At 39.4% G+C, this 41,677-nt stretch carries 34 protein-coding genes; 18 read left to right on the forward strand and 16 right to left on the reverse strand.

Features of this window, described 5'->3' with window-relative positions:
* The first annotated feature begins 641 nt into the window (after positions 1–641).
* From AAEZ22_RS15140 to cobU, 4 genes are all read left to right on the forward strand, one after another.
* Complete coding sequence (locus tag AAEZ22_RS15140; RefSeq protein WP_225741021.1) at positions 642–1,262, forward strand: histidine phosphatase family protein; 621 nt, start codon at positions 642–644, stop codon at positions 1,260–1,262.
* Positions 1,263–1,352: 90 nt separating this feature from the next.
* Positions 1,353–2,414 carry a nicotinate-nucleotide--dimethylbenzimidazole phosphoribosyltransferase gene (gene cobT, locus AAEZ22_RS15145; RefSeq protein ID WP_011329622.1) on the forward strand — a complete coding sequence of 354 codons (1,062 nt, stop codon included), beginning with the start codon at positions 1,353–1,355 and terminating at the stop codon, positions 2,412–2,414.
* Position 2,415: 1 nt separating this feature from the next.
* A complete protein-coding gene (locus tag AAEZ22_RS15150; RefSeq protein ID WP_352297870.1) occupies positions 2,416–3,240 on the forward strand; it encodes an adenosylcobinamide-GDP ribazoletransferase in 825 nt (274 codons plus the stop codon).
* Positions 3,237–3,764, forward strand: a complete 528-nt coding sequence (gene cobU, locus AAEZ22_RS15155) for a bifunctional adenosylcobinamide kinase/adenosylcobinamide-phosphate guanylyltransferase (RefSeq protein ID WP_352297873.1) — start codon at positions 3,237–3,239, stop codon at positions 3,762–3,764. The genes AAEZ22_RS15150 and cobU overlap by 4 nt, the downstream gene beginning before the upstream one ends.
* An 87-nt stretch (positions 3,765–3,851) precedes the next feature.
* Here the strand turns inward: cobU and AAEZ22_RS15160 are convergent, their stop codons facing one another.
* Complete coding sequence (locus AAEZ22_RS15160; RefSeq protein WP_011329619.1) at positions 3,852–4,379, reverse strand: sugar O-acetyltransferase; 528 nt, start codon at positions 4,377–4,379, stop codon at positions 3,852–3,854.
* A gap of 158 nt (positions 4,380–4,537) precedes the next feature.
* On the opposite strand from AAEZ22_RS15160, the gene AAEZ22_RS15165 reads away from it, so the two are divergent.
* Together AAEZ22_RS15165 and glmS are read left to right on the forward strand one after the other, a co-directional pair.
* Positions 4,538–5,302: a DeoR/GlpR family DNA-binding transcription regulator gene (locus tag AAEZ22_RS15165; protein WP_352297876.1), complete on the forward strand. Its 765-nt coding sequence runs from the start codon at positions 4,538–4,540 to the stop codon at positions 5,300–5,302.
* A gap of 60 nt (positions 5,303–5,362) precedes the next feature.
* Positions 5,363–7,183: a glutamine--fructose-6-phosphate transaminase (isomerizing) gene (gene glmS, locus AAEZ22_RS15170; RefSeq protein ID WP_011329617.1), complete on the forward strand. Its 1,821-nt coding sequence runs from the start codon at positions 5,363–5,365 to the stop codon at positions 7,181–7,183.
* Between the two features lie 171 nt (positions 7,184–7,354).
* Here the strand turns inward: glmS and AAEZ22_RS15175 are convergent, their stop codons facing one another.
* Positions 7,355–7,570, reverse strand: coding sequence for a hypothetical protein (locus AAEZ22_RS15175; protein WP_352297879.1), 216 nt, complete (start codon positions 7,568–7,570; stop codon positions 7,355–7,357).
* A 239-nt stretch (positions 7,571–7,809) separates the two neighbouring features.
* A complete protein-coding gene (locus tag AAEZ22_RS15180; RefSeq protein ID WP_352297882.1) occupies positions 7,810–8,703 on the reverse strand; it encodes a BrxR family helix-turn-helix transcriptional regulator in 894 nt (297 codons plus the stop codon).
* A 193-nt stretch (positions 8,704–8,896) separates the two neighbouring features.
* Here AAEZ22_RS15180 and AAEZ22_RS15185 point away from each other — a divergent pair, with 193 nt between their 5' ends.
* The 9 genes from AAEZ22_RS15185 to AAEZ22_RS15225 all read left to right on the forward strand — a co-directional run bounded on the left by AAEZ22_RS15185 (position 8,897) and on the right by AAEZ22_RS15225 (position 22,850).
* Positions 8,897–9,070: a hypothetical protein gene (locus tag AAEZ22_RS15185; RefSeq protein ID WP_188085490.1), complete on the forward strand. Its 174-nt coding sequence runs from the start codon at positions 8,897–8,899 to the stop codon at positions 9,068–9,070.
* Between the two features lie 144 nt (positions 9,071–9,214).
* Positions 9,215–9,352, forward strand: coding sequence for a hypothetical protein (locus tag AAEZ22_RS15190; RefSeq protein WP_169019641.1), 138 nt, complete (start codon positions 9,215–9,217; stop codon positions 9,350–9,352).
* Positions 9,353–9,433: 81 nt separating this feature from the next.
* Positions 9,434–10,261 carry a TnsA endonuclease C-terminal domain-containing protein gene (locus AAEZ22_RS15195; RefSeq protein ID WP_352284208.1) on the forward strand — a complete coding sequence of 276 codons (828 nt, stop codon included), beginning with the start codon at positions 9,434–9,436 and terminating at the stop codon, positions 10,259–10,261.
* Positions 10,245–12,332, forward strand: coding sequence for a TnsB C-terminal domain-containing protein (locus AAEZ22_RS15200; protein WP_352284210.1), 2,088 nt, complete (start codon positions 10,245–10,247; stop codon positions 12,330–12,332). Before AAEZ22_RS15195 ends, AAEZ22_RS15200 begins: the two co-directional genes overlap by 17 nt.
* A complete protein-coding gene (locus tag AAEZ22_RS15205) occupies positions 12,329–13,999 on the forward strand; it encodes an AAA family ATPase (protein WP_352284212.1) in 1,671 nt (556 codons plus the stop codon). The genes AAEZ22_RS15200 and AAEZ22_RS15205 overlap by 4 nt, the downstream gene beginning before the upstream one ends.
* A gap of 1 nt (position 14,000) precedes the next feature.
* Complete coding sequence (locus AAEZ22_RS15210; RefSeq protein ID WP_352284214.1) at positions 14,001–15,518, forward strand: TnsD family Tn7-like transposition protein; 1,518 nt, start codon at positions 14,001–14,003, stop codon at positions 15,516–15,518.
* Positions 15,505–17,139, forward strand: coding sequence for a Tn7-like element transposition protein TnsE (locus AAEZ22_RS15215; RefSeq protein ID WP_352284216.1), 1,635 nt, complete (start codon positions 15,505–15,507; stop codon positions 17,137–17,139). Before AAEZ22_RS15210 ends, AAEZ22_RS15215 begins: the two co-directional genes overlap by 14 nt.
* Before the next feature lie 362 nt (positions 17,140–17,501).
* A complete protein-coding gene (locus AAEZ22_RS15220; protein ID WP_352284218.1) occupies positions 17,502–21,233 on the forward strand; it encodes a restriction endonuclease subunit S in 3,732 nt (1,243 codons plus the stop codon).
* 312 nt (positions 21,234–21,545) lie between these two features.
* Positions 21,546–22,850: a DEAD/DEAH box helicase gene (locus tag AAEZ22_RS15225; RefSeq protein WP_352297885.1), complete on the forward strand. Its 1,305-nt coding sequence runs from the start codon at positions 21,546–21,548 to the stop codon at positions 22,848–22,850.
* 83 nt (positions 22,851–22,933) lie between these two features.
* Here AAEZ22_RS15225 and AAEZ22_RS15230 read toward each other — a convergent pair whose 3' ends face one another.
* The 5 genes from AAEZ22_RS15230 to AAEZ22_RS15250 form a co-directional block, all read right to left on the reverse strand.
* Entirely contained in the window at positions 22,934–23,179 is a 246-nt protein-coding gene (locus tag AAEZ22_RS15230) for a DUF3297 family protein (RefSeq protein WP_172459242.1), read from the reverse strand.
* A gap of 157 nt (positions 23,180–23,336) precedes the next feature.
* On the reverse strand, positions 23,337–25,586 hold the full coding sequence (rnr, locus tag AAEZ22_RS15235; protein WP_352297888.1) for a ribonuclease R: 2,250 nt from the start codon (positions 25,584–25,586) through the stop codon (positions 23,337–23,339).
* 271 nt (positions 25,587–25,857) lie between these two features.
* Positions 25,858–26,067: a cold-shock protein gene (locus tag AAEZ22_RS15240; RefSeq protein ID WP_007377377.1), complete on the reverse strand. Its 210-nt coding sequence runs from the start codon at positions 26,065–26,067 to the stop codon at positions 25,858–25,860.
* 187 nt (positions 26,068–26,254) lie between these two features.
* Positions 26,255–26,464, reverse strand: coding sequence for a cold-shock protein (locus tag AAEZ22_RS15245; RefSeq protein ID WP_064664818.1), 210 nt, complete (start codon positions 26,462–26,464; stop codon positions 26,255–26,257).
* A 187-nt stretch (positions 26,465–26,651) separates the two neighbouring features.
* Complete coding sequence (locus tag AAEZ22_RS15250) at positions 26,652–26,861, reverse strand: cold-shock protein (protein ID WP_011329603.1); 210 nt, start codon at positions 26,859–26,861, stop codon at positions 26,652–26,654.
* 439 nt (positions 26,862–27,300) lie between these two features.
* Here AAEZ22_RS15250 and AAEZ22_RS15255 point away from each other — a divergent pair, with 439 nt between their 5' ends.
* From AAEZ22_RS15255 to AAEZ22_RS15265, 3 genes are all read left to right on the forward strand, one after another.
* On the forward strand, positions 27,301–28,890 hold the full coding sequence (locus AAEZ22_RS15255; protein ID WP_352297891.1) for an alkaline phosphatase: 1,590 nt from the start codon (positions 27,301–27,303) through the stop codon (positions 28,888–28,890).
* 11 nt (positions 28,891–28,901) lie between these two features.
* Positions 28,902–30,695, forward strand: a complete 1,794-nt coding sequence (locus tag AAEZ22_RS15260; protein ID WP_197182236.1) for an alkaline phosphatase — start codon at positions 28,902–28,904, stop codon at positions 30,693–30,695.
* 135 nt (positions 30,696–30,830) lie between these two features.
* A complete protein-coding gene (locus AAEZ22_RS15265) occupies positions 30,831–31,544 on the forward strand; it encodes a hypothetical protein (RefSeq protein WP_197182237.1) in 714 nt (237 codons plus the stop codon).
* Here the strand turns inward: AAEZ22_RS15265 and AAEZ22_RS15270 are convergent.
* From AAEZ22_RS15270 to AAEZ22_RS15305, 8 genes are all read right to left on the reverse strand, one after another.
* Positions 31,519–33,411, reverse strand: a complete 1,893-nt coding sequence (locus AAEZ22_RS15270) for a monovalent cation:proton antiporter-2 (CPA2) family protein (RefSeq protein ID WP_192531613.1) — start codon at positions 33,409–33,411, stop codon at positions 31,519–31,521. The genes AAEZ22_RS15265 and AAEZ22_RS15270 overlap by 26 nt on opposite strands.
* 284 nt (positions 33,412–33,695) lie before the next feature.
* Positions 33,696–36,227 (reverse strand): TonB-dependent receptor plug domain-containing protein, encoded by a 2,532-nt coding sequence (locus tag AAEZ22_RS15275; RefSeq protein WP_352297896.1) that lies wholly within the window; start codon positions 36,225–36,227, stop codon positions 33,696–33,698.
* Between the two features lie 291 nt (positions 36,228–36,518).
* Entirely contained in the window at positions 36,519–37,361 is an 843-nt protein-coding gene (locus tag AAEZ22_RS15280) for a DUF4198 domain-containing protein (RefSeq protein ID WP_011329597.1), read from the reverse strand.
* A 51-nt stretch (positions 37,362–37,412) separates the two neighbouring features.
* The gene (locus AAEZ22_RS15285; protein WP_089368903.1) at positions 37,413–37,922 is read right to left on the reverse strand and encodes a DUF2271 domain-containing protein; all 510 of its coding nucleotides are present in this window, start codon (positions 37,920–37,922) and stop codon (positions 37,413–37,415) included.
* Positions 37,922–38,554 carry a PepSY-associated TM helix domain-containing protein gene (locus tag AAEZ22_RS15290; RefSeq protein ID WP_011329595.1) on the reverse strand — a complete coding sequence of 211 codons (633 nt, stop codon included), beginning with the start codon at positions 38,552–38,554 and terminating at the stop codon, positions 37,922–37,924. The genes AAEZ22_RS15285 and AAEZ22_RS15290 overlap by 1 nt, the downstream gene beginning before the upstream one ends.
* Positions 38,555–38,681: 127 nt before the next feature.
* The gene (locus tag AAEZ22_RS15295) at positions 38,682–39,077 is read right to left on the reverse strand and encodes a YbaN family protein (RefSeq protein WP_041454623.1); all 396 of its coding nucleotides are present in this window, start codon (positions 39,075–39,077) and stop codon (positions 38,682–38,684) included.
* A 371-nt stretch (positions 39,078–39,448) separates the two neighbouring features.
* Entirely contained in the window at positions 39,449–40,768 is a 1,320-nt protein-coding gene (locus tag AAEZ22_RS15300) for a putative porin (protein ID WP_011329593.1), read from the reverse strand.
* Positions 40,769–40,830: 62 nt separating this feature from the next.
* Positions 40,831–41,310, reverse strand: coding sequence for a MarR family winged helix-turn-helix transcriptional regulator (locus tag AAEZ22_RS15305; protein WP_011329592.1), 480 nt, complete (start codon positions 41,308–41,310; stop codon positions 40,831–40,833).
* Positions 41,311–41,677: the final 367 nt, after the last annotated feature.

The following is a 41,677-nucleotide window of genomic DNA, read 5'->3' on the forward strand; positions in this document are numbered from 1 at the left end:
GTGCCAGCCTGAGCCCGATATCGACAGCTTGTTACCCTGGAATTTTAAAACATAGGTGTAGTTCGCTAGACGCTCACTGCGAATTCAGTAGTGGCCGCTTCTGCACATCCTGTGCTCTACGGCATTTGTATTCCTTTATATCAAACAAAACAGCTCGAAGGCGAACCACGCGGAAGGCCGCCCCGACACAAAGAGAGTGTGTCGCATTTGCACTGTGACTCTCTACCGCTGTGGGCACTACGACATTACCAGGCTCCAAATTGTAGAAAGCCCGACTAGAAATAGTCGGGCTTTTTTACGTCTGAAGAAAAGTGAAGTGTGGGTGAATAATGTACACAAGTCTCCCGCGTAGGTTGGGCGAGCGTAGCGACACCCGACACTCAAATCATGAAAACATCACCACTAGCCAATGAATGTGGTGCATTTGCACTGTGACTCTCCACCGCTGTGGGCACTTACGACATTCTACTGCGTTGTCGCTACGAAGTAGCGCGCCGACTCCAAATCGAGATAGCCCGATTGAAAATAATCGGGCTTTTTTACGTCTGCAGAAAAGTAAAATTCAAGTCATTAATAAGTAAAACTCAAAGATAAAAAAATACTATGCTGATAAACTCAAAGTACATTTATTTTAGACTTGTATGAGCATGACAGCATTTTCTAGCCGAGTTTATTTACTGCGACATGGTGAGCTTACGACTAAAGATGTTTTAGCGGGGCATACCGATTTTATATTGAGTAAAAAAGGGTTTGAGCAGTTAAATATCGCCTGTGGCAGGTTAGCAAATATTGATTTAGTTACCTCATCGTCTTTAAAGCGCTGTAGTGAGTTTGCTCGGCAATTTTGTGATTTTAATAAAATACCACTGAATATAACCGACGATATTAAAGAGTTTAACTTTGGTGATTGGGATGGCCAAAGCTATGATGAACTGTGGCAGCATACTAAAACACCGACAATTGGTGACTTTTGGCAAAGCCCTTGGCTCGTGACGCCACCTAACGGTGAAAGCATGGCTCATTTTTATCAGCGCATAACAACGTGGTGGCAGCAATTATTAGTTAATACTATTTGCCAAGGTACTCGCTCACAACTTGTAATTACGCATGCAGGAGTAATAAAGCAATTACTCGCTATTATTTGTCAGGTGCCAAAACAGTTAAATTATCAAAATATATTTACTGTGGGTTATGGCAAGGTTATTTGTATCGATATATTTTTTGATGAAAATGGCCAAGCTTGGCCTAAAATTATTTTTTAAAAACGCCTGATCCTCTTTTATCACAACGATATCAGTTGTGGGATTTAGCAGTTATCTTTTTACTTTTTTGAAAACGTGAGTTGCTACACAATGTTTAAAATAGCCCCTTTGAATAATCAATTTGACCACCTTATTCACAATAAAATAAATAATAAAACCAAACCCCTAGGGGCACTAGGTCAGCTTGAACTGATTGCATTACAGTTAGTAAAAATACTATCTCAAACGATAAAGAGTGACGTTGAATTTACTGCATTTAAAGCTGAGATTTGTAACCCTACTTTAGTTGTTTTTGCTGGAGATCATGGAATTGCAGCGCAAGGAGTATCAATTGCACCGAGTGAAGTAACTGCACAAATGGTCGCTAACTTTGTCGCTGGCGGCGCTGCTATAAATATATTTTGTCAGCAACTTGGCTGGCAACTTGAGGTTGTTGATTGCGGTATATTAGAAAAAAGCCCTGCTAGCAAGGTACATGATTGCCGACTTGGTAATATAACCGCCCCGCTTAACTTACACATGGCCATGAGCACTGCGCAAGTAAAGCAAGGGTTTAGTAATGCTAAGTCACTGGTTTTACAGCTTAAACAACAAGGCTGTAATACATTGGCTATGGGGGAGATGGGAATTGGCAATACCACGAGTGCCGCAGCTATTATGGCAGCAATATTAAATTTACCTGTGACGCAATGTGTGGGTAGAGGCACTGGCGTGAGTGACGAATTAATTGCGCGTAAAATCAATGTTGTTGAGCAAGCATTACAACTGCATAAAGCACACTTGGCTGATCCAATAGCGCTGCTTGCTGCAGTGGGTGGCTTTGAAATTGTGCATATTACCGGTGCAATGCTAGCGGCGGCAGAGCAAGGTATGGCCGTTATTGTTGATGGCTTTATTTGTAGTGCTGCGGCTATGGTTGCGATTAAAATTAACCCTATAGTAAAAGAGTATTTAATTTTTGCTCATTGTTCTAATGAACAAGGCCATCAACAAATGTTAAGCAAGCTTGAAGTTAAACCCTTGCTACAATTAGATTTACGCTTAGGTGAAGGCACTGGCGCAGCATTGAGCTTACCTTTGCTACAAGCCGCTCTTGGCTTTTATAACCACATGGCAAGCTTTGCAGATGCCGGTGTTGAGCAGGTTGTATAATATGAGTGACAGTTCACTTTTAGATACCCCAAATAATAAATTACAAACCAAGGTCACGCAGTGGCAGTTAGTATTATTGGCGATTAGCTTTTTAACCCGCATTCCGGTTGCTTTGCGTTTTAATGTTACTAACACCCACCTTAATCAAGCCAGTCGCTATTTTGCATTAGTAGGTGTGTTACTTGGTGGGTTATTGGCACTTAGTTACTGTATTTTTCAGCTGTTGTTACCGCCGTCTTTAAGTGTGTTATTAATGATGGCCTTTGGCTTGCTATTAACTGGCGCGTTTCATGAAGATGGCTGGGCTGATGTATGGGATGGCTTTGGCGGCGGTTGGCAGGTAGAGCAAAAGCTAACTATCATGAAAGACAGCCGTTTGGGTACTTATGGAGCTGCGGCATTATTTATAATATTACTGATTAAGTTTCAGAGCCTGGTTTTACTTAGTACTTCGCTCACAACCATTATAACTGCGATATTGCTGGGTCAGTGTTTAAGTCGGGTAATAGCAACTAGTTTAATTGTAAGTATGAATTACGTGAGTGAGGATGCCACCTCAAAAGTTAAGCCTATCGCTATGCATTTGTCGTTTAACAGCTTAGCTATTTTAACGCTCACTGCAGTAATTTTATTACTGAGTTTAATTTGTTTAAATATTATTGTATGGCAAACAGCGGTGATTATTATTGCCGTGTTGCTCATTTTACGCAGTGTATTAGTACGCTGGTTTAAGCGCCAATTAGGTGGTTATACTGGAGATTGTTTAGGCGCGGCGCAGCAGTTATCTGAGGTGGTTATTTATTTAACCTTAGTGGGCTTATTATGAGCAACAATCATGTACTAGTTTTAGGTGGAGCCCGCAGTGGTAAAAGTCGTTTTGCTGAACAGTTGGCAATGAAGAGTCATAAATCAGTGATTTATCTGGCCACTGCACAGCCTAATGACGATGAAATGCAAGCACGTATAACACGCCATCAAAAAGACCGCCCAGCAAACTGGCAATTAGTTGAAGAGCCCATAGCGCTTGCCAAACTACTTAAAGCCCATAGTAAAGCTGATAACTGCATATTGGTAGATTGTTTAACGCTATGGCTTACAAACTGTTTATGCCATAGCGACAAGCATTGCTGGCAAACGCAAAAAACTGAGTTATTAGCTCAACTTAAAAGCTTACCAGGGCAAGTTATTTTTGTAAGTAACGAAGTGGGGCACGGTATAGTTCCGCTTGGCGAATTAAGCCGTACATTTGTAGACGAATCTGGCTGGTTACATCAAGCATTAGCTGCGCAGGTTTCCCAAGTTGAGTTTATTATGGCGGGTTTAGCGCTTACATTAAAAAATAAACAATAAACTCCTCCTTTAGAAACACACTGCTTAGTTATATATTGTACAACCTGCAGAGTAGGCTTTGTAGGTTGTTTTTAACGAATTACTGCTTCAAATATCTTTAACTTTAACCGCAGGATTTCCAACAACCACGGTGTTGGCTGCCACATTTTTTGTTACTATCGAGCCCGCTCCAATAACGGCGTTATCGCCAATAGTTATTCCAGCTAAAATGATTACGCCTGCACCAACCCATACATTATTACCTATACTAATTGGCTGGCTAAAGTTTTCTTTACTTAATCTTTGCTGCGGATCTAGCGCGTGAGATACAGCTAGCAATTGTACATTAGGGCCTATTAAACAGTCGTTACCAATACTAATGGCCGACTCAGGTAGCGGAGAATCTAAAATGGTGCAGTTAATATTTATAAAGGTACGATCACCAATAATAAGTGTACTACCATAATCGCAGTGAAACCCTGCTTCAATAATTACCTCTTCACCGCAATCAAAAAATAAGCTTTTAATACGCTTTAAATTGCCCTTACTGGGGCTTTTATTAAATAAACGGCAGATATCGCCGGCGAGCTTACGCTGAGTTAAATATTCTTTACTGATACTATTAAATAATTGCATATACTTTACTTTATTCGGCTATTACCCCTAGCTTACCGTATTTTAAGTTTTATTATAATTTGATTAAATTGCTTTATTTTTGCTCGTTCACTTGCCATTTAACTAGTTTCGTTTAAAATTGCGCATCTTTCGAAACGAAACTTAATTGTATATCACTTATGACCAAACGAAACACCCAGCAACGACGTCACAATATATTGGTTCAGGTTAATGAGCTTGGTGAAGTGGTCGTGGAAAAATTAGCTGAGCAGTTTCAAACCTCAGAAGTGACCATTCGAAAAGATTTAACTGCGCTTGAAAAAAGTGGCCTGTTACTGCGCCGTTATGGTGGAGCTATTGCATTACCAAAAGAGATAGTAAGCGATGAGATTGATTCTAAGCGTAAAGTGGCTATAGCCAAGGCTGCAGCCGCACTGATCAAAGATCATAACCGCATTATTATTGATAGCGGGCGCACTACAGCAGCAATGATCCCAGAGCTTGCAAGTAAACAAGGCCTAGTTGTAATGACGAATGCTATTAAAGTTGCTAATCGCTTGCTAGCGCTCGAAAACGAGCCAACATTATTGATGACCGGTGGGACATGGGATCCGCATTCAGAATCGTTTCAGGGGCAAGTTGCAGAAAGCGTACTATGCTCTTACGACTTTGATCAGCTATTTATTGGTGCCGATGGCATAGACGTAAAACGCGGTACTACTACCTTTAACGAACTAGTTGGCTTAAGCCAAGTAATGGCAAAAGCAGCACGTGAAGTTATAGTGATGGTTGAATCAGATAAAATTGGCCGAAAAATCCCAAATTTAGAATTACCGTGGCAAATAGTAACCACCTTAATAACCGACAATGGCTTAGCAGACGATAAACGCAAAGCAATTGAGGCATGTGGTGTAAAACTAATTTGTGCAGAGATTATGGAATAGCCCGTTAACTTGAATTCAGGTTATAAGCGGGCAAATATTTAAAAAATTAATGGAGACACTATGTGTGGAATAGTTGGGGCAGTTGCAGAACGTCCAGTAAATAAAATTTTAGTTGAAGGCCTTAAACGCCTTGAGTACCGTGGTTACGATTCAGCAGGCGTAGCACTGCTTGATGGCAACACCCTTAAAACTGTAAAAGCAGTTGGTAAAGTAGTAAACCTAGAATCGGCACTTGAGCAATCAGGTGTTAGCGGCCATACAGGTATTGCACACACTCGCTGGGCTACTCACGGTAGTGTAACTGAAGCCAATGCACATCCACATGTTTCAAGCGGCCAGCTAGCACTAGTACACAATGGCATCATCGAAAATCACGTAAGCTTGCGCGCCGCACTTAAAGGCGACGGTTACGAGTTTTTATCAGACACCGACACCGAAGTAATGGTGCACTTAATTCACCAACTTCGCCAGCAACACAAAACCTTACTCGCATCAGTACAAGCTGCCGTTAAGCAATTTGAAGGTGCATTTGGTACAGTTGTATTTGATAAAGACAACAGCAACGAAATTATTGTAGCGCGTTCAGGCAGCCCACTTGTTATAGGTTTAGGGCTTGGCGAAAACTTTATTGCCTCTGATCAATTGGCACTACTACCGGTTACTCGCAGCTTTATATTTTTAGAAGAAGGCGACGTAGCACGTATTACACGTGACACAGTAGAAATTTTTGATGCCGATGGCAACGCTGTAGAGCGTGAAGTGGTTGAATCAAACATCACTCAAGATGCATCAGGCAAAGGCGATTACCGCCATTACATGCTAAAAGAAATTTACGAGCAGCCACTTGCTGTACGTAATACCCTTGAAGGGCGTTTAAACAACGACCGAGTAGCAATTGACGCTTTTGGCGACAGTGCACAACAAATATTTAAAGATGTAAAACACGTACAAATTATTGCCTGTGGTACGTCTTACCATTCGGGTATGGTTGCACGTTACTGGCTTGAGCAATTTGCAGGCGTAAGCTGTAATGTAGAAATTGCCTCAGAATTTCGCTACCGCCAGTCGTTTGTACACGAAAAAAGCCTACTAGTAACTATTTCACAATCAGGCGAAACAGCCGATACACTTGCTGCACTGCGTTTAGCAAAGCAACAAGGTTACATGGCGTCAATGACCATTTGTAACGTACCTGGCTCATCACTTGTACGCGAATCAGACCTTGCCTTTATGACCAAAGCCGGCGCCGAAATTGGCGTAGCATCTACTAAAGCGTTTACTACGCAATTAGTTGGTTTGTTAATGCTTACTGCGTCTATAGCACAAGAAAAAGGCCTTGATCAAAGCGCAATTGTTAATGCAATTAAAGTATTACCTGCGAAATTAGAAGAAACTTTACAGCTTGCAGATAGCATTGCCGAGTTAGCAGAAGAGTTTGCCGACAAGCAGCATTCACTATTTTTAGGCCGTGGTTCGCAATACCCAATTGCAATGGAAGGCGCGCTTAAGCTTAAAGAAATTTCGTACATTCACGCAGAAGCCTACGCTGCAGGCGAGCTTAAACATGGTCCACTAGCACTAATTGACGCCGACATGCCGATTATTGTTGTAGCACCTAATAACGAACTGCTAGAAAAACTTAAATCAAACGTAGAAGAAGTACGTGCTCGTGGTGGTATTATTTACGTATTCGCAGATAAAGATTCTCACTTTGAATCTGACAACACCATGCGTGTTATCAACGTAAATCACACTGACGATATTATTGCGCCAATTGTTTACACCTTACCATTACAGCTACTGTCGTACTACGTAGCGGTAATTAAAGGCACAGACGTTGACCAACCACGTAACTTAGCTAAATCTGTTACTGTTGAATAACAAGAAGTTAGTGTTATAAGATAAATGTGGGTTAACAATAAAGTTTCACCCCAAACAATAAAGTGTCATCCTATTCAATAAAGTTTCATACTAAAAAGAGTCGTAAGCCGGCAGATTTAGGCAGCTTATGACTCTTTTTATTTTAATATACACATTAATTTTTAGTGATAATTACCTAGGGTCATCAAGGTTTGCTTTGTCGGCTTGCACAAAAGGTTTAAATTCTCCATGTGTAATAACTGTTTTACTTAGTGCTTTTTTAGCGGTGATTTGTGTATCACTTCTTAAGTAAGCTCGGTTACTTTCTGATTTTGATTTGTTCACTAACTCTAAGTGATAATCCATTTCATGAGCTTCGCTAAAATTTACAAAATCCCAATCATTCATCAGCTTTTCCTTTTATAGTTAATATGCAAATTTGCACATAAATTATACTATAGATATGCATTGTCTAATTCAAGAGTAATTAGCATTACATTAGATGAAAGAGTATTATCCTAGAACTGAGGCTTAAGTTCTTTAATGCCTACCACCTACTCGAAAAAGTAAAAACAATTAAATTAGCCATGTTTTTTCTGAATTTTAAATAGTAATACTCTTTATTTTACATGCTTTAGTGACTGCTTTTATAAGTAATCTTTGAGCATGCTTCTATTTTTTAAAAGAAAATTATAGTAACGACCTTCATTAATTCCTTCGGATTTATCAACTAACCATTGATTGCAGAGAAGCCAAATTAAAGCGCCTCTTTCAGTCAAAACTATCTCGTTCTGATTATCTTGCATGCCATAATCACGTCTAATTGCAGCTTTTAAACCGTCACTTAATTCAGGGTGTAACTCGAGCAATACTGCTTGCATGGAGTTCCATTTAGCATCATGGTTCAGTAATTCATACGATTGAGCTGCTTGGTTTTTATCGTTAAGGGCTTTTATATTACAAGCTCTAGAAAAATTAAAGTTCTTAAAATTGTATCTTTTCGTGCTTGATCTATCGTAAGCCCTAAAGAGCCAATTCTTTCCATCAGAGATAAGAGTTAGTGGGACTAGCTCCCTAGCCTCATGGTTATCACTATAAGCTGATATATACTCACAGCTTATAGCATGTTGATTGAACATTGCTCTAGTAATTTTCGAAACTTGCTCTACTTCTAACTGCTCAGGTACTTTTCCAATTCGAGCGTACTTCAATACTGGTTTATCTAGTAATCGATTTTTATTGAAGCCATGGGATAACATGCCTAATGCAGTTTCAGCATCCATAGCTATGATAGGGGTGTAAGATTCGTTACATATTACATTCATTTTTCTACTTCTATCATAGACCATATTGTCTTTTTTTAATTCATGGTATTGAGATAGTAGCCTAGATGAGGAAGCCTCAGCTAAGTTAAAAGCTTCCGCTAAATCTGTTCTCTGGATGATACCTGTAAACCTAAGTTTAAAATCAACAAATGCAAGCCTCTCCGCGCTTGAACCAAACTCTTCTACTAACTTGGCGTACTCATACGTTATTGCCATGGTTATTTCCTTTTAGTTCTTATTTTAACAATATCAGAAACATCACGTATCATTATTATACGTGTTTTTTATTTTTTAGCAAAAAAACAAAGATCAATGTTTGATCTTTTTAATTTCCAGAGGTAGTATGTATTTTGATCAATAGTATTCATGGTTGATCAGCTAAATTATTCTATTTTTAAAGGAAGTTAACATGGCTAAAAATGCACCTTATGGTGATGGTAAGCGCATCGGCGCTGTAAAAGAACGATCTCAGTTTCAAACTCCTTCCGGATTGTGGGCGAAGCGAGATTCTAACACAGGGCAAATTATGGATGTAAAAATGGATGGAGAGCCATTTAAGGGGGTAAGAAGAGAGAGAAAATAAAAAAGACCTATATCAATAGGTCTTCGTATCAACTGGTAGTGCAGGGCGGCAACCCTGTTCTAAATTTTAGAATATAACCAATACCCTTGACTATAATTCCAATTTGTATGGTTAGTCAAGGAGATTGGTTTAAGGAATTTTCAAATGAAGAAAAAAGAACCTAAAGATTCAAATCAAGAAGAGATTGAATACATTTATCGACCTTACATTACAGTTAAAGGCAAAAAAATTACAAGAAAGAATGGTGGAATGTTTCGAATTCCAATAAAAAAGGCTGCTTAATGTAGTCTGTTTCTTTTACTTAAATGGAATATACCGTTATGGCTTATAAAGAAATAATCGTATTAGTTATAGCGGTATATTATGTCTAGGAAGATTGGTCATACCGAAGCTCAATATAGTAAATGGATTAAAGAGGGGCGTGGCTCAGGCGAGCATCAAGATTATAAACCTTGGTTAACCGTTTACGATGTGCCATCCGATGGTCGCGTGCATCGTGTTTTTGGTTATAAGTCCAAGCGGACACACCATTTATTATCTGACCTCGAACTTTCAATGTTCTACTTGCTTGAATGGCGTTCAGATGTGCTGCAAGTAAAGGAACAATTTCCGCTTGATCGTGATATTACTCAAGAGCTTGCTGAGTCGGCAGGTATTAAACACCCGAATTTGCGCGGTGTAGCTCAATATTTGTCGAGTGACTTTCTTGTTGAAACCAGCTCCCGAGATCTCCCCTATTTTGTGTTACAAGCTAAGTATGTGAACTCGTTTGAAGAGCTACGAAAGATAGAGATTCTTGAACTAGAACGCCGTTATTGGCATGAAAAACAGATCCCTTGGCAAATAGTTACTGAGGCAGAAATCCCGCGTGTAGTGAAAATTAATATCGAATGGATTTACTCAATGCAGGGTGCGCATAAAGAAACCTCCGGATCAGCCATTGAGCAAGCTCGATTTTATGCGGACTATTTTGCTAAACATCCAAGCAAAACCCTTATAAACACCTGTAAGGAAATTGATTCGGCCTACGGACTAGATTTAGGTGAGTCACTCTATGAGATACGCTGCTTAATGGCAGATAGATATTTTACCTTTGATATTTTTACGCCAGTTCAAAAGCTTCAAGTTGGGCAACTTAATTTAGGTGATGTTGATCAGATTAAGGAGGTATTTCGTGTTTCAAATCAATGAAATATTACAATGCGAACAAACTTTGTATCGTATCTTAATGGTGTTTGATTACCACGTACTTTGGATAAAAGTAAATGATGATAAGGCCTTTCCTGATTTTGTCGAAATAGCTGAACTAGAACAAGGGTTTCAAGATGAAGTAATCAAACGTGAAAATGATCCATACAGTGATATTTTCACCGTTATTCCTGAACTTGGTTCTACCGCTCAGATAAAGCGTGATGAAAACTATGCAGCAATCAAACCCTTGATAGAGCTTGAAGACTGCTATGAATCAAAAGCTCGTGGCAGAGTAGTTAATCAAATAGTAGCTGACACAGGTAAAACCAAGCAATCTATTTACCGCTTTGCTCGCAGATATTGGCAGCGTGGTCAGATCCCGAACGCATTGTTACCTGACTATAAAAACTCAGGTGGAAAAGGACAAAAGCGCCGCGCAACGACTACGAAACTAGGTCGACCTCGAAAGTATATGACTGGTACAGGCGCTTTAATTGATGACTTTACTGAGAAACTCTTTCGTATTGCCATTGAGCGTCATGTACTGACTGATAAAAGTAAATCATTTAGGTACGCACACAATCGTCTTAAAGACATATACGAGCAATATTTTCCTGAATTACCTGAAGAAGAATTGCCGACGCTTAGGCAAATGGAGCACTTTTTTAAACGAGAATACCGCCAAGTTGATAAGATTGAAGCACAGGCTGGCGAAATAAAAAATAAAAAAGATATACGACCACTGATAGGTACAGCTGCAGCAGATGTTTTGGGGCCAGGTATGCGTTACGAAATTGACGCGACAATAGCTGATATTTATTTAGTATCAGACACTGAAAGAAGCAATATTGTTGGCCGTCCAATCATTTATATGGTCATTGATGTATTTAGCCGTATGGTGGCAGGCTTTTATATCGGTTTTGAAAACCCATCGTATGCAGCAGCAATCCAAGCTCTACATATGGCTTCTACTGATAAAACTGAATATTGCAGTAAGTTTGGCTTTGATATAACCCCAGAAGAATGGCCATGTATTGGCTTACCTTCCGCACTTTTAGCGGATAGAGGTGAATTAATGGGGCATCAGATTGAATGCCTAGATAAAGGATTTGGGGTGCGTATTGAAAATACATCGCCATTTAGAAGTGAGGCGAAAGGTGTTGTTGAGCGTTCTTTTAACACTTTTCAAGCAGTGTTTAAGCCTTTTTCACCGGGCGTTGTCACAGGAACCAAGATCAAAAAGCAAGGCGACAGAGATTATCGCTTAGACGCTAAGCTTACTATTCAAGAGTTCACTAAAATTATTTTAGCGTCAGTGCTGTACCACAACCAATATCACGTAATCAAAGGCTATGATAAAGCAACTGATATGCCAACCGATTTACCAAATAACCCTCTAGCATTATGGAATTGGGGTTTACAACATCGTACCGGCCGATTGAAAAAGCCTGAAGCAGAACATCTACGTGTGGCGCTCATGCCGCGAACACGCGCAACGATATCAGAATCGGGAGCTTGCATTTTTGGCCTGTATTACACCAGTGCTGAGCTCATAAAGCTTGGCTGGATGCACCGAAGTAAGGAAGTTAAGCGACCTGAAAAAGTTGACGTAGCATATGATTTAGCAACAGCAGATTACATATACATATACCCTGACTCTAAAAGCAACAGCTACTTTGTTTGCCAATTAGCAACACGCTCAAGGCAGTTTTCTGGAGCTAGTTTCTGGGATGTATGGCAACAAAGTGATGAACTAAAGCAAACTCAGGCAGATGCAAAGCTAATTGCCGATGAACGCAAGCGAGTTTTGGAACGGCAAGTAATAGGTGTTGTTAAACAAGCAGAAAAAATAGCACCAAAACAAACTGGTTTGTCAGATGCTGAACGAATACGCAATATCCGTGATAATCGAGCTAATGAAAAGGCCAAAGAACGCAAAACACGAGCTTATAAGCCAGTTGAGATTGATACCAGTAAATCAGCTCAAGTGCATTACCTCTCAGAGCCTGATGAGGATTTAGATTTTCCTGACTTTTCGGATCAATTGTTTAAGGAAGATGACGACGTATGAATTTATCACATAACATCTTTAGAGCCGTTTATCAGGAATCTGACATTGAGCGTTACAAAAGTAACCCGTTTATTGAGGCACTACCAAAAGTTAGCAAAATCCATGAGCTTAAAATTAAGCTAGAAGGTAAGGTTAAATACGACCCAGCAGCAGGTTATCTAGATGCAAGGCAACGAGCACATGAGCTATGTGGCTTACTTGATGACTTTTTTCAGCCGTTATCTATACATGTGGCACTCGAGGAAAAAATAGCTCTAATGATCCGTGGTGGCTATGTTGCCAGAAACATCGCGACTGGTCAGCTGCAACAACATTTGCAAAATGGATACGAACGAATGATGACAGGAGATATCAATAGTTTTCGTTTCGCTGAAGCTCCGTCAACTGCGCGTTGTTTATCGCTAATCGGTTGCTCTGGGTGCGGTAAAAGTTCCAGTGTATTACGGATATTAGCCACCTACCCACAAACGATTTATCACGAGCAATATAATACTTACCAGCTAACCTATTTGCGTATTGAGTGCCCAGTTGATGGGTCTCTAAAGAGCTTATGCTTAAACTTCTTCCAAGAGGTAGATAAACACCTTCATACTGATCTTACTGAAAGGTACGGTCGTAAACGTCATAGTACAGAGGTACTGTTATCATTTATGGGGCAGGTAGCCAACCAATATGCTATTGGCGTGTTAGTGATTGATGAAATTCAGCGCTTAGGACGTAAGCAACAAGAAGGACAAGAGCGGATGCTCGAGTTCTTTGTAGCACTAGTGAATATTATTGGTGTTCCGGTGATTTTAGTTGGTACCCCTAAAGCTAGGCCGATATTTGAGCTAGAGTTGCAATCTGCAAGGCGCAGTACTGGAATTGGATCTATGGTTTGGGAGCCTTTACCGCAGTATAAAAATAGAATTGATAAGGAAACCGGGAAGCCAAAGCCCACAGAGTGGCGATTATTGACTGATAAGCTTTGGCAGTACCAGTGGCTTATTCACCGCGATGAACCGCTCACCGAAGAGATCCGAAATACGTGGTTTGAGTTATCCCAAGGTGTGCTGGACATTGTGGTTAAGTTATTTGTACTTGCGCAGCTACGCGCCATTATCACGGGTGTTGAACGCATATCATCAAAACTATTTGTGAAAGTGTATGAATCAGAATTACAGCCTATTCATCCGATGATTGAAGCGCTTAAATCTGGTAAAGCAGGTAGTATTGCAAAATACTCAGACTTACAATTTAGAGAAATAGATAAACGATTGTTAGAGCTCAGTAAGCAGATCTCTGAAGTTGAAGCTACTAAGTTAGACTCTCTACCTTTCGCCAGTGATTCAGAGGCAATGAGGCTTTACAATCTCCTGCTCGGGATGGGGTGCGACTCAGAGTTATTGGTACCACTAGTTCAAAAAGCAGTTAAAGAGCACCCAAACTTACAGGTAAGAGGACTTATTCCACTCGTACTTGAATGGTATGAGCAAACGCCAGACGAAATTGAAGAGTCCAAAGAAAAACCAAAGCTAATCAAACTTAAAGATTGGCATACACTATCAAGCAACGATTTACGGTTTGGTTACTCTCAACACAAAAAGCAATCAACTGAGCTTTATCAGCGCTACAAGCAACAAGGAAATATTTTTGATATAACCGCTTGGCTTAAGCAAAGCGTGTAGTATGGCGTGCTTACCTGTGCCTTATCCAGATGAGCTGCTTTATAGCGTTATTGCAAGATACGGTGTACATTCAGGCATAACTTCTCCCAAGCAATTACTTGATGATGTATTTCAAAACCGTAAAATAATCGCCTCAGTTGCGTTTCAAGGACATTTATCGCAGATCTCTATACATTATCAAGGTAATGCTGATTTAACGCCATACAAGCTATTACAAGCTCACACACTATTTCCATTGTATTCCTCTTTTGTCCATCCAGATATTACCGAACACGCTAAGCATGATTTACTCACGGATTGCAGACATTCTGCAGAAGTACAGCTAGGTAAGGCGGCATCCAAAGTTAAAAGTCCTCACTACTTACGATATTGCCCGTTATGCATAGGGGCACAGGTAAAACAATATGGAGAGGCGTTTTGGGCAAGGCGATGGCAGCTTCCTGGCTTATCGGTTTGCGCCGAGCACGGAATATATCTTATAAGAAGCCCTGTGTTGATTAGCGAAGTACACAGGCATCAATTTATCGCACTTAGTCCTCATGTGCTTTTACACTCAAACCCACGGCTTACAACCAAAAAAGTTGCAATACTTGCGGCGTATGCTCAGCAATTACTGAGCTTGCCTGAGCAGCGTATTTACTCGTTGCAATGGAGTTGTTTTTATCATCAATTAGCTAAGCAGTTAGGCTTTGTTAGGGGAAAGCGTGTTGAACATAATCTAATTGCAAACTTAGTTTTAGGCTACTGGGGAGCTCATACCTTAGCGAGTTTTTCGCTCAATATTAATAAAGCAGATGAGAACAATTGGTTAAGGTGTTTGTTTAGAAAACACAGAAAATCGTTTAGCTATCTTCAGCACTTAGTAGTATGGCAAGCGTGCTATGAGCAACAGCTGGATCTAGCGAAAATACTCTTTGAAGTCTCACAACTACCACAATCGCATTATGATGATGTGCCTGCGCACATTGAGCCGGTAATAGTAGATCAAATACGTCGCACAGAATGGCAACACGTTGTCGCTAAATTTGGCGTTAAAGGTGCGAGAAGCCAAGGTTTTTCAGGCTTATATATATGGTTATATCGGCATGATAAGCAATGGCTAATGCAATTTAATCAAGGCTCAGTGCGCCCAAGTATTGCTAAAATAAGCAAAGTCGATTGGTCCAGCAGAGACAAAAAGTATGCAAAACAACTTATTTTATTGATGAATAAAGTAGAAACTCAGCTTTATTCAGGCCGTCATACAGTTACTTGGTTGATTACCCATGCAAATATACCTTTATCTCAGATCAAACATTTAGAAAAGTTACCGTTATGTAAATTGTTTTTTGAAAAGTATTGTGAAAGTATTGAAGAGTATCAATGTCGCCGAATTACATTAGCTTGTATTGATTTTTTAAAAAAACACGAACAATTGAAAGCATGGCGAATTGAGCGTGTAGCAGGATTAAGCAAGGAAAGAACCCGACCAATTGTGTCGCAACTGTTAGGATACGCAGTAAATTATGAAACAAGTTGACCGATTTAAAAAATTACCAGACAACGCCAGAATACAGGCTATGGGTAACCTGTTTAAATACAACGACCGTCTAACATGGGATATTGGTGTTCGTATTGATAACTCCACTCGTCAAGCTCTCAAATTTAGTCAGCTCCCATATTTAAGCAGGCAGGTTGTATTAAATCAAACGGTTGCAGCCATTCCTCCAGGCTTCCCAGTTGAATTTATTTTACCTGATAATACACTGTGGCAACTAGCTACTGTAAAGGATAGTGGTTTAGTTAAATTCCAAGTTGGTGATGAGCAGTCTCAAAATTGCTTTATGTTTGAAAGTGAAGATAAAACTATTTACCTTCCACAATTGGAGCTCGCCCGAGCACTATTTTTTACTAATAACTATTTTGCTAACGCAGCGCTGGTTAACAATGCTCTCGATTTTGAATTTGACGTTGAACATAATCCATTAAGTGGTGATGAAGAGTTCCCACTTGATGTATTAATCAACGCTTTGCCCACAACAAATTGCCCAAAAATATTATTTGATAATGAAGGGTTTAGGTATCTTCTTGCTTGGATATTGCTAGACAGTGATGTAAAAGATTCGTTTGAAAGTATTTATAGGTATTTCTCACAAGAGCTTATAAAAACAGACAAGTTTGAGCGTTGGACATTTAGGTTTGATCCACCTCAATTGAAGGGTGTAAAAATCTCTGCACGAGGCTGGAAATCATCGGATGAAAATATCTGGTTTATTAATCGTATTGAAGCGCTAGAAAGTCTGTCGTTTCCAGACATTACAGATATTGGTTACTTTCATCCAAATTTTACTGAGAACAAACCTGGTTCTAGCAAAGACACCGGTGGCACTTATCCTCAATTACCTACACAGCGAGAAATAGACGAAGAAAGTGATGGTAGCTCAGATAACGAATCAGCTTTAATATTCTGTGATGCTACACTAATTAATTTCAATAACTCTCCTCGCACTCGAAAAGTCTATGCTAAAGCCAAAGCTAAATCAGGTGGTAAAGAAGATGAAGAAAAACCTAGTAGATTATCACCAGAGGTAAGCACAGATGATTCAAACTCTCGTGGCGAAATACCCAAAGCCACCGTTGATGGTTTAGATGATCAAACCGAAAACGCTCACTTATACCTCAATAAGTTTGATAGTTTCTTTAAAATGCTCGAAGTATTAGAAAAAGAGCACGGTGTTAAACAAAGCAAGCCAGTTGTTCGCAAGTTGCCAGAAATAGGTCGCAGTAAAAGCCACCTATTGACCACAGATAGTTCGCCAAGATGTATCGCTATTGTAAGAATTGAGTACAGGAGGGAGGGTTACTTTTTATTAGAAGTTGATACTTCTGATCGGCGGGCATCAATCGCGACAAAAGTAATCTCAGCTAGGGCATTACAACCAATAGGACTATTAAGAGATTTTATACCGGAAATAGAAAGGCGATTATTAAGCGATCAATTTAGTTGGCCTAAAAAGTATTTTGATAAATTAGTTGGTCAAGCCAATCACAAAAGTGTTTCGCATCAGCAGTCGAAGGAGAGTGGAGTAATGAGTGAAGAGGAGATAGGAAGATGGTCTGTAAGGGTACTTTTATGTTTAAAAGCTTACACTTGTTTTTAAATAAAGAAGTCAGATGCAGACATAATAAAAACACTAACTATTGAATGATAATGAAACACAAAATATCCCCCATAATTTTCAACGCAAACTCTCTATTAACAACGTTAAGTTGACTTCACTTTTTTTACTGATTGCGCAAGTAAATATTTATTGTAATTCTAGAGGAAAATAACAAATCAATATGGTAAAATTTGGCACTTTTTTATCTGCTGGCAGTTAATTATTTTAGTTGCGTTTGACTTGTTTCATGTGTGGATATACAGTTATTTTGTCTTGTAGGGGTTTATTCCTGGCAAGGCGGTAATTTCTAAATGGTTTGAGCAATGGGCATTTATTGAAATGGTTGCTAATGGGGTATGATAATGGATAACAAAGCGTTAATTGCTGCATTGGGTTTTAAACCAAAAGAGGGAGCTAAAGGTGTGCATTCGAAATGTTACACTAAAGCAGATAATTATGTTCTGGAAGTAGACTTTGATAATGGTTTTTTCGAGTATGGGGATTTAATAACCGCAGATAATAAGGCTACACAGAATTTGTTGCAACATGAAAACTGGGTTGTTTTAGAGTGTGTTGATCGCTTGCTAGAGAAAGGTTATAAACCTCACAATATCATTTTAGAGAAAACATGGCCATCGGGACATGGAACAAGTGGCCGTCTTGATATTCTTGTCACAAATGATGATGGTAAGGCATTTCTGATGATTGAATGTAAAACATCAGGAATAGAGTTTTTAAAAGCAAATAACAAAATGCTAAAAGATGGCGGGCAGTTATTTACTTATTATCAACTTGATAGAGATGCTGATTTTTTGATGCTTTACACGTCTTGCTTAAATGGTAAATCGATTACATATCAAAACCAAATTATAAAAATAGAGGACGACTACCGACAAACATCGAACTCAAAAGAGCTTTATGAAGTTTGGAGCAAACTACCGAAAGACAATGGAATATTTGACCCATGGGTTGCACCTTATCATTTTGAAAGTAAAGCACTAACCCCAGAATCTCTAGTTGAAATAACCCAAGAAGATAGTAGTAAAATATTTAATCGCTTTCTTGAAATTCTGAGACACAACGTTGTTTCAGACAAACCAAATGCTTTTAATAAAATTTTCACATTGTTTTTATGTAAAATTTACGATGAAAAGTCCACTTTACCGGGCACTGAGCTACGGTTCCAGTGGCTTGAAGGGAAAGATAATAATATTTCATTTCAAAAGCGACTTACAGATCTCTATGGTAAAGGTATGAGTGAGTTTTTATCTAAAAAGGTTACAGATTTTTCTGAATCAGACTTTGATGATAAGTTTGGCAATACTTTTAATGACGATCAAAAAAAAGAACTATTAGAAGAGTTTACTCGCATCCGCTTAATGAAAAATAACGAGTTTGCCATAAAAGAAGTATTTGATATTGAATCTTTTCAAGATAATGGGAAGGTTATTAAAGAGGTTGTAGAGTTACTTCAAGGGTATAAAATTCGTTATACAAAAAAACAGCAATATCTTAGTGATTTTTTTGAATTACTTCTTACAACAGGTCTTAAGCAGGAGTCAGGGCAATTTTTTACACCGGTTCCTGTTGCTCAATTTATTATTCGTAGTCTTCCAATCGATAGCATGATTAATGATAAATTAAATGCAGGAGAGGCTGATAATTTACTTCCTACAATAATTGATTATGCGGCTGGAAGTGGCCATTTTTTAACTGAATCTATGCATGTCATACAAGATATAATTAATGATAAAAATGATAATGATTATATTGATGCAACAGCAAGAAAAATTAGAAATTGGAAGAATGATCATTTCGACTGGGCTGATCAATATGTCTATGGGATAGAAAAAGATTATCGTTTAGTTAAGGTTGGCAAAGTTGGTTGTTATCTACATGGTGATGGTATTGCAAATGTTGTTCATAGTGATGGGTTAGGTAATTTCACGAGGACAAAGGAGTACACAGGCAAGCTGAGTTTGGTTGATGAATCAAATAAGCAAGACAATAGGCAATTTGATATAGTCATATCAAACCCTCCTTATTCAGTATCTGCTTTTCGAAATAATGCACATAAGTATTACAGTGAAAAAGACTTTGAGCTCTATAATTATCTAACAGAGCAGAGCAGTGAAATTGAGTGTCTTTTTATTGAAAGGGCTAAGCAATTACTTAAAGATGATGGTGTGGCAGGAATTATACTACCAAGCTCTATATTAAGTAATGCAGGAATTTATGCTAAAACACGTGAAATAATTTTTAGATACTTTGAAGTTATTGCTATAGCTGAGTTAGGATCAAATACTTTTATGGCTACTGGTACCAATACAGTGACGTTGTTTCTTCGCAGACGTAAAAATCGTTTTGCGAAGGATATTGAAAATAGTGTAGGTTCTTTTTCTCAAAGCTTTCAAGATATTACGATCAATGGTATTGAGACACCTATAACAAAGTATGTTTCACATGTTTGGGATGGTATAGCTTTTACTGATTATTGCTCCATTTTTCAAAAAACTCCAAATGCTACTATTAAGTCTCATGATATTTATATGGAATACGTAAAAAAGATACCTGCAAAAAATGATAATGCACTTATTAAGGAGATTATTAAACGGGAAAAGGAAAAGTTAATATACTTTATTATTGCTTACCCGCAAAAAGTGGTTTTAGTCAAGTCAGGAGATAAAAAGGAAGAAAAGGCTTTTCTCGGTTATGAATTCAGTAATCGTAGAGGCAGTGAAGGTATTCACCCAATTCAACGAGGAAAGTCAATTGATGACTGTACAAAGCTTTATGATGCAGTTAGGTTTGATAACTCTGAAAAAGCAAGCACATATATATACGAAGCTTTCAAATGTGACTTATCTCGAGATATAGATAAAAAGTTGAGTCAAAATATTTTTCGAACTAACTTGGTTGACTTATTAAACTTTGAACGAAGCGACTTCGATAAATCTCTTTCTCTTACGGTTAAAAAAAAAGCTAAGATAGATAGCAAGTGGGATATATTTTCTATTCAGCAGTTGATGATGGTCGTTCGAGGTGCCTCACCTCGTCCAATCAAAGAATTTATTACAGATGATCCCAATGGCGTGAATTGGATAAAGATTGGTGATGTTAAAAGTAGTTCAAAATTTATATCTAGCACAAAAGAGAAAATAACTTTGGAAGGGTCTAAGAAATCTCGACTAGTTAACAAGGGGGATTTTATTTTATCTAACTCTATGAGTTATGGCAGACCTTACATCATGAATACTACTGGTTGTATTCATGATGGTTGGCTTCTTTTAAGTGATTTTAGTAAAGATTTAAATAAGGACTACTTATACTATATTCTCTCAAGTCCTTTAGTCCAGGACCAGTTTATTGATCTGGCTAGCGGTGGGACGACTGTTAATAATTTAAACATAGAGCGTGTTAACTCAGTAAAAATTCCTCTTCCTCCAACATTAATACAAGAAAAAATAATTTCGGAGATTTCAATATTAGAAGAGCAAGAAATTAAAATTGTTAAAGATATTCAGAGGGCAAATCTTGATATTGAAAACTCTTTTATTGAAGCTAGTAAGTTAGCAAAGAAAAAAGTGAGGCTTAGTAATTCTGATATATTTGACATCTCTATTGGTAAGCGTGTTCTCTCAAAAGAAGTTAATGAGGAAAAAGGAAAGCTACCTGTTTTTAGTGCTAATGTATTTGAACCATTTGGATATATAAATAAAGAATTAATTAATAATTTTGATAATCCTTCAATTCTTTGGGGGATAGATGGTGATTGGATGGTTAATTATCGGCCTGAAAATCAGCCTTTTTATCCAACAGATCATTGTGGTGTTATTAGAGTTAAAAGTGATGAAGTCAGCCCAAAATATATAGCATGGGCATTAAATGAAGCTGGCAAGGAAGTAAACTTTTCAAGGAATTATCGCGCATCAATGGATCGTATAAAAGGATTGGTTATTTCTATTCCTTCGCAGGCAGATCAAAAAGTTCTAGTAAGAAATATTAATAACATTGAAAATAAAATCGCGGTTCTTAAGGGGAAACTTAAATCATTTCCAAGTAAAAAAGAAACAATATTGAATAAGTATTTATAATTATAATAAGCTCTTTAACTTATTATAATTATTAGGGTATGAAACTTTATTGTTTAATATTCACGGAAATTTGTAGGATTGCCTTAATTTAGGATGATACTTTATTTTCTAATTGTAAAATTAGGTAGTGAAGTATCAGCTTCTATAGCTCTATATAGTATGAAACTTTATTATTTCCTCACAATAAAAAAGACGCGAAAGCGTCTTTTTTTTGCCAGTAACTAAATGCGATTTAAATCACTAACCCCTACTTAATAAGCGTTAAATACGCTAAAATTGCAGGCTAATTTTTAGCAATGAGCCCACACCTTTATGACCTCAGCCACAAGCCCTAGCACTTTTAACGAACTTGGCCTTATTCCAGAGCTATTAGCTCGTTTAACCGATTTGGAATATACCCAGCCTACGCCAATTCAAGCTAAGGCTATTCCTAGTGTGCTTGCGGGCAGTGATTTAATTGCTGGGGCAAATACTGGCTCAGGTAAAACAGCAACGTTTGCGCTGCCAATACTACAAAAAATGTTCCTTGAACAAGGTAGTAAAAGCGCAGCCAGCAAAGGTAACTTTGTAACGGGGCTTATTTTAGTACCTACTCGTGAGCTTGCTACTCAAGTAGCCGATAGCGTTAAATCGTATTCTGCTAACTTTAATGGCGCAATTAAAACGATTGCTGTGTTTGGTGGTGTATCGGTTAATACACAAATGCAGGCACTTCGTGGTGGCGCTGATATTATAGTGGCAACACCAGGGCGCTTACTCGATTTAATCTCAAGCAATGCTATTAAGCTTGATAAAGTAACTACACTCGTGCTTGATGAAGCCGACCGTATGCTAAGCCTTGGCTTTACCGAAGAGCTTGCTGAGTTATTAGCGTTAATGCCTGCTAAAAAACAAACTATGTTATTTTCAGCAACTTTCCCAGAGCAAGTTAAGCTATTAACACAAGATTTATTAAACGACCCTGTTGAAATACAAGTTCAAAGCAAAGACGAAAGCACTTTAGTACAGCGTGTATTTAGCGTTAATAAAGGCGAGAAAACCACTGTTTTAGCGCATTTAATTAAAACCCATAAATGGCGCCAAGCACTGATTTTTGTTAATGCTAAAAAAGATTGTGAACACTTAGCGCAAAAGCTTGAAAAGCGCGGTGTTAATGCACAAGTTTTTCATGGCGATAAAGGCCAAAGTGAACGTACCCGCGTAATAGAAAAGTTTAAAGCAGGCGAAATTGAAGTGCTAATAGCAACTGATATTGCAGCACGTGGTTTAGATATTGAAAAGCTGCCAGTGGTTATTAACTTTAATCTACCACGCAGCCCTGCTGATTATATGCACCGTATTGGCCGCAGCGGCCGTGCAGGAGAAGTGGGTTTAGCGCTTTCATTAGTTGATTATGAAGATTTACATCACTTTAAAATAATTGAGAAGAAAAACAAACTACGTCTTGAGCGCGAGCAAGTGGCAGGCTTTGCAGTGAACCAAGCGAATGTTGATGCCGCACAGGCGCTTAAAAACGAAAAGCCAATGGCAAAACCCGAAGGCACGGGCAAGAAAAAGAACAAAAAAGCAGATCTTGAAGACGATGTTTGGGCTGGTTGGCGAGGTAAATCTAAGTAACCGGAGTTCAAGTTAAGTAATTAGAGTAAACATTGATCTAAAAAGCCGACGTTACGTCGGCTTCTTTGTGCTGCATCAGTATTTTATTTATAAAATACGTCTACAGTACCTTTTACTTTTATAAGTAATGGTTGGCCACGACGATCTAGCGCTTTAGGTGCGGCAACTTTGATCCAGCTTTCGCTGATGCAGTATTCTTCAACGTCAAAACGCTCTTTGCCGTTCAGAGTTACACCAATTTCATGTTCGAATACTTCTTCTACATAAAACTTGCTGCGTGGATTAATCGAAAGTTGGTCTGGTAACTCTGGTTTATTTGTATCAGTCATAATTGTGATCTGCATTGAATAGATAGTGCGCTATTGTAGGCAATACAGGTGTTATGCTCAAGCACGACAACAATAAATGCTAATAAAGTTAGCTATTAAATTTCACAGTTAAGCGCGGCGGTTTAAATTAATAACTAACAGTGCAGCTTGTCTGCAATTAATGAAACGTTAAACTAGCCAGTGAAAAGCTCATTTTACGTTGGCGTAAGTCAATACTTTTTAAGGTCACATTCACACGCTCACCAATAGTAAATTTTTGTTTGCTGTTGCTCCACTGTTGTTTGGCAGCATTAAATACAAACTCACCTTGGCTGAAGCTACTCACCGCTACTAAACCCTCAACGCCTGTGCAGTCTAGCTCAACAAAAAAACCAGCGCTTGATACGCCACTAATAGTGGCGGTAAATGTATCGCCAAGGTATTTTTCCATATAGCTACATTTTAAGGCGCTTTCTACTTCACGGCTAATATCGTTGGCTTTGCGCGATTGTGCTGAGCAATGCAAGCTTAATGTTTCTATACTTTCAAGGTTATAAGGGTATGCCTTTTTAGCTAACTTGCTAACGTTAGACGCTTTATTAGCAAACACATTTAAGAAGCTTATCGCCCGCTGTAAACCATTTTGCTGCTTAGCCTGAATTTTGGCGCGAATTGCACGATGGGTTACTAAATCTGCATAGCGACGAATTGGCGAGGTAAAGTGAGCGTAAGCATCGTATGCTAGGCCAAAGTGACCTTGGTTTTTAGCCGAGTATTCGGCTTGCGATTGTGAGCGCAGTAATAAAGTACGGATCACGCTGGCATCGCTGCGCTGACTAATGTTATTTAGTAGTTTATTGTAATCGGCTGGCGTTGGCTTATCACCGCCGCCAAGCTGCAGTCTTTTTTCGGCCAGTAGCGCCCGTAGCGTTTGTAGCTTTTTCTGTTGTGGCCCTGCATGTACTCTAAATAATCCGGGGATTTGGTGTTTATCTAAAAATTGTGCGGTACACACGTTAGCGCACAGCATAAATTCTTCAATCATGCGGTGTGCGTCATTGCGCTCTATTGGCTCAATACTGGTAATTTTTTGATTTTTATTCAGATTAAGCTTGAGCTCTTGCGTATCAAAATCAATAGCGCCGCGAAGTTTGCGCGCTGCGCTTAAATCTAAATAAAGATAATGCAAATTTTTAATCAGTGGCGACACATCAGCATTCAATTCGGCTAATTGTTTAGCTGAGCTAGAACTAGGTTTAGCGATGACAGCATGTGCTTGTGTGTAGGTTAGCCTTGCATGTGAGTGGATCAGCCCCTCTGTAAAATTAGCTTGAGTCACTTGACCATCTTGGCTAATAGTCATATCACACACTAATACCAGGCGATCTTCATGTGGGTTTAACGAGCACAGGCCATTTGATAATGCTTCTGGCAGCATAGGAATAACTTGCCCTGGGCAATAAATAGAGGTGGCACGTTGCTGCGCTTCTATATCTAACACATCATTGGGTTTTACATAATGCGACACATCGGCAATAGCGACCAGTAAACGCCAGTCTCCTTGCTCTGTTCTTTCGCAGTATACGGCGTCGTCAAAATCTTTTGCGTCTTCGCCATCAATAGTAACAAACGGAAACAAGCGGTAATCTACACGCGCTAATTTATCTTGCTCGGTTACTTTATTACCAAGTGAACTTGCTTGTGCTAGTAAATCCTTGCTCCAGCTATCTGCAACACCATGACGACGCAGCGCAAGCTTTGTTTCCATACCTGCAGAGTGAGGCAGACCAAGTACTTCGGTTATTTGCACTTGAGTTGCATGGCGAAAAGTAGGGTACTGGGTAATTTTAGTGTTTACATACTGGCCCACACTGGTGTTTGCTAATTGGCACTGCGCTACTTGCACTTTTTGTGGGCATTTTGTGTTATCGGCTACTAGCACGTAGTCTGTGCCTTGGCGCTTTAATATACCGGCTAAATGGGTGGTTTTATGCTCAATAATTTTTATTAATTTATTGTTTGAGCGTTTATGACTAGCGGCTTCTTGTAGTATTTGTACTATATCGCCTTCAAATACGTGAGCTAACTGGTTCTTAGCGATAAATAAATCTTTTTCGCTGGCGCTATAATTAACGAAACCAAAGCCATCTGCATGTAGGGTAATTACACCACTCACAAGTAAGGCTTGATCAATAACTTGGTAACCTTTGTGTTGGCTAAACATAAGTTGGCCATCGCGTTCCATGGCGCGTAAACGCCTTCTGAGGGATTCTTTTTGCTCAGCATTTTTTAGCTCTAAGGCATGCGCGATTTGTTCACGGTTAAGGTTTTTTTTCATTTTGCCAAAAAGGCTTAAAATAAATTCACGACCCGGGATCGGGTTGTCATAAATTGGTGATGATAATGGTGCGGTTGGGTTCAAATTCATAAAACTCTCTTAAATTCGCCCAGCGCTTTTACTGTGTATCTACAAACTAGGAATATAAAAGACTTAAGATTGATAAAGATAAGGTGGAATAAAGCATAAGGCGAGACTGACTCGAACAGTGAGTCGAAAATAAATTAAGCTGCATAGTACATACTCAATTTTAAATGTTTAGTAATACCAATTACTTAATGTAAGTGGTAAAAAATTAGCTCACAGACAAATTAATTATATGTGAGCTGTTAATACACTAAAGCGTATTATTTAACAGTGTTTATATACAAACAATGTTTTCGGCTTGTGGGCCTTTTTGACCTTGAGTAACAGTAAACTGTACACGTTGGCCTTCAGCTAAAGTTTTGAAACCGTCGCCAGAGATTGCACTGAAATGTGCAAACACGTCTGCGCCAGATTCTTGCTCGATAAAGCCAAAACCTTTTGCTTCGTTAAACCATTTTACTGAACCAGTAGTTGTATTAGACATAATATGTATCCTAAAAAATTAATATAAGTGTGCCTGAAAAGAGGCGATTGAGCCGGAAAAAATAGTTAACTTGAGGATAACGCGTAGGATTATTACTAAAACAACTCGGTACTAACAAATAAAACAGAACTTCTTTCAAACTAGTATTCTAAATGGGTTATTGCTAACCCATTAAATTGTTACGCAATTAGATGCAAACAATGTTTTCGGCTTGTGGGCCTTTTTGACCTTGAGTAACAGTAAACTGTACACGTTGGCCTTCAGCTAAAGTTTTGAAACCGTCGCCAGAGATTGCACTGAAATGTGCAAACACGTCTGCGCCAGATTCTTGCTCGATAAAGCCAAAACCTTTTGCTTCGTTAAACCATTTTACTGAACCAGTAGTTGTAGTAGACATAATATGTATCCTAAAAAATTAATATAAGTGTGCCTGAAAAGAGGCGATTGAGCCGGAAAAAATAGTTAACTTGAGGATATCGCGTAGGATTATTACTAAAACAACTCGGTACTAACAAATAAAACAGAACTTCTTTCAAACTAGTATTCTAAATGGGTTATTGCTAACCCATTAAATTGTTATGCAATTAGATACAAACAATGTTTTCGGCTTGTGGGCCTTTTTGACCTTGAGTAACAGTAAACTGTACACGTTGGCCTTCAGCTAAAGTTTTGAAACCGTCGCCTGAAATTGCACTGAAATGTGCAAACACGTCTGCGCCAGATTCTTGCTCGATAAAGCCAAAACCTTTTGCTTCGTTAAAAAATTTTACTGTACCAGTTGTAGTATTAGACATAATAGTATCCTAAGAATTAATAAAAGTGTGCCTTAAAATAGGCAATTTAACAGGGAGAAAACAAGCATATAACTGAGGATAACGCGCAGGATTATTACTAATAACAACGTGGTACTTACAAATAAGCTGGGTTTTCAATCAACCCGATGCAGGCATGTTAGAGTAAGTTAAAACATGTAGCAAGCTTTATATAATTAAAAGTTATATAAAACGGCATGATTATTTTATATCCTTTTGTAAATTAAGGGTTTTATTTTTTCACTTTGTTTTGTGTTTTTAATGCGTTTTGATTTTATAGTAGTTACATTCATAAATTTAGTCATTTAACTTTCATAAAAATTACCTTTATTAGTCATATCTATTTTTTATAGTGCAGCGGTTGATCTTTTTGTGGTCACACATTTTTTAAAAAATAATCACTAAATAATGGGAATTATGGATGAAAATTAAAAAAGTTGCTGCGGCAATAGCGCTAACATTTGCGTTTAACGCAGCTAGTTATGCCAATGTATTACCGCAAAGCCAAAAAGACAGCAGTTGGTATAGTGCTGCGCAAACAAAATTAACAACAAAAACTACCCAAGCGCAGAGTGTTAAAGCCACCAAAGCTAAAAACGTAATTTTATTTGTTGGTGATGGTATGGGGGTATCAACGCTAACCGCCGCACGTATTTTACAAGGACAACGCAATAACCAATCGGGGGAGGAGGGTTACTTAAGCTTTGAGGCATTTCCGTATTCCGCACAAGTTAAAACCTATAACGTAGATGCACAAACTCCCGATTCTGCGGGCACTATGACTGCGATGATCTCGGGTGTAAAAACCGATGTTGGCGTAATAGGTGTTGACGAAAATATAGAGCGTGGGATGTGTTCAACAGTTGCGGGCAACGAGTTACTAACAGCAACAGAGCTGGCAGAAATTAAAGGCCTAGCAACTGGGGTTATTTCAACAGCGCGAATTACCCATGCAACGCCTGCAGCAACGTATGCTAAATCGGCCGATCGTAACTGGGAAGATATTTCAGACATGCCAGAGGATGCAATTGCAGCTGGCTGTGAAGATATTGCCTCGCAACTAATTAACTTTGAAAAAAACCTAGAGGCACGTTTTGTTGGTACTGATATAGATGGCCTTGATGTTGTTATGGGCGGCGGACGTCGGCACTTTTTACCCAAAAACGTAGCAGCTAATTCAACAGACGCAGTAAGCGCAATAGAAGGGGATCGTACCGATAATCGTAATTTGATTAGTGAATGGCAAGCGCAATACCCTACTGCAACGTATGTTATGGACCAAACCGGCTTTGATAATATTGCCGATGACGCTACTAAAGTATTTGGCTTATTTAACGAATCCCACATGCAATACGAAGCAGACCGCGCAAACGATATTGCTGGCGAGCCTTCACTTACCGATATGACTACTAAAGCAATTGAAGTGTTGGGCAAAAACGACAAAGGCTTTTTCTTAACCGTTGAATCGGGTCGTATTGATCACGCGCACCATGCGGGCAATGCCTATAATGCACTTAACGACACAATAGAGTTGGCCAAAGCGGTACAAGCTGCGGTTGATAACACCAATCCAGAAGAAACCCTCATTTTAGTCATTGCCGATCACAGTCATGTATTTACTATTGCGGGCTATCCCAAACGCGGCAACCCTATTTTAGGTCAAGTTGTGGCCGTGGGCGAAACAGCCCCCAGCCTAGCTGCCGATAACAAGCCCTATACCACAGTTGGTTACGCCAATGGTTTAGGGTTTAGAAACTTAGGTGATGAAACAGATGCCGATGCAAGCTATGCAAGTGCTGCTGTGGCAGGGCGCGTTGAGTTACAAGGGATTGATACAACAACCCCTGGTTTTCATCAAGAAACAACAGTGCCATTGGCCTCGGAAACACACGCAGGTGAAGACATTTCATTGCATGCAACAGGCCCCGGTGCTCAGCTTGCACAAGGCGTAATTGAGCAAAATGTAGTGTTTCATATAATTAATCAAGCTCTTGAACTAACTCAGCAATAATGGCGGCTAACATGAAAAAATTAACGGTACTTTCTTTAGCAGTAACTCTTGCACTAACGGGTTGCTCAAGTGACAGCGATAAAAACCAAAATAGTATATTAACTGTCAATAACGTAATTGCTGTCGGGTCTGAGCAATGTGTTAACGGCGGAGTAACAACACAAACAGGCGAAGATACCAACGGTAATGGAATATTAGAAAGCAGTGAGGCTACATCAAGTAACTTAGTATGTAATGCACCAGCTACGTCGCTTAGCAGCGAGCAGTTAGCATCGCTTACTAGTAATGCTTGGTTTAGCGATGCACAAACCAAGTTAGCAACCACAAAAACAGCAAATGCGAGCATAGTGACTGAGTCAGGCAAGGCTAAAAATATTATTTTATTTGTTGGCGATGGTATGGGAATTTCGACAATAACTGCAGCGCGTATTTTAGCCGGGCAGTTAGAAGGTGAAATGGGTGAGGAGCATCAATTAAGCTTTGAAACTATGCCGTATTCAGGTTTTGTAAAAACCTATAACGTAGATGCACAAACGCCCGATTCGGCCGGCACTATGACCGCAATGGCCTCAGGGGTTAAAACCGATGTGGGTGTTATTGGTATTGATGAAGCGGTTGAGCGTGGTAATTGTGTGTCGGGCAAAGGACATGAGCTAGTTACCTCACTAGAGCTTGCTGAAATTGCGGGTAAAGCGACCGGTATTATTTCAACTGCCCGCATTACTCATGCAACACCTGCGGCTATGTACGCAAAATCGGCCGATCGTAACTGGGAAGATATTTCTGATATGCCCGCGAGCGAGTCAGCTAATTGTGAAGATATTGCATCGCAACTGGTTAACTTTGAAGCCAACCTAAAAGCGCGCTTTAATGGTGTTGATGTAGATGGCATTGATGTTGTTATGGGTGGCGGGCGTCGTCATTTTTTACCAAAAGATGCTGCGTTTAATTCAGCCGATGCAGTAAGTGCAGTTGAAGGGGATCGTACTGATAATCGTAATTTAATTAGTGAATGGAAAACGCAATATCCAAATGGTACTTACGTAATGGATCAAACCGGTTTTGATGCAATTAGCGATGATGCTACTAAAGTATTTGGGCTGTTTAACGAATCTCACATGCAGTACGAAGCAGACCGCGCAAATGATATTGCTGGCGAGCCTTCGCTTTCACAAATGACCGAAAAAGCCATAAATGTACTGGGCAAAAACGACAAAGGGTTTTTCTTAACCGTTGAGTCGGGTCGTATTGATCACGCGCACCATGCGGGTAATGCATATAACGCTTTAAACGACACTATTGAATTGGCAAAAGCAGTTAAAGTTGCGGTTGATAACACCAATCCAGAGGAAACGCTTATTGTTGTAACAGCCGATCACAGCCATGTATTTACCATTGCGGGTTACCCTAAACGCGGTAATCCTATTTTAGGTAAAGTGGTGGGCGTAGGCGAAACAACGCCAAGTCTAGCGGCCGATGATATGCCATATACAACGCTAGGTTATACCAATGGTGGTGGTTTTAGAAACCTCGGTAGCGAAACAGATGCTGACGTAGGTTATAACTTTGCACCAGTAACAGGGCGGGTTGATTTAACCAATGTTGATACTACTACCCCTGGTTTTCATCAAGAAGCGCTGGTACCAATGAGCTCAGAAACACACGCAGGTGAAGATGTTGGCGTATATGCTATAGGCCCTGGTGCGCACTTAGTGACAGGCACTAATGAGCAAAGCTTTTTATTTCATGTAATGGACTTTGCCGCAGATTTAGTTAAAACAGCAAACGACAAAGTGGCGCAGTAGTAAGTTTATAATTTGTGTGTGCAAAACAACTCGTACTCTGTGCGGGTTGTTTTTATATTATATTTTGTCATAAAACAGCCATTATTTTTAGCTATGTTAAAAGCATAAGTTAGAGCCATTTAAAAAGAGTACCCAATGAAAAAAGCATTATTAATGATGACCGTATTATTCAGTAGCAGCGCTTTTTCCCAGCAATGCAATGTTAACCCAGCGCTATTAAAAGCAACTTACACTGTAACCAACAATAAAAATAACGAGCCAACAACTCAAGCGCTAACCCTGTGGCGAAACCAGCAACAAGTAGCGCATCAAAACGAAATAACGACCGAACTGTGGCAGCATTTAACTAATAAGCAAATACGGCCAATTCGTTACTTTAATGCTCAGCAGCGGGGTATTGAATACCAACCGTCAGAAGTACGTGGAGTACAAAACTGGAGTGCAAAAAACCAGCTGGTGGATGCGCATTTAATAGCAAAAATGACGTTAGTAAATACTCAGGGTACAGGTTGTGATGAAGTAAAAAACTATGTGTTAAACGAAGCTGAAACTGAGTATAAGCTGGCTTTATTTACACAGTCAAAGTTGGTTAAAACATTTAGTGTCAGCAGTAAAAAAGGCCAAGTAAACACCTTACTCAGCCTTAATAATGTAAGCAGTAACGAGCAAGCGATAGTTGCTCAGTTTGCTAAATGGGATAACTTTCAAACTACTGACTATGCCGATATAGGCGACAACGAAAACGATCCCTTTTTAGCTAAAATGATTAACCTTGGTTTTATTGAGCATAGCGCCACTGGCTTTTATAACCAGCAGGGGCAAGCTATCCAAGGTGAGCATTATCATTAGATTTTTTGGGCTTGGCAGCGTCCTCTGTTAAGCCCGCAATATAGTCGTTGTCGTCGCAGGTATTTAAATCTTCTTGTGCTTGTTTGTCTTGTTGTAGTACTTGTTTTAAATCTTCCATACGCTGGCGTACAGCTACACCGTAGCTAATATCGTCGCCCCATAATTTTGCTAACTGTAATACACTGGCGCGGTCGTGATCTCTAAATAGCTTACCAGCTCGCTCGGCATCGGGTTTATTGTTACCTAATAACTCGAGCGCTTTAACTGCAAGGCTGATGGCAGAATCAACAGTTTCACGATTAAAGGCATCTACTTTTAAACTAAGTAATTGATAAGCGTGACGACGGTCGATAGCACGTGCAACAATTTTTAACTGCGGGTAGTTTTTTTGCGCAAGCTTAATAATTTCTAATGTTTTATCGGGGTTATCTATAGCCACTACCAGCATTTGTGCTGTTTTTGCACCTGCGGCTTCAAGTAGCTCCTGACGCCCAGCATCACCATAAAATACCGTTTTACCAAAGCGGCGTAATAATTCAATTTGCGTAGGGCTATGATCAAGTACTGTTATTTCGTAACCCTGGGCATGCAGTAAACGCCCCATTACTTGGCCAAAGCGACCGTAGCCCGCAATAATGACATGTTTAGCGCTGCTAATATGCTCGGGTTTATCAAATTCAGGCTTTACGCTGCTATCGCGTTTTTGCAGTTGCTCGTAAAACATTAATAATAAAGGGGCTATTAACATAGAAATAGCCACCACTAAGGTTGTTAATGCGGTTTGTTCGGGCGTTAAAATGCTTAGCGTACTAGTTACACTTAATAATACAAAAGCAAATTCGCCTCCTTGTGCCAAAGCCAGTGTAAATAATAGTTGCTGCTTTTTATTTATTTTAAAGGTAAAAGCCAGCGCAAATAAAATACAGGCTTTAATTACTATCAATAAAACAACTAAGCTAATCACAGTGCTAAATTGATTAAAAAACAGTTCAAAGTTAATCGACGCGCCCACAGTAATAAAAAATAGCCCTAATAGCAGACCTTTAAAAGGCTCTATGTCGGCCTCTAACTCGTGCCTAAATTCACTTTCGGCAAGTACTACGCCAGCTAAAAAGGTACCCAGCGCAGGTGATAAGCCAATACTTTGCATAACTAATGCAATAGCAACCACTAAAAAAAGCGCAAAAATGGTAAATATTTCACGTATATGTGTTTGCGCTATATATCTAAAAATGGGGGCCGATATATATTTACCGCAAACAATAATGGCGGCAATAACAGCAATCGATGCACCTACTTGTTGCCAAACCGGCCAGTTGGCAATAATTGAATCACTAATCTCGGCGTTGCCACTCAGTGGTGCAAATGCGAGTAAGGGTAATAACGCTAAAATAGGAATAATAGCGATATCTTGAAATAGCAGTACAGAAAAAGCATTTTGCCCAGCTTCTTGTTTTAGCCAGCCTTTTTCTTCTAGGCTTTGCAGTACAATAGCGGTAGAGGAAAGCGCCAGCATTAAACCAATGGCAAGGGCTGTTTGCCAATGCATGGCAAACAGCCAATAACAAGATGCAAAAATAACGGCTGCGGTTAACACTACTTGTAAACCACCTAACCCTAAAATTGAATGGCGTAATGTCCATAAACGTGAAGGTTGCAGCTCTAAACCAACTAAAAATAGCATCATTACTACGCCAAATTCGGCAAAGTGCATTACATCGGTTTGATCGCCAACCATAGCTAAGGCATAAGGGCCAATAAGTATGCCTGCGATTAAATAACCCAGCACCGATCCGAGCCCTACTCGTTTGGCAATAGGCACAGCTACAATTGCTGCCGCTAAGTAAATTAAAGCTATTTCTAACACGTGTTTTTCCTAGGTGAGTTTTTAAACCCAAGTGGTTTGCGTATAAATAGAATGACTGACACGCTTATAAAATACAATAATTTAAGTGGCTAAAAATGCTGTTTTTTTTAAAATTTTACAGCCTTCAAAGTATTATTAACGCTGACATACCCTAGCTCTGCTTTAATCATAATGAGATTTTTTTTCAGGATTAACGCGAATGTTACTTAGATCAATCGTTAAGCAGCAAAAAAAGGATGCGTAATGCATCCTTTATAACTTTCAACTTTTAGCTAGCACTTTTATTAAAAGCGGTAAGTAATATTACCGTATAAAAAGCGGCCATCTAAACTGTATGGCACGTAGGGGGTGTACGGGAATATTTGACCAAAGTTAGAGTAACCAATGTTATCTACAGTTGCTTGTGGGTACTGATCAAACAGGTTGTTAGCGCCTACGGCAAATTTCCATTCATCGTTAGGGCTATAAGCCACTTCAAGATCGGTTATCCATTTTGCATCTAGGTATTCATCTCGGTCGCTGCTTGTAGAAATATCAGCAACTTCGCCATAGCGCGTGGCACGCAGTGTAGTTTGCCATTCGTTAAAGCTCCAAACAGCCGATAAGTTTAGTTTGCTATCTGGTGTGCCTTCTTCAAAACGGCCCACTTCACGCCGAGCAAATACAACATAGTCATCACCTAACGAATTGAGTTCTTCAGGGTTGTCGTCTATATGGGTGACTTTAGTGTCGTTAAAGTTAACCGCTGCGTTTAAGCGTACGTCGCCTAGGTTATCTAGTTCCAGTAAATAAGTTGCAACTATGTCTACACCTTGCGTACGTGAGTCTATTGCATTGGTAAAGTAGCGTACGCTTTCGGTGTTTAGCTCACCAGCGTTTGCTAAAATTTGCGCAACTGCTGCACCGGCTAGGTTTTCAGAGAGTACAATCCGGTCATCAATATCAATACGATATGCATCAACCGTTAGGCTAAAATTACCTTGAGTGTAGACAAAGCCAGCGGTTAAGTTTACAGAGTCTTCAGCGTCTAGTTTTTTAGCGCCTAATGCTTGTGCTGCTGGAGAGTCACTTGGAAATAAACCTACTTCAAACGCTTGGTTGTTTTCAAGTATGGTTGATATTTGACGATACGAGCTTTGTGCTAGCGATGGCGCGCGAAAGCCGGTACTTGCTGCACCACGTAACGATAAGTTATCAGTAATACTGTAACGCGTTGCTATTTTTGAAGTGAATGTGTCGCCAAAGTCGCTGTAATCTTCATAACGGCTGGCTAAAACCACATTCCACTTTTCTGTTAAGTAGGTATCAAATTCAACAAAAAGTGCTACGTTGTGGCGGCTTTCGTCGGTAACACTTTGCGGACCAAAACCAGATAGTACCTGTGCACCACCTGCTGCAATTGGGTTGCCGTTACTATCAAGCGCGGTAATATAAGAAGCTTCTTCGCCTTGTTCTATTTTGTAGCTTTCGTGGCGGTATTCAGCACCTATAGTAAAAAATACGTCATCTGGTAAACCTAAATCAAATGCTGTGCTGGCATCTCCATTAACAATAAATTGGTCATAAACCAATGCGCCGTTATCAAATTCGGTTTGGCTGGTGGCACCTAAAGATGTATTTAAGCTATTTATTACGCCTAATGCAAAGTCGTTGCGGCCGTAGTTGGTACTTACATCCCATGTCCAGTCGCCTGTTTCACCTTGTAAACCAAGAGCGAGAGAGTAATCTTCTACGTCGGTTTCAATTTGTGGCAAAAAGCCATTAGGGTAAACGTCTAAAATGTTATTTTTATCTACAGCTCGGCGATAAAATCCGCCTGAGTTGCCTTCACGCTTAGAGTAGCTACCAAAAGAGTATAAGTTTAAGCCGTTATCAAAGTCGTAGCCCATGTTGTAAAACAGTGCATAGTCTTCAAGCTCTGCTTTACCAAAGCGGTGATTGTAACGATCGATAGTGAACTCGCGTGGATCTAGGCTACCATCATCAAGGCGGCTATATTGCTCGCGAGGGTCAAAACCAGAGCGCTGGGTAGAGTCGTTATCACGATATTCAATAGATACGTTTACAAAACCGTTATCGGCTAACGAAAAACCAGAATTAGCGCTAATAGTACGCGTTGCGCCATCGCTCATTTTACGATCGTCGCCAGTATTAAATGCTAAGTTGCCGTTTGCATCTGCGTACACGCTTTCAAGCTGAGGTACTCCAGCCATTTGAGTATCATATTGTCCGTAAGTTACGCTTACACTGCCGCCCTGCGCTGCATCTTTAAGAATTATATTAATAACCCCTGCAATAGCATCTGAGCCGTATTGCGCTGCGGCACCGTCGCGTAATACTTCTACGCGCTTAATTGCCGATGTTGGGATCATATTTAAATCAACAGCTGTTGAACCACGCCCAACTACGCCAGCTAAGTTTAATAGCGCACCTGAATGACGACGCTTACCATTAATAAGCACTAGGGTGTGATCGGGGGCTAAACCACGCAAAACTGCAGGTTTAGCATGGTCTGTACCATCGCCCATTGTTGCGCTTGGGTAGTTAAAGCTTGGCACTTGGTTTGCAAGTACTTGGCTGATTTCAAGCTGGCCTGTACTGGCCATATCGCGACTGGTAATAATATCAACAGGTACTGAACTTTCAGCAATACTGCGTAAGCTGCGACGAGTACCCGTTACCGAAATTACTTCGATATTTTCTTGTGCTTGACTATCTGGCTCTGCGGCTACAGCTACTGAATAAGGCGTGCTCAATGCAGTAGTAACGGCCAAGCTAAGTGCTAATTTTTTCGCTGAAAAGCGCTGTATGGTCATGTGATCCCCCAAGGGCTGCTATTGTTGAGTCTAAAAGCGCCGCATCTTAAAGAAGCTAATAGGATAGTGCAAAGATCAAAACAAACTAAGTTATGCAAATAGCTAAGGCTGGTGTTTACTTTGCGCTGAACGTACTAATTTAAATAGGTGTGCTTGTGTTGAGTAGTTGCAACCACAGGGTGAATTGAGGTGTTTTTTAATACAATTAATTTAGTAAATGTAAATAAAAAAGGCCAAGTAAATTACTTGGCCTCTTTATTGTTTTTAATGTTTTAATTCAAGAATTAAGTATTACTCTGGCGCAACGTCTAATGTAGTAAATAACGAGTAACGCACGTTATCTATGCCTTTTTCAGACGACTCTTCGCTCACGCTTGCTTCAATTAAGTATAAACCCGGGTGCTGCCACGTTGTGCTAAAAAAGCCGTTTTTGTCAGTGGTTACTTTAACTTCGCCACGTTCGTTACGGTAGCGTGTATCACCTTTTAATATTGCCAGCTCAACGTTTGCTGCCGGCTTACCAGCTTTGAGCAATTGAAAACGCGCTTGTTCACCAACAAATAAATCGTTAGGGTGAGTTGGGCCGCTAATCTCTAAACCTTTACCAAGTAGTGCAGGCTTAGATGTGCCGTTACGACTTACAAACGTATCAACGGTAGAAAATGCTTTGGTTGTTTTAATATCTGTAGCGTCTGCTGGAATATCTTTACTGTTTTTGCCACCAAAAACACGACGACGCTCACCTTTTGCATCTTTATAAAAGGTCATTAAACGTGGTTCACGTTTCATTGCAATATGGTAAGTCCCTTCGTTGGTTAATTTAACTGCCGCAGAGTTTTTACGCTGTAAAAAGTAAGCGCGAATATTATCGCTAATAGGTTTGCCGTCAGGGCCGATAGCCATCAGTAAATTGTCGTCGTATTGTGCGTCTTTCTCAGTTGGGCGGTATGCTTTGTCGGGAGCAAAAATTTCATTAGAAATACTCGCGTCAATCATTACATAATGCGCTTTATCGCCAGATAAAGAAGTATGCGATGGCACTAACCATTGTGCATGGGCGTTAGCATAGCTTGATGCAAGTGCAGTGACTGTAAGTGCGCCAATTAATGCACTTTTAAGTAAATTGATTTTCATAATCGTTCCTTTTTAAATGGTTTTAGCGGATGCTTTATTTGCTGCTATGTATTACTTGGCAATAATAGTGACGAAGCTTTGTGAAAATTCATTGGTACCATCAATCGTGATTTTACCCTCTTGTGTTAGGTCTATTTCGACACGGCTGTAATCTCGGCCGCCTTCTTCGCGTACCACTTCAATATTAAGTAAGTATTTACCCGGTTTTACTGGGTTACCGTCTAAATCATTGCCCTGCCAATTAATGGTGTAAGATCCAGCTCGTTTGGTTGCGCCGCTTATGCCGTCGAAGTTAAGGTTACTTTTACCGGCTTTACGCCACCATTGGCGTAAGTCTTTAAACCATTCGGCTTTTTGTACCCAAAGTGCCAGCGTAGTAACGTGTTTGCGCTCGCTTGTTTCTAGCCAAACTGCAACATAAGGGCGGTGATACGGTTGTACGTCTAATTCGGGTAGGTTTAATTCAATTTCTAATTGTGCAGTTTGTGCATGCGCAGTCGCTTGAAAAAACGTCGCAACTAGCAGTAATGCTGCGCTTATAAACACTTTAAATTTAATCATTAATACACTCCTTTTAATTGTGGAACCCAACATAAATAAATAACGACAGGCGTTGCTATGCCTAACACCGTTATCCATATTCCTGCTAAGCGTTTTTTTCTGTTTTGAAATAAAATAATCATGCCGGTAATGGCAAATAAGATCATTAATACAGCTGAGATATCTATTACCCAACTCCATGCTTCGCCACTATGTCGGCCTTTATGTAGATCGCCAATTAGGCTTAAAAAACCACCTGTTTGGTAATCAAGGTTTAGTGTGCCACTTATAAAGTCGAGCTCGGCGTAGGCAAACCCCGCGGGTAATGGGTAGTCGAGCATTACCAGTGCGTCCTCTTTTTCCCATTCAATGCTTTTTACGTTAGTGAGCGCATATTGCTTGGCTAAGTAAGCTTCTATTTCGGGGTAGAGTGTAGGTAAGGTACTTAACTGCGCATTTGCTTTGGCAGCCAATGCACTTGGAATTGGAGTTGATATTTGGCCATTATTTTTATCATTTTTAAGCCAGTCAACATGGTTAAGTACTATGCCGCTAACACAAAATAAAATAAGCAAAAAAAATAGCGCTGTAGAAATATAAATGTGTAAAGCCCGGCTGGTGCTATATAAAGCTCGTTTGTTAATAAACGCCATAATAACTGTAAACTAATTAATATTTACCACATGATAATGATTTGTATTAGCTATTACAAATATACTTACTAAACTTTACATTAAGTTTTTATAAACAGCGGGTATTTACGTTGTTAAAGCGGGATATTCAACTTTTTGGTATGGAAGAGGGTCTTAAAATTAAATAAATCATTACAGCCACTTCAATTATGGCAACTAAAAAAATAACCCAAACAGCAGGAGATGAAGCCAGTAAAAATATAAAACCAACCAGCATGCCCAAAGCGGCGCAATATTTGGCTTTAACAGGCACTACTTTATGTGCTTGCCACTGGTGCAGGGTAGTGCCGTATCGTGGATGATTTAAAAGCCAATGCTCAAGTGCAGGCGATGAGCGAGTAAAGCAGGCCAGAGCTAAAATAAAAAAGATGGTGGTGGGCATAACCGGTAGTACTATACCTATAATTCCAAGTACAACTAGCATTAAGCCAAGTACTTTAAACCATACCTTTTTGTAATATATATAGGTTGTTTTTATATTCACTTAGGTTAGTTTTATTAAATTATAGTTAGTTTGATTATAGAGTAATTAATGCCGAAATTTAAGCGCAATTGCAGTTACTTAATACGTGGACATAAAGGAATAAATAAAATTAGCGCAGCAAAAAGGGCAAACAAAGTTGCCCTTTATAACTAACCTGAGCTGCGGATAATAAACTTATCTCAAGCAGCTATTTTCAGCGCTAACTGCGTTGAATTTACTTGCAATAGGCCAGCTATTGACGCGTAAATTCGCCTTGTTTTCACTGAAAACCTCTGGCTAGAGAAAATAAAATCAAATATAACTATGATTCAATACGTTAGTAAATATCTTAACCAGAGTTCAGGTTAACTAGCTAATTAACCTTGCTTGGCTTAAAAGTAATAACCAAGGTTAATATTAAAGCGACGTTCTGTATCGCCTTCACCAATAATTGTTCCGCCAATAAATGGTTGATTACGTGCTTGGATAAAGTCGAAGTAACTAAAGAAACCACCTGCAGCAACACTCATACCCGTTACATTCATCCAAGTATTTGCGCTGTTATCAGACTTGTCGTAAATAATACCGTAATCGTTGTAAAACTGAATGTCGGTCACTGGGCCCCACTCAAGTGAGTAGTTATAAGCTACGTTGAAGTTAGTCATTGTTGCTTTGCTCGAAACAGTATCGTAATAAGCGTAAGCACCTACAGCAAAACGGTTGCTATTATCGTCTAGGTCGTAGTCGTACTCGCCATGTTGAAATTGTACGTTCCAGTTATTAATTTTGCTATCAAGATGCACAGCCCATGCACCGTAGCTTCCAGCACGGTCATTACCGTCATGTAGGCCGCCACTTAATAGCGATACACCCAGATCGGTAATTACGTTTTTACTATGCTCTACTTGATACGTTGCGCGACCTGCAAAGGTATTGTATTCACCAATTTTATTTACAGGTTCTGCGTATGTACCTTCATTTGGTGCACGACTACCTACAATATCGTACGAGTAACGCTTGCTTTTATCGGAACCACCGTCTACTCCGCCTAGTTCATCATTTTTGAAAAAACCAAGGTCTAGCTTCCAGTTGTCTTTAAGTTTACGTTTTACTACCACACCTAAATCAAAATCGTCTTCTAACCCTACGTAATAGTTAGTGCTAAAAAAATAACTGTGTGAGTTGTACGGGCCGTTACCAAAAGGAACAGATGTTATACCTGCTTGGCCTTCCCAACCATCCACAAACTCATAACCAAGGTAAGCGTATTTAATTACAGTCATGTAATCGTAAAAGCGAATTTCACCATTTAGAGAAATATCATTAATTTCACCAGATACATTTAAACGGAAAATATCAAAATCAAAGTCGCCGCCGCGATCTTTATTGTCATCATCGTATGAATTAATGCTGTAATTAGCGCGAATAGCACCGCCAATTTTAATGCCTTCGTCTTTTTTATCTGATTCAGACTCTGCAACAGCAACAATTTTTGTATCCGCTTTTTTACTTATTTGAGCAACTTGTTGTTCGTGTTGCTCATTAATTTGTTGTTGTTTGGTTTTTTCAGCTGCTAATTGCTGCTCTAGCATCTGCATTTGCTGTTTAAGTTGTTTAAGCTGAGTTTGAAGCGTGTCTAGATCTGCGGCGAATACATTGCTCGACGCACCAGCTAGCATGAGGGCAAGTGTTAATTTCGAAAGTTTAGTCATAAATTGCTGCTCAGGTTTTGATTGAAAATTTAAGATGTAAAAGCACATCCTGTGTAAATTTATTATTTAGGAGCTTGAGTAAGCGCACCCACTTCTAACAGAGGCGATGCATCAAGTTTATCTGCATCCATCATTGCGGCAATGCGCTGCATTGACGACAGTAATAGGCTCTGCTCCCACTCTGCAAGTGCCGAAAACTTAGCAATAAAATGCTCTTGTAGTGGTTGCGGTGCTTTATCAAGTAACTCCTTTCCTTTATCGGTGAGGTATAAACTCACTCGACGCTTATCCATTTGGCTACGTACCCGAGTTACTAAGTCTCTACCTTCTATCCTATCAAGAATATTAGTAACGGTTGCCGGGCTTAAATTTACATTTTGAGCTATACGGCTTGCTGTTATCCCATCTGTATGGGAAACCTCTTGCATTATAAGCAGTTGTGGCCCAGTTAAGCCTGAAGTTTTATTCAGTTGCTTAGAGTGTAAATCGATCGCACGAATCACTTTACGTAAAGAAACCAATAACTCGTTATGTTTTTGCATTTAGCTAATCTCGTTAAAAGGGCGCAATGGTTTACCATAATCGCGAAATGTTACACATCAAGTAAATTGAATTCAAATGATATATTGCATTTTAGCCTGCTTTTTGTGGTTTTTATTAGTTTGAGCAGTAATTAAAATTTGTGTTTTTTAATTTTTAATCTATGTCTGTAGTGTTTTATTCGCCAATGGCTGTAGTATACCTTTAAGCCTATAGAGTATAGATAATGAGTTTTTTTTATCAATTTATAAGTATTGCTAATTTACTGAGGGTGACATTTATAAATAAGTATTAGGGCGTGTTGATCTTTGTGGTATGAAAAACAAACAGCATGAAGATAAGGTATAATTGAATTCGCCAGAAAACTTT

Origin of the sequence: Pseudoalteromonas sp. 20-MNA-CIBAN-0454 (genome assembly GCF_040308685.1) — a bacterium.
In the GTDB taxonomy this organism is placed as follows: domain Bacteria; phylum Pseudomonadota; class Gammaproteobacteria; order Enterobacterales; family Alteromonadaceae; genus Pseudoalteromonas; species Pseudoalteromonas nigrifaciens.

Bases quoted from the DNA above. Each gene is read 5' to 3' on its own strand.
- AAEZ22_RS15140 (WP_225741021.1), top strand. From the start codon at position 642: ATGAGCATGACAGCATTTTCTAGCCGAGTTTATTTACTGCGACATGGT.
- cobT (WP_011329622.1), top strand. From the start codon at position 1,353: ATGTTTAAAATAGCCCCTTTGAATAATCAATTTGACCACCTTATTCAC.
- AAEZ22_RS15150 (WP_352297870.1), top strand. From the start codon at position 2,416: ATGAGTGACAGTTCACTTTTAGATACCCCAAATAATAAATTACAAACC.
- cobU (WP_352297873.1), top strand. From the start codon at position 3,237: ATGAGCAACAATCATGTACTAGTTTTAGGTGGAGCCCGCAGTGGTAAA.
- AAEZ22_RS15160 (WP_011329619.1), bottom strand. From the start codon at position 4,379: ATGCAATTATTTAATAGTATCAGTAAAGAATATTTAACTCAGCGTAAG.
- AAEZ22_RS15165 (WP_352297876.1), top strand. From the start codon at position 4,538: ATGACCAAACGAAACACCCAGCAACGACGTCACAATATATTGGTTCAG.
- glmS (WP_011329617.1), top strand. From the start codon at position 5,363: ATGTGTGGAATAGTTGGGGCAGTTGCAGAACGTCCAGTAAATAAAATT.
- AAEZ22_RS15175 (WP_352297879.1), bottom strand. From the start codon at position 7,570: ATGAATGATTGGGATTTTGTAAATTTTAGCGAAGCTCATGAAATGGAT.
- AAEZ22_RS15180 (WP_352297882.1), bottom strand. From the start codon at position 8,703: ATGGCAATAACGTATGAGTACGCCAAGTTAGTAGAAGAGTTTGGTTCA.
- AAEZ22_RS15185 (WP_188085490.1), top strand. From the start codon at position 8,897: ATGGCTAAAAATGCACCTTATGGTGATGGTAAGCGCATCGGCGCTGTA.
- AAEZ22_RS15190 (WP_169019641.1), top strand. From the start codon at position 9,215: ATGAAGAAAAAAGAACCTAAAGATTCAAATCAAGAAGAGATTGAATAC.
- AAEZ22_RS15195 (WP_352284208.1), top strand. From the start codon at position 9,434: ATGTCTAGGAAGATTGGTCATACCGAAGCTCAATATAGTAAATGGATT.
- AAEZ22_RS15205 (WP_352284212.1), top strand. From the start codon at position 12,329: ATGAATTTATCACATAACATCTTTAGAGCCGTTTATCAGGAATCTGAC.
- AAEZ22_RS15210 (WP_352284214.1), top strand. From the start codon at position 14,001: ATGGCGTGCTTACCTGTGCCTTATCCAGATGAGCTGCTTTATAGCGTT.
- AAEZ22_RS15215 (WP_352284216.1), top strand. From the start codon at position 15,505: ATGAAACAAGTTGACCGATTTAAAAAATTACCAGACAACGCCAGAATA.
- AAEZ22_RS15220 (WP_352284218.1), top strand. From the start codon at position 17,502: ATGGATAACAAAGCGTTAATTGCTGCATTGGGTTTTAAACCAAAAGAG.
- AAEZ22_RS15225 (WP_352297885.1), top strand. From the start codon at position 21,546: ATGACCTCAGCCACAAGCCCTAGCACTTTTAACGAACTTGGCCTTATT.
- AAEZ22_RS15230 (WP_172459242.1), bottom strand. From the start codon at position 23,179: ATGACTGATACAAATAAACCAGAGTTACCAGACCAACTTTCGATTAAT.
- rnr (WP_352297888.1), bottom strand. From the start codon at position 25,586: ATGAATTTGAACCCAACCGCACCATTATCATCACCAATTTATGACAAC.
- AAEZ22_RS15240 (WP_007377377.1), bottom strand. From the start codon at position 26,067: ATGTCTAATACAACTACTGGTTCAGTAAAATGGTTTAACGAAGCAAAA.
- AAEZ22_RS15245 (WP_064664818.1), bottom strand. From the start codon at position 26,464: ATGTCTACTACAACTACTGGTTCAGTAAAATGGTTTAACGAAGCAAAA.
- AAEZ22_RS15250 (WP_011329603.1), bottom strand. From the start codon at position 26,861: ATGTCTAATACTACAACTGGTACAGTAAAATTTTTTAACGAAGCAAAA.
- AAEZ22_RS15255 (WP_352297891.1), top strand. From the start codon at position 27,301: ATGAAAATTAAAAAAGTTGCTGCGGCAATAGCGCTAACATTTGCGTTT.
- AAEZ22_RS15260 (WP_197182236.1), top strand. From the start codon at position 28,902: ATGAAAAAATTAACGGTACTTTCTTTAGCAGTAACTCTTGCACTAACG.
- AAEZ22_RS15265 (WP_197182237.1), top strand. From the start codon at position 30,831: ATGAAAAAAGCATTATTAATGATGACCGTATTATTCAGTAGCAGCGCT.
- AAEZ22_RS15275 (WP_352297896.1), bottom strand. From the start codon at position 36,227: ATGACCATACAGCGCTTTTCAGCGAAAAAATTAGCACTTAGCTTGGCC.
- AAEZ22_RS15280 (WP_011329597.1), bottom strand. From the start codon at position 37,361: ATGAAAATCAATTTACTTAAAAGTGCATTAATTGGCGCACTTACAGTC.
- AAEZ22_RS15285 (WP_089368903.1), bottom strand. From the start codon at position 37,922: ATGATTAAATTTAAAGTGTTTATAAGCGCAGCATTACTGCTAGTTGCG.
- AAEZ22_RS15290 (WP_011329595.1), bottom strand. From the start codon at position 38,554: ATGGCGTTTATTAACAAACGAGCTTTATATAGCACCAGCCGGGCTTTA.
- AAEZ22_RS15300 (WP_011329593.1), bottom strand. From the start codon at position 40,768: ATGACTAAACTTTCGAAATTAACACTTGCCCTCATGCTAGCTGGTGCG.
- AAEZ22_RS15305 (WP_011329592.1), bottom strand. From the start codon at position 41,310: ATGCAAAAACATAACGAGTTATTGGTTTCTTTACGTAAAGTGATTCGT.